This window comes from Pseudomonas sp. UBA5568 (genome assembly GCF_002425525.1).
Lineage (GTDB): Bacteria > Pseudomonadota > Gammaproteobacteria > Pseudomonadales > Pseudomonadaceae > Aquipseudomonas > Aquipseudomonas fulva.
This window is the reverse complement of the sequence record NZ_DIMK01000046.1, coordinates 33,128-89,323: the sequence shown is the minus strand read 5'-3', so window position 1 is coordinate 89,323 and position 56,196 is coordinate 33,128. Positions and strand designations below refer to the sequence as shown.

Below are 56,196 nucleotides of genomic sequence, written 5' to 3'. Positions count from 1 at the left end.
ACGTGGGAGTTTTCCAAGGACTACATCATCACCAACGGCAACAAGCTGAAGGTGGATGAATGGGAGCGCAAGGATGACATGGTCACCGCCCGCAACAAGGATGGCATGGCGTTGATCAACGTACGCGTGCTCGACGGCGGCAAGCGCCTGGAGGCCGTCGGCGGTAGCGACATGGCCAAGAACGTCTTCGTGCGCGTCGACTAAAAAGCCTGCGCCCCGCCCACCGCCGATAAGTGCATTACGGCGGTGGGCGGGGCATGCCACGCTACAGATCGTCTACGCCCTGCTCAGAGCTTGAAGGTGCTGACCATGTCGTTGAACGAGATGGCCAGGCGCGACAATTCCTGGCTGGATGCGCTGGTTTGATGCGCACCGGCCGAGGTCTGGGTCGACAAGTCCTGGATGTTGATCAGGTTGCGGTCCACCTCGCGGGCCACATGGGCCTGCTCTTCGGACGCCGTGGCGATCAGCAGGTTGCGATCGTTGATCTGGGCGATGTTCCGGGCGATCCGCTCCAGCGATTCGCCGGTCGCCTGGGCCAAGGCCTGGGTGCTGTCGGCCAGGTTTCGGCTGTTGCCCATGGCCTTGACCGCATCGTCGGCACGCGACTGAACGCCTGTGATCATGGCTTCGATCTCACCCGTCGAGGCCTGGGTACGCGCCGCCAGTGCCCGTACTTCGTCTGCCACCACCGCAAAACCTCGGCCCTGCTCGCCAGCGCGTGCCGCCTCGATGGCCGCATTAAGCGCCAGTAGATTGGTCTGTTCGGCAATGCCCCGGATCACATCGACCACCTTGGCGATTTCGCGCACGCTACCGGCCAATTCCCCCACGATGACCGTGGACTGCCCGATTTCGCTGTTCACGCTGGTGATGGCCTGCACGGCTTCCCGGGCCTGGTCGCGGCCACTGGCCGCTTCCTCGGACGTCTGCCGGGAGGCTTCGGAAGTGGAGGTGGCGTTGCGAGCCACTTCCTCGACTGCCGCACTCATTTGCGTGACCGCCGTGGCGGCGAGCTGAATTTCATCATTCTGGCGCGTGAGCCCGCGGGTGCTCTCATCTGTGACGGCGTTGAGTTCTTCGGCCGCAGAGGCGAGCTGATCCGCTGCATTGGCGATTTGCTCCAGGGTGCGCTTGAGGCCTTGCTGCATGCCCCCCAGGGCATTTAGCAGTTGCCCGGTTTCGTCGGCGTGACCTGTGGCCACGGGTTTACTCAGGTCGCCGCCTGCAATGCGCTCGGCCGTGTTCACCGCCAGCGCGATCGGTTTGCTGATGACACGGCTGATGAACATGCCAAGCAAAATGGCCGCCACGAACGCCGCACCGATGCCCAGGTACAGGTTGAGCTTGGCCGCCGCCTCGTTGTGTTTTGCCGCTCGCGCGCCTTCATCGATCTGCCGGTTATTGGACTCGACCATTGTGGTCAATTCGTCGAGCACGGTACGAAACGCCTGATGCAATTCGCCGGCCATCAATTGCCTGGCTTCAGCCAGATCACCTCGTGCGATGGTGGCTACCGTCCGATCCATGATGGCCTGGTAGGCTGGCCAGTCCTTTTCCATGCGATCGCCGGCAAGGCGTTCATCATCGGCCAGGGGCGTGGCTCGGTAGACTGCAAATGCCTGCTCGCTGCTCTGCCGGTTTTCTTTCATCGACGCAAGAATGGCAGCGCGTTCAGCTTGCGGCGCATTGATGGCGGTGGCCGCCACGAGTCGGTAAAGGTCGCGGCTCTGGGCAATGGCACTGGAGCGTGCCTCTGCAACTTGTGCCACGGACACGAGGTTATTGGAAAACACCTGTTGCAAGCTGGACGAGAGCGAGCCGATTCCTTGGCTACCGACAACTCCAACACTCAAGGTGATCAGTGCGCACAGCGCGAAAGCGAGGTACAGCTTGACCGACAACCTGGCATCGTAGAACCAATTCATGAGTTGAAACCTGAACGAAGTGAAAGAAAACAACAGTGTCAAAAGAGCGGGTGCAACGGACCTGTAGCCGTAGCTTGGGCACCTGGCCTGCCAGCTGTCAGCCGCGCATCATGTCAGCCGCCTGTTCAGTGGCCTCCGTCGTGCGCGTGGCCAGCTTGCGTACTTCATCAGCCACCACTGCAAACCCCCTGCCCGCTTCCCCGGCACGTGCTGCTTCAATGGCCGCGTTGAGTGCCAGCAGGTTGGTCTGGCTGGCAATGCTCTGAATGGTGCCGACGATCTGGGTGAGCTTGGTGATGTTGGATTCCAGGGTGCGCTGGTGCGCAGCCTCCGTCTCGCGCATGGCCGACTGCTGATGCTCCAGGTCCACGTCCACCAATGCCCCGACCACACGTAATGGCGCGCCATAAGGGTCGCGCTTGGTCTGGCCACGGGCGCGGAACCAGCGGTACTCCCCGCTTTTCATCTTGAGTCGGTACTCGATATCGAACGGCGTCTTGCCTGTACGGTCGTTCAGGTGCGCCTGGAAGGCTTCCAGGCTGTAGGCCTTGTCCTCCGGGTGCAGGCGTGAGGCCCAGCTGTCCAACACATCCGGAAATTCCTCGACGGTTTCGAAACCCAGCAAACGCCGAAACTGGGGCGACCACCAGAAGGGGTTCTTGGGGTTGACCGGGTCACCGGCGATCACTTCCATGTCCCAGAGCCCGTCGGAGAGCATTTCCCGCGCCAGTTCGAAACGGGTGATGATCACGTCGTGCTCTTGTTCACGTTGCAACTCATCGTGGATGTCGCGCAAGGCGCCAGCAACGCGCAAAGGCACGCCACGTGCATCGCGCAGGGTTTCGCCCTGGGCGAAGAACCAGCGGTAGCTGCCGTCTTTCATGGCCAGGCGGTTGCGCACCCGGTAGGGGGTCATGCCTGATTTGTCGTTCAGGTGGCGGGCAAAGGCGTCCAACGTGGCGGCCTTGTCTTCCGGGTGCAGGCGATCAGCCCAGCTGGCCAGGACATTGGGAAAATCGCGCTCGTCGCGAAACCCCAGCATTTCGCGAAATTGCTGCGACCACCAGAAGCGGTTGCGCGGGTTGACCGGATCACCTGCCACCACTTCCATGTCCCACAGGCCTTCGCTGGAGGCACGGTTGACCAGGTCAAAACGGGTTTCCGAGGCGCGCGCATTGGCGTCGGCCTCGGCCAGCATCAGCCGGGCGTTTTCCAGCTCGCGCTCGAGCTCGGCAATACGGCCTTCACGCGCAGTGGCATGCAACTCACGCGAGGTCCATTCACGTTGCACGTCTGTCCATCTGGGGGCAGTGCGGCCACCGTCAGTGTGGGTTTGCGGGAGGGAGACAGCCAGCTGCGTGAGCGCCTGACGCTCGCCGCGGTTACGAAAAAGATGAAGCATGGGTCGGTACTCGGAGGAAGACGAAAAAGACCAATCCCTGGCTTCAATACTGGGTCACGCACAGCAATCGCAGGTCGCGATCACTGCTGCCTGACCGGTAGTGCGTACTACGACAGCAGCACAACGACAAAGGTTGCGCGGCAATGACATCATTACGATATCAGTTATGTGAGGGTGCCAAGCAAGCCCCGCGCGGGCCGCTAGCGCCGGCCACCCACACAGGCCAATCAGCCGGCCGGATCGATCAAAGACGCTTGTCGCCCTGGGCCCTTTTGGCAGCCAGCTCAGCGGCAGTGCGCTTGCGGCTACGGTGCTGACGGTAGTAACCCATGCCCGCCTGGTAGGCAATCACTGCCAGAATCACTACCGAGGCGACCAGCCAACCGGTGGATGCCATGGCGCTGAAAAATCCGGCAAGCACAGGCTTGGGCCAGTAGCTGACGATGGCCAGGCTCAACCAGGGTGCAGCGATCAAGAACAGGACTGGCGCCCAAAAACCCCAGAAAAGAATCTCGCCCAACACCACGAAATTTTCGTTCCAGGACGGGCCTGGGGATAACGGTTTTTTTTTGGCCATGAATGCTCCTGCTTTCCACGTCGGCACAAGCGGTGCCGTTCCATGCACAGGTTGACGGCAAGGGTGCGGAGCAGGTCACAGGCCAGGTCTGCGGTAAATCGGACGGTGGCCATCAAGGGGGCGCTCGTCGGCAACGGCTGGCGATGCCATGTAGGCCCCGGAGAAACATCGCAATGGCATTCGTCGAAATCGAACCCGAAACAGCCTGACTTCAGATTCCCTTCAGATAAGCACTCGACACTGTCTCCCATCGAACCTGCTGGGAGACGTTTCATGACCCACCGTGACTGGAGCCACCTGCTTCCACTGGCCATCGGCAGCCAGGCCGATCGTCAGGCAACATTGTCGCTACACCTGGCAGACGACCCGGGGCGAATGGCCCTCGAGCGGTTCATACATCAGTGCTTTGCGCTAAGCCATCAGGCCGACATTCAGCATTTCCTGCCGCAATTACTGGCGTTTCACGACAGCCAAGGCCGGTTGACAGCCGCCGCGGGCATTCGCCCTGCCAATGACGGCGCCCTATTTCTGGAGCGCTACCTCGACATGCCTCTGGAAGACGCCGTGTCCCGTGTGGTCGGGGCAACCCTGCCGCGCAGTTGTATGGTCGAGGTGGGCAACCTGGCCTCGCTCAGCGCCGGCAGCGCGCGCTTGATGATCGCTGCGGTCACGTGGCTGCTGGCCTCACGCGGCCTGCACTGGGTCGCATTCACCGGCGCGGCGACGCTGATCAACAGCTTCCAGCGACTGGGGCTGACGCCCGTCGTCCTGGCGCCAGCCGATCCTGCTCGCCTTGAGGACCAGGCTGAAATATGGGGCACCTACTACAGCCATTGCCCTCAGGTGTTTGCCGGAAATATCCGTTACGGCTTCGATGCCTTGACCCGCTCAGGCGTCTTTCAGCGCCTTGGCTTTCCGGTCCTGACAGAGGAATCCGGTCATGCGGCATGAACTGAACCGCTTCAAGACCTTGCTGAAGGAACACGCCCAACGTCAGCCTGACGCCATCGCCGTGCAAGGTGCCGACCAGCACCTGACCTATCGCGCCTTGTTCGAGGCGGTCGAGGTACGCGCCGCCTGGCTTGGGAGCCAACCTCAGGGCGCATTCGCCCTGGCCTTGGACAATGGCCCGCAACTGCTGCTGTGGGACCTTGCAGCGCTGTTCGCCGAACGTCCCTGCGTGGTCATCCCTCCGTTTTTCACCCGCGCTCAAATGTCCCATTGTCTCAGGCAAAGTGGCGTCACCCTGGTGCTGAGCGAAAGCGGATGGGACTCGCGCCTTGTCGAGCTGGGCTACGCCCCACACGCTCGGCCGGGGTTCTGGCTCTGTAAATCGTTCGCTGCGGCGGCCATTGCGCCCGAAACGGCAAAAATCACCTACACCTCCGGCAGCACGGGATCACCGAAAGGTGTCTGCCTGAGCGCCGAGGCGTTGCTGGGCGTGGCCCATGAACTTGAGGCGGCTAGCCGCGCCAGCGCACCCATGCATCACCTGGCCGTTCTGCCACTGGGCGTTCTGCTGGAAAACCTGGGCGTATACGCCGCGCTGATCGCCGGGGCCTGCGTGCACCTGCTCAGCCAGCAGCACCTGGGCATCAGCGGCGCCACCCAGGTGGACTTCAAGCGGCTAGTGGGTGTGATTGTGCAGCGTCAGGCCCAGAGCCTGATCCTTGTGCCGCAACTGCTGATGGGGCTGGTTGCCGCTGTTGAACAAGGGGCGATGCCCGCTGAGCAGCTGAGGTTCGTCGCCGTAGGTGGCGCTCGGGTATCGCCCAGCTTGCTGGCCCGTGCCGAGGCTGTCGGGCTTGCGGTGTACGAAGGCTATGGGCTGTCTGAATGCGCGTCGGTGGTCGCGCTCAACCGTCCGGGCAGCGTCCGCCGTGGCAGTGTGGGCAAGCCGCTGCCCCACGTGCAGGTGCGCATCGCGAAGGATGGCGAGGTGCTGGTGGCCGGTTGCACGCTACTGGGCTACCTCGATGCCGCGCCTTTCGACGGTCGATGGTGGGCAACCGGGGACCTGGGCCATTTGGATGACGACGGCTACCTGTACCTCGACGGACGCAAGAAGCACCAGTTCATCACCAGTTTCGGCCGAAACGTCAGCCCTGAATGGGTAGAGGCCGAACTGACCCAGAGCGGCGTCATTGCCCAGGCATTCGTGCACGGCGAGAGCCTGCCAGGCAACGTGGCGTTGATCTGGCCGATGGACCCGAGCCTGAGTGACGACCAGATCGACCAGGTAGTGGGCCAGTGCAATGCACGGCTGCCCGATTACGCACGTGCCCACCACTGGCGACGCCTCACGGCGCCGCTCAGCGTCACCGATCAAACCCTGACAGCCAACGGCCGCCCTCGGCGCGAGGCGATTCTTGAACGCTATCAATCTCTGATCCGCATACCCCAGGAGTGAGTTCGCCATGTCCTTCTTTGAAACGTTGCAACTGCAAACCGCCCATGAGCGCCAGGCGCTGTTCGGCGTTCCGGTGATCCGCGAGGCCATGGCTGGGCAGGTCAGCCTCGACAGCTACATCGCATTTCTCACCCAGGCCTACTACCACGTGCGCCACACCGTCCCGCTGATGATGGCATGCGGGGCGCGCCTGCCCGCCCGGCTCGAATGGCTGCGCGGTGCCGTGTGCGAGTACATCGAGGAAGAATACGGCCATGAACAGTGGATCCTCAACGACATCGAGGCCTGTGGGGGCGACTGGGAGGCGGTACGCGACGGCCGACCCGCGCAGTCGATCGAGCTCATGGTCGCTTATCTCTATGACTTGATCGCACGGGGCAACCCGGTAGGGCTGTTCGGCATGGTCAACGTCCTGGAAGGCACCAGCATTGCCCTGGCCACACAGGCCGCCGGCGCCATTGCACACAGCCTTTCGCTGCCAGACCGGGCAATGAGCTACCTCAAGTCCCACGGCGCGCTCGACCAGGACCATATGGTGACCTACAGGCAGTTGATGGACCGCCTGGACAATGCCGAAGACCAGCAGGCGGTCATTCACGCGGCCAAGATGGTCTACCGCCTGTACGCCGAGATGTTCCAAACGTTGCCCCGTGCGGGCCAGTCAGGGGTGCGCCATGCGGTTGCATGAGTCGATCGTGGTGCTCACCGGCGCCAGCGGCGGGATTGGCCTGGAGCTGGCCGAGCAGCTCTGCCATGCCGGCGCGCAGGTTTTGGCCGTGAGTCGGCACATGGGCAAACTGGCCAGCCTGATGAACCGCTACCCAGGCAGCCTGCGCTGGCAGTCGGCGGACTTGCGGACACAGGAAGGCCGGGCACAGGTCGTGACGCGCGCGCGCGAACTGGGCGGCTTCAATGTGCTGATCAACGCTGCCGGGGTCAATCGCTTCGCCTTGCTCGACCAGCTGGACGAACAGGCCCTCGATGAGCTGCTGGACATCAACCTGAAGGCACCTTTGCAACTGACCCGGGCTTGCTTGCCTCTTCTGCGCGAGCAACCCAAGGCGTTGGTCGTCAACGTCGGCTCGACTTATGGCTCGATCGGCTACCCCGGCTATGCCAGCTACTGCGCCAGCAAGTTCGCGCTGCGCGGGTTTTCCGAAGCACTGCGCCGTGAATTGGCCGACACCCCGGTCAATGTGCTGTACGTCGCGCCACGCGCAACCCGCACCAGCATGAACAGCAGCGCCGCTACCGCCCTCAACCAGGCGCTGAAGGTAGGCATGGACGACCCGGTCTACGTTGCCAAAGCCGTGCTCCAGGCGGTCCAGTCCGAGCGCAGCGAGCTCTACCTGGGCTGGCCGGAGAAAATGTTCGTGCGCCTGAACGGCATCCTGCCAGGGTTGGTGGATCGAGCCTTGCGTAAACAACTGCCCTTGATTCGGCGCCATATCGGCAGCCACATAAAGGAACCGAGCAAATGAAGCCCATCGTACTGGCCAGCCTGCTGGCATTTACCCCGTTTGGCTGGGCGCTTGATCAGACAGGCGCCCAACACCTGCACGACTTGCAGCAACAATGGGCGCATATCCAATATCAGTTGCCCAAAGATCAACGCGCAGGCGCGTTCGAGAAGCTGGCAAACGAGGCGGCCGTTTTCGTCCGCCAGAACCCCAATACCCCCGAGCCTCTGATCTGGGACGGCATCATCAACAGCAGCTGGGCTGGCGCAACCGGTGGGCTGAGTGCGCTAGGCAAGGTCAAGGCCGCCAAGGCCAGCCTGGAAAAGGCCATCGCCCTCGACCCTCAAGCCCTGCAAGGCTCGGCCTACACCAGCCTGGGCACCTTGTATGACCAGGTTCCAGGCTGGCCCATCGGCTTCGGGGATGACGACAAAGCCGACACGCTGCTCAGGCAGGCCTTGAAAATCAATCCCGCGGGCATCGACAGCAACTATTTCTGGGGCGATCATCTGGTGCGTCAGAAGCGTTACAGTGAGGCCAGGGCTGCGCTGCACAAGGCGTTGCAGGCACCGCCCAGGCCGGGCCGGGAATTGGCCGATGAGGGCCGGCGTGCCGATATCAATGCTTTACTCGACACCATCAAGGACAAACAGGACTAGACATGCGCCTGCTGCTGGTTGAGGACGATAGCGCGTTGGGTGAAGGCATCTGCGATGGTTTGCGCCAGGAGGGCTATACCCTGGACTGGTTGCAGGACGGCGTCAGTGGCTTGCACGCCTTGCAGCATGAAGCATTCGACGTGTTGATACTGGACCTGGGCCTCCCACGCCTGGACGGCATTGAATTGTTGCGGCGGCTTCGCGCGGGAGGCAACAGCCTGCCGGTGCTGATTCTCACCGCACGCGATGCCTTGGACGATCGCATCGCAGGGCTTGACGCCGGGGCGGATGACTACCTAGTCAAACCCTTCGACCTCAATGAACTCAAGGCACGCCTGCGTGCACTGCTGCGCCGCAGCGCTGGCCGCGCCACGGTGCTGATCGAGCACGGCGGTGTCAGCTTGGACCCGGCAACCCAGCAGGTGCATTTCAAGGGGGCCGAAGTGGTGCTCACGCCCAAGGAGTACCGGCTGCTGCACGAGCTACTCGCCCAGCCCGGCAAAGTCTTTACCCGCGAACGCCTGACGCAGTTGCTCTATGGCTGGGACGAGGAGCCGGAGAGCAATACCCTGGAAGTGAACATCTATCAGCTGCGCAAGAAACTGTTCAATGGCCTGATACGCACCGTGCGTGGTATCGGCTACCTGGTCGAGGCCAAGGTATGAGGTCGCTACGCCAGCGCACGCTGTGGCGCGTCATGCTCTTGCTGCTGATCGGCACCGGCTTGCTTGCGTTGTACAACTACCACGACAGCCGCCATGAAATTAACGAAGTGTACGACGCGCACCTTGCCCAGAACGCACGCCTGCTGCAGGGAGTAATGAGCATGCCAGTGCAAGGCGGCGCGCGTGATGACCTGTACCGTGCCTTCAACGTCGCGCTAGCCCAGGCGGGCCGACACCGGGTGGGGCATCCCTACGAGAGCAAGCTGGCCTTCCAGGTCTGGGACGAAAACGCCACCCTGATGGTGCAGACGCCCAGCGCACCTCGCCTGGATCCGCGGCCCATGCGGCCTGGGTTTTACGATTTCACCAGCGACGACAAGCAATGGCGCGGCTTCGTGCTACCTGTGCCCGAGAAAGGCTGGGTGATCTGGGTGGGTGAACGCGATGATGTGCGCTATGACTTGATCGACCGAATCGTTCGTCACACCTTGATGCCATTTCTGCTGGGGGCCCTGGCGCTTGCCGTGCTGGTATGGGCCGCCATTGGCTGGGGGCTCAAGCCGTTGAAGAACATGGCCGACGTCATTCGCGCGCGGCATGCCGAATCACTCGAACCGCTGCAGCTGGTGCCGCTGCCATCGGAGCTCGAGCCCATGCAGGCTGCCCTCAATCGCCTGCTGGCGCAGATCAAGGACCTGCTGCGCCGTGAACATCGCTTCATTGCCGACGCGGCCCACGAAATGCGAACACCCTTGGCGGTGTTGCGCCTGCATGCGCAGAACGCACTGGCTGCCAGCAACGACGTCGAACGCAACAAGGCCTTGACGTTCCTGATGGGCGGTGTGGATCGGTTGACGCGAGTGGTCAACCAACTGCTGACACTGGCCCGCGTGGAGCCTCGGATTGGCCATCGCCCCCGTGAGCCTGTGGACCTTGCCGAGGTGGTCACCGACATCCTGGCCGAGCTTACCCCTTGGATACTGGACAAAGGGCTGGAGCCCTCGCTGGAAATAGAGGGCGGCGAGCACCGTGTAGCCGTCGACGCCAGCGCGTTGGGCATTGCATTGCAGAACCTGATGTCCAACGCGGTCGAGCACTCGCCTCTCGGGGGGCGCATCACGGTCTCGCTGCGGGGCCACGATGAGCGTGTCGAGTTGGTGGTGGAAGACGAAGGGCCAGGCATCGACGAGGCGAGCCTCTCACGGGTGTTCGAACGTTTCTACAGCCGCAATAGCCCCAACGGCGCTGGCCTTGGGCTGTCGATCGTGGCAACCATCATGGAGCACCTGGGTGGCCGGGTGGTCCTGAAAAACCGAGCGGCGGGCGGGCTAGAGGCAGCGCTGGTGCTGCCGAGGCAATGAGGCGCGGTACCGAGCCTGTTACCCAAGGCCAGCCGTACACGCCTGCGCCGCCTGCCCCAGCATTTCCCCCGCCAACACCCGAAATCGTCGAGTCAGCACGTTCTCCGGCCGGTCGGATGAGCGCAGCAGATACGTGTAGAACCGCAACTGCGGGGCAAACGGCCGTATGTCGATGCCGGTGTGCAAATACTCTGCCGCGACCAGTGGACTGACCACGCTCACCCCCAGCCCAAGCCCGACCAGTGAGCACACGGTGGCGGCATGGGTAGCGTCCAGGTTGAGCACCCGCGGGTCGTCATCGGCAAACAGCCGGTCGAGCCGAGTGCGCGAGCCGTCAGTGTGCGACAGCGATATGAATTCTTCGCCCTTGAGGTCCGCGGGCGTCACGGCCTGCAAGGCACCGAGCCGGTGCTCCTTGGGGAAGATGCACACACCCGGTACATCACAGATGATCTGGGACTGCACGCCCGCCATGTCCTCGGCCACATAAGACACCAGGCACACGTCGCAAAACCGGGTCGCGGCCCAGTGCGCCACGTTCGGCGAGTCGTTGGTGTGGATGGAGATATGAACGTGCGGGTTCTGCTGGCGAAAGCGCTGGATAATCTTGGGCAGCAAGCCATGGGTCAGGGAAGGCACCGCACCGATGCGCAATTGCCCGGTGCCCCCGCGCTTGAGGTGCTCGGCGGAGGTTTCCAGGCTGTGCAGCCCGATGAACGCGCGCTCCACGTCAGCGAAGAACTGCGCGCCCTCATCGGTCGGCAGCAAGCGCCCCCCTACCCGCTCGAACAACTTGAACCCATTGGCCCGTTCCAGTTGCGCGATCAGCCGGCTGACATTGGGCTGGGAGGTATGCAGCGCCTGCGCCGCTGCTGTCATGGAGCCGCTGAGCATGACCGCGCGGAAGGTTTCGATCTGCTTGAAATTGATGGCCATATCATTTCTGCATGACGGGTTGATGTATTGTCATTTGATTGCATGACGCGCAGATTTTATAACTACAACCACATCGACGTCTGCCCCGATGCAGCGCGATACCCCCGAGCGCATACCGGCAACAACACACATAAAACCGGTGCTCCAGCGTCACTTCAGCTCTGCCCTTGTACTCACGCATCGCTCCAGCACATTGGCGCGATGCAGCCCGGTAATCAGGAGGCATCATGTCGTTCTCGTATAAAAAACTAAGCGCTGCACTGGCCCTGACGTGCGTGTCGTTGGCGGCGGTATCCACCGTTCAGGCCGCCGACCTGCCAGCAGTTCCAGCAGCCATCAAAGAGGCGGACCACCTGCGCGCGGGTGTGCGCTGCGACCAGCCACCGTATGGCTATCAGGACAACAAGGGTGAATTCGCTGGCGTCGAGGTCGAAATGGCCAAGCAGATTTCGCTATGGGCCCTGGGCTCGAAGGACAAGGTGAGCTTCACCTGCGTCACCGCCGAAAACCGAGTGCCGCAGCTGCTGGGCCGCAAGGTGGACTTGCTGATCGCCACGCTGGGCGTCACCCCGGAACGCCAACGGGTGATCGACTTCACCACGCCCTACCGGTGGGGTGCCAGTGACGTGGTCGTGAAGAAGGACAGCCCGGCCCGGACCATCGCCGACCTCAAGGGCAAGACCCTTGCCACGCTCAAGGGGTCGGTGCAGGCCAAGTGGTTCGAAGACCACATGCCCGACGTCAAGACCCTGCGCATGAACAGCGCAGCCGATGCCCTGCAAGCCTTCCGCCAAGGTCGCGCCGACGCCTACACCCACGATGCCGCGACCCTGGTGGTGGTCGCCGACAACGACCAGGATGCTCGCCTGATAGGCCAACCGTTCCAGATCTCCGACGCGGCCATCGGCGTGCGCAAGAACGAAGCGCAATGGCGCGACTTCCTGAGCGCGGCGGTATTGCGCATGCGCGAAGAACACCTGTTCCGAGGCTGGGTGCAGCAGTTCGTACCCGAAAACATCCAGAGCTACTACATCAGCGTCTTCGAGCAGGCCAAGCCTGCCGAAGCACTTTGATCGGCCGCCATCATGGAGTTCGACGTCCATTATCTGATCGAGCAATGGCCTGCCCTGCTCGACGGTGTGCTGATGACGCTGCGCATCACGGCCCTGGCCATCCTGTGTTCCCTTCTGATCGGGGTGCTGGGCGGGGCAGTGCGCGTCATGAAGGTCCCGGTGCTGTCCCAGGCAGTGGCGCTGTACGTGGAGTTGATCCGCAATACGCCGATCCTGGTGCAGTTGTTCTTCATCTTCTATGGCCTGCCGGCCATTGGGCTTGGGCTGTCGCTGTTCTGGTCGGGGGTGGTGTGCCTGTCGCTGTGGGCCGGTGCATACCAGATCGAGAACATCCGCGGCGGGCTGGCCACGGTGGAGCGCGGCATGCGCGAGGCGAGCCTGGCACTGAGCCTCAAGCCCGTGCAGTACTTCGCGCTGATCGCCATGCCCATCGCGTTTCGCACCAGCCTGCCGGCGATGCTCAACACCGCGATTTCACTGCTGAAGAACTCTTCCTATCTACAGGCCATCGGCCTTGCGGAATTGACCTTCGTCGCGGTGGACCGCATCGCCACGGACTTTCGCGCCATCGAGATGTTCACGGCCATCTGCGTCATGTACCTGGTGCTGGTGGGGGGGCTCGCGTTGATGACTGCGCGGCTGTCTGCCCACCTGCAACGCCCTTTCCGGCAGTGAGGCGACCATGAATTTCCTACTCGAAAACTGGAGCTTCGTGTGCAAAGGGTTGTTGATGACCCTGTACCTGGCTTTGGTGGTGTTGCTGTTCACCACGCTGATCTCGGCCGTGCTCGGCGTGCTGGCCACGGTCAAGAACCGCCTGTTGGGGTGGACGATCCATGCCTACGTGGAGCTGTTTCGCTCCATTCCGCTGATCGTCAACGTGTTCTTCATCTTCTTCGGTGCGCCGATGTTCGGTGTGGACCTGAGCCCGTTCGCCGCCGTCACCGTGGGCCTGACCCTGTGGGGCAGCGCCAACGGGATCGAGATCGTGCGTGGCGGGCTGGAGTCGGTGTCCAGGCACCAGTGGAAAAGCGCCTGGGCCCTGGGCCTGCGCCCCTGGCAGATCTACCTGCACGTGGTTGTGCCGCAGTCGATGAAAGCCATTCTGCCAGCCTACACCGGGCTGCTGACGATCCTGGTGCAGGCCACGTCCCTGGGCGCTTTGGTGGGTGTGGGGGAGTTTCTCAAGGTCGGCCAGATCATCATCGAGCGTGAAACCGTCATGACCGGCGTCAGCCCTGCCTTCGCGGTCTACGGCGTGGTGTTGCTGGTGTACTTCGTCATCTGTTCGGCGCTGACCTGGCTCAGCCGTTATCTCGAACGTCGTCTGGGTCGTCCGGCGGCACGTACTTCCATTGAAGAGGTTCCAGCATGCAAGCATCCAAAGTCAGTCGGCGCCTGAAGGAAAGCACTGCGCCGCAAGTGAACGAGTACATCTACCGCCCGCGCCTGGAAGGCTTTGCCAGCGGCTTCGCGAACCTGGGTAACGTCAACAAGGCGCACATCCTGATGCTGGCCGAACAGGGCCTTATCCGCGGCGAACATGCCAGCGTGTTGGCCAAGGGTGTGCTGGACATGGAGCAGGCAGGACCAGAGGCGGTCGAGCTGGACCCTTCGCGCGAGGACGCCTACTTCAACTACGAGGCGCACCTGATCGAGCATATCGGCGCTGACATCGGCGGGCGCCTGCACACCGGTCGCAGCCGCAACGACATCCTGGCCACCCTCGACCGCCTGCGCTGCCGCGACCTGCTGATGGACCTGATCGACGAATTGGCAACGGTACGGGCCACGGCCCTGTGCTGTGCCAAGCGCTACGCCGAAGTGGTGATGCCCGGCTACACGCATCTTCAACCGGCCCAGCCAATCACCTACGGCTATTACCTGAGCGCAGTGGAACAGGCCCTGGAGCGCGACAGCAAGCGCCTGACCCAGACCCTGGAGTCGATGAACCAGTGCCCGCTGGGTGCCGCTGCCTTCGCCGGCACGCCGTTCGACATCGACCGCGCGCGCACCGCCGAGCTGCTGGGCTTCGACGGCTACCTGGACAATGCCCTGGATGCCATCGGCTCGCGGGACTTTCTGCTCGAAAGCCTGTCGCACCTGAGCAACCTGGCGGTGTTCTGGAGCCGCGTCGCGCAGGACTATTTCGTGTGGAGTACCCATGAGTTCAACCTCATCGACTTCCCCGACAGCGTCGCCGCCACGTCCAGCATCATGCCGCAAAAGAAGAACCCCACCGTGCTGGAGTACCTCAAGGGCCGCAGTGGCCATATCGTCGGCCTGCTGATGGGTGCGAGCGTGACCATCAAGGGCACCAATTTTTCCCACACCGGCGACGGCAACCGCGAAGGGACGCGGGGCTTCTGGGAAGCCGCCGAAGAAAGCCTGCGCTGCCTGAAACTGCTGGACCTGGTGCTGCGCACCGCCACCCCCAACATCGACCTGGCGGCACGCCGCGCCGGTGAGGATTTTTCCACCGCCACCGGTTTGGCCGACCTGATGGTGCGCGAGGTCGACCTGTCGTTCCGCGAAGCCCACCATGTGGTCGGGGGCGTGGTGCGCATGGCCATGGACCAGGGCCTGCCGGCCCATCAGATCACCACCCAGATGGTCGATGCCTGCGCCCTCGAGCAGCTGGGTCATGCCCTGCACCTACCCGAGCAGAAAGTGCGTGATTGCCTGGACCCGGTCAGCAACGTGCAGGGTCGCAGCTCCGCCGGCGGCCCGTCGTTTGGGTCGCTGATGCCAAGCCTCGCCCGCGCCAGCGAGCGCCTGAGCGCAGAGCGTACGGCCAACCAGCAACGCCGCGCGCGCATGAGCGAGGCCGACCTCAACCTGCAAGCCCTGACCCGGGCACAGGCGGGCCTATGAGCACGATCCTGACGGTTCGCGACCTGCATAAAAGCTTTGGCACCCATGAAGTGGTCAAGGGCGTCGACATGGACGTGCGCCAAGGCGAGGTGGTGGTCATCATCGGCCCCAGCGGCTCGGGCAAGTCCACCTTCATCCGCTGTCTGAACAGCCTGGAACCGCCCTCCAAGGGCACCGTGGTGGTGGGCGATGGCGATCAGACCCAGGCGGGAAACCGTAAAGCCCTGGCCCGGCTGCGCGAGGACGTGGGCATGGTGTTTCAGGACTACACGTTGTTTCCGCACATGACGGTGCTGGCCAACATGATGCTTGCCCCAGTCAAGCTCAAGCGCGCAACCAAGGCGCAAGCCCAGGCCCATGCCCTGGCCTTGCTCGAGCGCGTCGGCCTGCAGCACAAGGCCGGGCATTACCCGGCCGAGCTGTCAGGCGGCCAGCAGCAGCGGGTGGCGATCGTTCGCGCCTTGGCGATGAAACCCAAGCTGATGCTGTTCGACGAGCCCACCTCTGCGCTCGACCCGGAAACCGTCGGTGACGTGCTCAACGTCATGAAGGGCCTGGCGGCCGAGGGCATGACCATGATCGTCGTCACCCACGAAATGGGGTTCGCCCGCGAAGTGGCCGACCGCGTGGTGTTCTTCGATGCCGGCAAGGTCATCGAGACCGGACCGCCGTCGCAGCTCTTCAGCGCCCCTGAACAGGCCCGCACCCGGCAGTTTCTGCAAAGCGTCCTGCGCTGAACGAACATCCTCTTCCCAATGCCGGTGCGCCCGCTTGCACCGGCCAAGCGTGGCTGCGCGCCAGCCAGGAGTATTCCAGATGAACCAAGCGACCCAATCGCTGGACTCACCGGGCCTGCGCCCCATGATCCAGATGGAGAACGTCAGCAAGTGGTACGGCAGCTTCCAGGTGCTCAAGAACATCAACCTCAGCGTGCAGCCAGGTGAGCGCATCGTGCTGTGCGGCCCATCCGGCTCAGGCAAGTCGACCACCATTCGCTGCCTGAACCGCCTTGAAGAACACCAGCAGGGCCGCATTGTCGTCGAGGGTGTCGAACTGACCGACGACGCCCGGCAGGTCGAAACCATCCGCCGCGAAGTCGGCATGGTGTTCCAGCACTTCAACCTGTTCCCCCACCTGACCATCCTGCAGAACTGCACCCTCGCGCCCATCTGGGCCCGCAAGCTGCCGCGCCACGAGGCGCAAGCCCTGGCGATGCATTACCTGGAGCGGGTGCGTATTCCCGAACAGGCGCACAAGTACCCTGGCCAATTGTCCGGCGGCCAGCAGCAGCGCGTGGCGATTGCCCGGGCGTTGTGCATGAAACCCAAGATCATGCTGTTTGACGAACCCACCTCGGCACTGGACCCGGAAATGGTCAAGGAGGTGCTCGACACCATGGTCAGCCTGGCCGAGGACGGCATGACCATGGTGTGCGTGACCCATGAAATGGGCTTCGCCCGGACCGTGGCGCACCGGGTGGTGTTCATGGACCAGGGCGAGGTGGTCGAGCAGGCTGCGCCAGCGGTGTTTTTCGAGCGACCTTTGAGTGAGCGAGGGCGGTTGTTCTTGAGTCAGGTGTTGCATTGAGCAGGGAGTGCCCCTTGGGCGCCAACTGAACCACTAACAGGCACCTGAGCGACAACCTGCTCTTGCTGTCGACGGTAGGGCCGAGCCGCGCATCCACCGCGAGCATGCCCCGCGCGTGTTGTAGGCCGGGGCAGCTTAACCCGCTGCATCGACGCGCTTGAACACCGCCTCTACTTCAGGTTCCAGTTGATTGATCGCGCCGAGATACTCGATCAACTCCGCCGCCCGGCTACCACGCAGCCCGGCCGTGGTCATTTCTCCATCGACCACATAGCTGTACACACCACTTACCGCAAACGCCTTCAAACTTCCGATATGCCGCGCCTGATCCGCCAGCGTCTTCTTGAACGCCTGCCCCTCGAAAAACCGGCGCCGTGCCACAGGGTTTCCGAAGGCGACTTCCATGATCACCAGTTCGGCGCGCGCCGGCGTGGCCGTGTGTGCCACGTCTGGCGCCGGTGGATGGCTCCCATCGTTCTGGAAAGGGGCGCACAGGTGCAGTTGCACTTTCAAGACCGATGCATCCTGCGCCAGGGTCGGCGCGAGTTTGTCGCGCACATACGCTTGCAGATCTTCTAGGCTTTGGCGTGGGCTCATGTGCACATGGATCCGATCGGCATGATCGAGCCCATTGAGGCGCTCGTCCGCTAGCCGGTTCACCACCCTCATTGATCCGTGCGGCAGGTCGTACGCCAGCGTTTCCTCGAACATGTTCTGCTCGTCCGAAAACAATAAAGGGCTGGCTTGCTTGAAGCGCTCCTGCTGGTCGGCGGACTTGAAGCCGATCTCCACACCGCCATCGAGTTCGTAGTCTGCGATCTCTGCCACGCCCTCGGCCAAAGGCCAAAGGTGTGCGTCTTGATTGCGCGAGAAGTGGTGCTGGATGTACAAGCCCAGGCCTGGCAACCGGGAGCACAGCGGCCCGTGCACGTCGCGCCAGTAGTGGGCGAAGATAGCGTGTGGGACGCGCTCGCGTCTTTTGACCGTGGTGTAGCTGTTGATGGTGATCGTCATGGTCTGACCTTGTTGAGCTTGTGGGGTGTTTAGAGTCAGAGCTGGCTGTGGGGGACGGCGTTCAGTCGAGGCCATCGCGGCGTGGCTAGAGGGAGTTGGGCGTAACAGATCGAGACGCTTACTGGCCGAGAGGTGCAGTCAACGGGGACTTCTTGATCAGCAGACCTGATAGAATTCCCGCTTTTGCGCTTGATCGTGGACTGAGCACAAGACACGGCTAATAGACCTCCTCTCTGAGGACGATGGCGGTGACCGATCAGCAAAAAGCGCTCTACATCAGTAGTAACCGAGAGATTTCCGAATGCCCCCCGAAACGCCAGAAAACGCGGCCAGCCCCATGGATACGGTAGTGAGACGGTTTTCTGTTGCCCCCATGATGGACTGGACCGACCGCCACTGCCGGTTCTTCCTGCGCCTGCTCTCCAAACACACCCTGCTCTACACCGAAATGGTCACCACCGGTGCCCTGCTGCACAATGACGCCCAGCGTTTCCTGCGCCACGATGCCTCCGAGCACCCGTTGGCCCTGCAACTGGGCGGCAGTGTACCGGCGGACCTGGCGGCGTGTGCGCGGCTGGCCGAGGCCGATGGCTATGATGAGGTCAACCTCAATGTCGGCTGCCCCAGTGACCGGGTGCAGAACAACATGATCGGCGCCTGCCTGATGGCGCACCCGGCGTTGGTGGCCGATTGCGTGAAGGCGATGCGCGACGCTGTCTCGACACCGGTGACAGTCAAGCACCGCATTGGCATCAATGGCCGCGACAGCTATGCAGAGCTGTGTGACTTCGTCGGGCAAGTGCGCGAGGCGGGTTGCCGCAGTTTCACCGTGCACGCACGCATCGCCATTCTCGAAGGGCTGTCGCCTAAGGAAAACCGCGAAGTGCCGCCGCTGCGCTATGACGTGGCCGCGCAACTGAAAGCTGATTTCCCGGACCTTGAGATCGTGCTCAACGGCGGCATCAAAACCTTGGCCGACTGCCATGCCCACCTTCAGACCTTCGACGGCGTGATGCTGGGCCGCGAGGCCTATCACAACCCTTACCTGCTGGCCGAGGTGGATCAACAGCTGTTCGGCCGCACGGCACCGGTGGTCACCCGCACCGAAGTGCTGGCGCAGTTACGGCCTTACATCATGGCCCATATGCAGGCAGGGGGTGCGATGCATCACGTGACCCGGCATATTCTCGGCCTGGCCCAGGGCTTCAAGGGCGCTCGTCGCTTCCGTCAGCTGCTTTCGGCAGACATTCACAAGGCAGCCGAGCCGCTGGTCGTGTTCGACCAGGCCGTTGAGTTGTTGCAGGGGCGTTGAAGGCGCTGGCGTGTCACGCAGGCGCCTGCCGGTTGAGCGGCACGATGCAAGGCCGGTGTGAAGGGAACCTGGGGGGCGGTGGGTACTCGAACATTCACCTCTCGTACAGCCGGGCCCTTGAGCGACCGTGGGGGCTGGGGTAATGTCGAGTCATTGCACAGGACAGAGCACGCCCATGACTTCCAAGCTGGAACAACTCAAGCAGTTCACTACCGTGGTCGCCGACACCGGTGACCTGGACGCCATCACGCGCCTGAAACCGGTAGACGCCACCACCAACCCGTCGCTGCTGCTCAAGGCTGCCGCCATCCCGGCCTATGCCGAGTTGCTCACGCGCGTGAAGGGCGAGGCCAACGGTGATCTGGACCAGGCCTGCGACATGTTCGCGGTGGCGGTGGGTTCCGGCATTCTCAAAGCCATCCCCGGGCGTATCTCGACCGAAGTGGATGCGCGGCTGTCGTTCGATGAACCTGCCCTGCTGGCCAAGGCTCGCTCGCTGATCGAGCTATACGAAAAGGCCGGTGTTGGCCGGGACCGTGTGCTGATCAAGCTGGCGTCCACCTGGGAAGGTATCCGCGCCGCCGAGAAGCTGGAGAAGGAAGGCATCCAGACCAACCTGACCTTGCTGTTCTCCTTCGCCCAAGCCCAGGCCTGCGCCGACGCTGGTGTGTTCCTGATTTCGCCGTTCGTGGGCCGGATTTACGATTGGCACAAGAAAAGCACGGGCAAGGAGTACACCGGTGCCGATGATCCAGGCGTACAGTCCGTCACGCGGATCTACAACTACTACAAGGCTAATGGCTACGACACCGTGGTCATGGGCGCCAGCTTCCGCAATACCAACCAGATCGAACAGCTCGCCGGTTGTGATCGCCTGACCATCAGCCCGGAATTGCTGCAGCAGTTGAGCGAAGACCAAGGCGACCTGCCGCAGGTATTGAAGCCAGGCAATGCGGGTGAGCCCAAGCGTCAACTGAGTGAGAGCGAGTTCCGCTGGGACATGAACGAAGACGCCATGGCTACCGAGAAGCTGGCCGAGGGCATCCGCCAGTTTGCGCGCGATCAGGAGAAGCTTGAGAGGGTGATGGCTGAAAAAGGCTGATCCAATCAGGGGTCGTCTCGCGGGCGGGAAGTGTTCGGCATTTCCCGCCCGTTTTGTTTACAAGTGTTTGGTAGCGGGACCTCTACCCTGCATGCCCTGTAGGCTTATTCGGTGCTGGGGCGAGTGAGTTTTCCTGCACTACTTCTGAACCGGCTCATAAAGGCTCACGGCACTCGCATCCACCTTTTTCGGCAACAGCCCTTCGCGGTAGAACGCATCGGCGATACGCTGCTGCTCGCCCAGGTTCTCTGGCTTGACCGGCTGTACGTCGTAACTGCGCCGGGCGTTGGCCTGCTGCACCGTGGCACTGTCCAGGTTGCCCCACAGCGGGCCAAGGATGCGCGCGGCCTGGGCCGGGTGCGCTTTGGTCCACGTGCCGGCCTCACGCAAGGCGAGGTAGAACTGTTCCAGCACCTCAGGATGCGCTTTGGCATAATCGCTGCCCGCCAGGTAATAGCGCTGATAGCTGGCCAACTCGCTCCCATCGGCCAGAATGCGCGCATGCTGCTGGCGTTGGGCGCTGGCCACATACGGGTCCCACGTCACCCAGGCATCGACCTTGCGGTTTTCGAACGCGGCGCGGCCATCGGCCGGTATCAGGTAGGCGGGGCTGATGTCCTTGAACGTCAGTCCCGCCTGCGCCAGCGCCTGGATCAGCAGGTAATGGCTGCCCGCTGCCTTGGTCACGGCCACGCGCTTGCCCTTGAGGTCGGCCAGGGTCTTGAGGGTCGAATCCGCGGGTACCAGGATCGCCTGAGCGGTCGGCGACGGTGCCTCGCGGGCAAAATACGTAAGCTTTGCACCTGCTGCCTGGGTGAACACGGGCACGGTATCGGCCACATCCGCCGAGATATCGACATTGCCCAGGTTCAGTGCCTCCAACAGCGGCAGCCCGCTTGGGAATTCATGCCATGTGACACGAATGCCCTCGGCCCGCAGGCGCTGCTCCAGGCTGCCGCGGGCCTTGAGCAGGGTCAGCAGGGTCGAGGATTTCTGGTAGCCGATGCGCAGTGTTTGGTCGGCGTTAGCCAAGCTTGGTAGCACCGTACTGGCCAATAGCGCCAGGCAAAGCCTGCGTAGAATGATCACGCTCATCAAGGTATCTCCGGGTCAAGGTTGCGCAGCCAGCTTGGTGCTTTCGGGGACTGTGAAGCCGCTGGCGAAGGTGGGTGCCACGTCAAGGCGCTCAGTCATCAGCCCGTGCGCATGGTAGAAATCAGCCGTCTCCTGCTGAGTGGCGATGGTCTGAGGGTCGATCACCTGCCAGTGCAAATGACGACGCTCAAATTGCAGGCGGGCTGCGGCCTGGGGGAAGCCGATGATGGCGGCCAGGGTTTTCGAGTAACTGTCCAGGTGCTGGTTGGCCCAGACCTGCGCCTCGGCCAGGCGGTTGAGGTAGTCCTGCAGTGCAGCCTGCCGTGCAGGTTCGCTCAACGCCTTGTCGGTCGCGGCGAGGAAGCTGTTCCCACTGGAAAGCCCCCGCCCGTTGACCAGCACCCTTCCCTGCCCGCTGAGTTCAGCCAGCGCGGTGTAAGGCTCCCAGGTGGCCCAGGCGTCTACCGACCCATTGGCCAAAGCGATCTTGGCATCCACCGGCCCGAGAAACCGCAATTGCACGTCCTTTTCGCTCAGCCCTACCTGCGCCAGGGCCTTGAGCGCCAGGTGATGCCCGATGGAGCCTCGCCCGGTTGCAATGCGCTTGCCCTTGAGTTCAGCCGCTGTGCGCACCGGTGAATCGGGCCTCACCAGCAGTGCCGTACCGTAGGGATCAGACTTGTCTACCGCCACGGCCTTGACCGGCGCCCCTGAGGCGAGCACGAACAACAGTGGCGCATCACCGATGATGCCGGCATCGATTGCACCGGCATTGAGCGCTTCGGCGAGGGGCGCCGCTGCGGGGAATTCCGCCCACTGGATGTCGTAGGGTAGATCGCGCAGTGCGTCAGCCGCCTCCAGTTGGGCGCGCATGTTGCCCTTTTGATCACCGATGCGCAGGGTCAGGCGCTCCGAGGCGCTAGCCTGGCCTATCAACAGGATGGCCGCAGCCAGGGTCAGTACTTTCATTCGAATAGACATGGAACGCCTCATCGGCCTGTGGGGCCGCGTCGTGCAGCCCGAGCGGACGACTCTAGCGATTATTTTTTAATAAACTAAATTGATTTTAGGAATAACCTAATATGCATTTTTAGATTGTTGAATGCCGGCCATAGCATTTCTGAAGATCGGGATTATGCTAATGCCTTATTTTTTACCGTTCAGGTAAGGGCCGATCATGAAAATCGATGACATGGACGCGTTCGTTGCCGTCATGCGTTGCCAGTCGACCAACCTTGCCGCCGAGGCGCTGCAAGTCACGCAACCGGCCATCACCCGGCGTGTGCAGAACTTCGAGCAAGACCTTGGCGCTACCCTGCTCGACCGCAACACCAAGCCCCTCAAACCTACCCCCATGGGGCTGCGGGTCTATGAACAATGCAAAGCGATCCTGCGCGAGATCGACTCGTTGCGCGAACTGGTGGCCAACGACGGCGCGCCGTCCGGAACGCTGCGCCTGGGCGTTGCGCAGACCCTGGGGGACGTGGTGCTGCTCGACGCCCTGGCGCAGATCCGCCAGGCCTACCCGCAACTGCGCACCCAGGTCACCAGCGGCTGGGGTAGCAGCTTGATCGGGCGTATGGAAAACGGTGAACTGGACGCCGCCGCCGCGCTGTTTCCGCCTGGCAAGATCTTTCCCGATGGGATCGCCAGCCAGTCCATCGCACGTATGCCGCTGAAGGTGGTGGCGGCCAAGGGTAGCGCGAGCAAACGCAGTTACAAGCTCAAGGATTGCTACACCCGCGGCTGGGTACTGAACCCCGACGGCTGCGGCTTTCGCGCTGGGCTGCAACGCGCGCTGAGCGAGCAAGGGCTGAGCCTGTCGATCAACCTGGAGACATTCGGCACTGAGCTGCAGTTGGGGTTGGTCGCCAATGGCCAGGGGCTGGGACTGGTGCCGGAGCCGTTGTTGCAAGCCAGCCGGCACCGCGACTCGCTCGACGTCCTCACCGTCAGTGATTTCAAGCCACAGGTAGACCTGTGGCTTTTCCATCCACGGTACTTGGGTAATCTACAGGAGCCGGTGGAGTTGTTCGGCGAGATGGCCGGGCACCGCTTGCAGAGCTGATAGGACCCTGGCTGATCGACAGCCCGAGTCATCAGGGTAATGAACTCCAATGCACTATATACGTTAATCGCATAACACAACTTTCATTAAATTCTATTACCTGATAATTAGCATAGAACCAAAAAGACTTTTACAGGGTTCATCCATACGAATACGGTCTTAAGAAATACGCCGTCATTCAGGGATGAAACCCATGAGTCACCCCTCAGGCAGCGCCCTCGCCGAGCTGACGCAGGCCCTTGCGGCCAATGCCGAGCGCTATGACCGCAGCGCTCGGTTCCCTCGGGACAATTTCGAGCTGCTGCACCACCACGGGCTGCTTGCCTACACGGTGCCGCGCCACCTCGGCGGCGGCGGTGCGGACTTGGCGAGCGCTCGCCGAGTGATCAACGCGGTCTCCAAAGGCGACCCCGCCACCGGGCTTATCCTGGTGATGCAGTACTTGCAGCACGTGCGTGCGCATCGGACAGCAGACTGGCCTGAACACCTGCGTCACCGCATCGCACGCGACGCCGTGGAACACGGCGCGCTGATCAATGCGCTGCGCGTCGAGCCTGAACTCGGCACCCCGACCCGCGGCGGCTTGCCCGCCACCTTGGCGCGCCGCACGGCGCAGGGCTGGCGCCTGAGCGGGCGCAAGATCTATTCCACGGGCAGCCATGGCCTGACCTGGTTCCTGGTCTGGGGCCGCAGCGACGACGCCGTGCCTTTGGTAGGCGCCTTTCTGGTACACCGCGACACGCCCGGTATCACCATCGTCGAGGACTGGGACCACTTGGGCATGCGTGCGACCTGCAGCCATCAAGTGCATTTCGAGGACGTGCTGATCCCGCTTGACCACGCCGTCAGCCTCAGCCCGACCAATGCCCCGAAAGCCGAACTCGACGAAGACAGTTTGCTGTGGATGAGCGTATTGCTGCCAGCCGTCTACGACGCGGTGGCACAGGCAGCACGCGATTGGTTGGTGGCATTTCTCACGCAGCGCACACCGTCGAACCTGGGTGCACCCTTGGCGAGTCTGCCGCGTTTTCAGCAGACGGTCGGGCGCATCGATACCCTGCTCTTTGCCAACCAGAGCCTGCTCGATGGCGCCGTCGCCGGGCAGACCGCCGCGCACCATGCCGGGCAGCTCAAGCATTTGGTCAGCGCCAATGCCATCGAGGCCGTGACGCTGGCGGTCGAGGCGGCGGGCAACCCTGGGCTTTCGCGGCACAATGCCCTGGAACGGCACTACCGCGATGTGCTCTGCAGCCGTATCCACACCCCCCAGGACGACGTCGTCTTCAGCCAGGCCGGCCGAGCTGCACTGGCGCAGGTGCAGGCATGAGCCATTCAACGATTGCCAGCCACCTCGACGCCCAGGCCAATCACTACCTGCGCAAGCAGTTGCCGGGTCATGAAGTCATCGATGTCCCACCCGGTCAGCTGAGCCTTGAGGTGGCCGCCGACGTGTTCATCCTGCGCCCGATCAATGTGCGTGGGCAGCGTGTCGACAGCCCGCCGACGCAGTGGCCCTGGGGGTTGAAGTGGGTGCAATTGGTGTCTTCGGGTATCGATCTCTACCCCCAATGGATCTTCGACGGCCCCCCTGTCACCAGCGGCAAAGGCGCCAATGCCGAGCAGGTCGCCGAATTCGCGCTGGCACTGATGTTCGCCGCGGCAAAGCAATTGCCAAGCCTGTGGGTCAAGGACGCCGACTGGCGCCTCACCGCACTGGCGCCCTTGCGCGGGCGCACCTTGGGCATTCTGGGCTTCGGCAATATCGGCCAGAGCCTTGCTCGCAAGGCCGCGGCGCTCGGCATGCGGGTGGTGGCCCTGAGCCGGCCGGGACAGCCTATCGCCGACGTGCGCGGCGTGGCGCGCGTCGATGATCTACGCCAGTTGTTCGCACAGAGCGACCACCTGGTGCTGGCCGCCCCACTGACCCGTGACACACGCGGGCTGATTGATCGACACGTGCTGAGCGCGGCCCGCCCGGGCTTGCACCTGGTCAACGTCGCCCGTGGCGGGCTGATCGATCAGCAGGCGCTGCTAGCGGCGCTGGACAGCGGAGTAATCGCCCGCGCCAGCCTGGATGTGACCGACCCCGAGCCGCTGCCCGCTGGCCACCCGCTGTATGACCACCCACGCGTGTTTCTGTCGCCACATACCTCGGCCATTTCCGATGAAGGTTACCCGGCGTTTCTCGAAGCCTTCATCGCCAATTTCCACCGCTACCGCGAGCGAGCGCCCTTGACCAACCTGGTCGACACCGCCCGTGGCTACTGATCACCGGAGAACACCTCAATGAGCTCACTGTCTGCCGTCAAGCAAACCCCCAGCAATGTGCGCGAGCGGGTCAGCGCCGAAGAATGGGAGGTGCGTGTCAAGCTGGCCGCCGCCTACCGCCTGGCGGCCCTGTTCCGCTGGACTGACCATATCTACACGCATTTTTCGGCCCGTGTACCGGGCCCCGAAGAACATTTCCTGATCAATGCCTTTGGCTTGCTGTTCGACGAAATCAGCGCCTCGAACCTGGTCAAGGTGGACGTCGACGGCTCCATTATCGACGACCCGCTAGGCCTGGGCATCAACCAGGCCGGCTATGTGATTCACAGCGCCATTCACCGCGCCCGGCCCGACCTCAAGGCTGTGCTGCACACCCACACCCGCGACGGCGCAGCGGTGTCAGCCCAGCGCGACGGCTTGCTGCCGATTTCTCAGCATGCCCTGGCGTACTACAGCCGGGTGGTTTACCACGATTATGAGGGCGTGGCCCTGGACCTGGACGAGCAGCAGCGACTGGTGGCTAACCTGGGCGACAGCAACATCCTGATCCTTCGCAACCACGGGCTGCTGACCGGGGGCATCAGCGTGGAGCATGCATTTCGCGAACTGCATGGGCTAGAGCGTGCCTGCAATATTCAGGTGGCAGCCCAGGCTGGGGGCAACGATCAATTGCTGCATGCCTCGCAGGCGGCCATTGCCAAGGTGCATGAGCAGTCCAAGCGCTTTTCCGATGGCAAGGGGGACGGCATCCAGCGGCATTGGGACGCGTTGATTCGGCAACTGGATCGCGAGGGCCGCGACTACCAGAACTGAAGGCGCCTTGCTGTGCCTGCGCTGAGCCCAGGCTCGCCCGCTCAGGGGCATCCCTGTTCCGACGCCCGACATGCTGTCAGTGGCGACCGGCTCGCTTTGCGCGTGGCCGGATGCCGACGCACTTTTTCTCCTTGAAGGAGCACGCAATGCCCCCACTGCACCACCTGTTCGCCTTTGGCGCCCTGACCCTGGCCCTCACTGCCTGCTCCCCCGGCGATGAAGCCAGTGCTGACAAAACACTCAACATCGCCTTCTGGGGCGACAACACCACCCTGGTCAGCCTCGATCCTTTCCAGGTCTACTGGTTGGAGCACCGTGTGCTGCTGCGCAACGTGGCTGAATCCCTCACCGATCAAGACCCCGATAGCGGGCAGATCATTCCTTGGCTGGCCAAAAGCTGGGAAGTCAGTGCCGACGCCCTGAGCTACACCTTCCACTTGCGTCAGGACGTCACGTTCAGCAATGGCGAGCGCTTCGACGCGCACGCCGTGAAAGCAGCTTTCGACAGCAACAAGGCGTTTGCTGCTCAGTTGCCGGCCACCTTCGGCGCTACCTACTTGGCAGGCTACGACCATGCCGAGGTACTCGACGCCTTCACCGTGCGCCTGGTGCTATCGCGGCCCAATGCAGGCTTTTTGCAGGCCACGTCCACCACCAACCTGGCCATCCTCGCCCCAGCGTCGTACCAGCTGACCGCCAAAGCCCGCTCACTGGGCAACATCATCGGTACCGGACCGTTCATCCTCGATCACTACACACCCGAAGTGGGCGCCCGCCTGGTCAAGCGCAGCGACTACGGATGGCCCTCGGCCAACGTGCATAACCGGGGCGCTGCGCACGTGGACGCCATCAACATAAGCTACATCCCTGAAGAAAGTGTGCGAAATGGCCTGTTTCTTCAGGGCAAGACCGACATCCTGTGGCCGCGCAACCCCTTCTCCGAGGTCGATCTCAAACTGTTCCAGGCCAAGGGCGCCACCATCCAGAGCCGGTCCTTGCCAGGCCCCGCGCTGAACCTCTACCCCAACACCCGTGACAATCGCCTGCTGGCTGACCGAAACGTTCGTCTTGCGCTGCAGAAAGCCATTGATCGCACCAGTTATGCGCACACCGTCTACAACGCGCAGTTCCCCGTTGTCAGCGGCGTGTACGACGTCACCACGCCGTACTTCAAGCCCCAGGCCAACAAGCTCGTCCATGACCCTGCAGGCGCCGAGCAGTTGCTCGACGCTGCCGGTTGGCACAAGGGCGAAGACGGTTACCGGCACAAGAACGGCAAGCGCCTGACCTTGCGCTACAACCTCACCCCGGCCGAAAGCGCCGGTGATGTGCTGGTGCAGGACCAGCTGCGCAAGGTCGGCATCGACCTGAAGCTCAATGTCCTGACCCGCGCCGAGTGGGTCGCGGGCAATGCCGCCGGCAGTTATGACCTGACTTCCACCTACATGACCCGTGCCGACCCGATCATTCTGCAGACCATTCTTGATCCACGTTCGGCCAACAGCGCCACCCTGGCCACCAATACCTACGAGCCGCAAACCCTGACACGGGCACAGGCGCTGTTCGACAGTGGCATCACCGCGACTGACGATGCGCAACGGGCCCAAGCCTACGGGCAGCTGCAAGACCTGCTGATCGACGAAGCCTCGGCCTTCCCGCTGTACGAGCGCGTCTGGCAAGCCGCCACCTCACCCCGGGTCAAGGATTTTCGCTGGACCGCCGAAGGCTTTGCGCTGTTCAGCGACATCGAGGTCAGCCAGCCATGAAGCGCTACCTAATCACCCGCCTGGGTCAGGCGCTGCTGGTACTGTGGGGTGCGTACACCATCACGTATTTCATCCTCTACCTTTTGCCTGGCGACACCCTGACAATCATGCTCAGCGCCTCCGGCATGGAGGCCGATGGCCTGTCACCCGAAGCACTGGCAAAGGCTCGTGCTTTCTACGGGCTGGACAAAGGCCTGTTCGAGCAATACATCGACCTGCTGTGGCGTGCCCTGCACGGTGATCTGGGGCAGTCGCTGTCACTAGGGCGACCCGTTACCGCACTGCTGGCCGAACGTTTGCCGCAGACCTTGGCGCTGGCGGGCTCTGCCATCGTGCTGTCGGTGGTGGGTGGGGTCGGCCTTGCCTACCTGACCGCCTACCTGCAATGGCGACCGCTCAAGACGGCACTCGCCAGGGTACCGTCGCTGGGCTTTTCAATACCCGTGTTCTGGATGGGCCTGTTGCTGATCCAGGTCTTCGCCTTCGCGCTGGGCTGGTTCCCGGCCACAGGCAGCCAAGGAGTTGCCAGCCTGGTGCTGCCAGCAATCACCCTGGCGATACCCAGCGCCGCCGTGTATGCCCAGGTGTTGCAGCGGGGCTTTCAAGGGGTGTGGCAGGAACCCTACATCACCACCGCCTTCGCCAAAGGGCTCAGCCGCGCCCAGGTCCAGGCCCGCCACGGCCTGCGCAACGCCACGCTGCCGCTGCTGACCCTGATCGGCCTGCAGGTCGGCAACACCGTGTCCGGTGCCGTGCTGGTCGAGACCATCTTCTCGCGTAATGGCGTAGGCCGGTTGGCCCAGGAAGCCGTGCTGCGTCAGGACATACCGGTAGTGCTGGCGATTGTCGCGGTATCGGCGGCCGCTTTCGTGCTGGTCAACCTGATCGTCGATCTGCTCTACCCCTACCTCGACCCCCGCATCACCCCTACGGCGAAGGTGAACTGAGATGACCATGGATATTCCCCTGATCGCACCCGACGCCGCCTCGACCAGCGGTGAGCCAGGCGCACCCCGCATCTGGAAACGACGCACGCGGTATCAGCGCGTCCATCGCGCCTTGACGCCGCTGTTGCGCCGCCCTGGCTTCAGCCTGGCGCTACTGATCGTCTTGTTCGCTTTATTCGCAGCGCTGGCACCTCAGCTGCTCACCAGTTTCGACCCCTACGCCACAGCACCCGCCGACAAGCTCACGCCCCCTAACCTGGTGCATTGGTTCGGTACCGACGAGTTGGGCCGCGACCTGTACACGCGGGTGATGTACGGCGCGCGCCTGTCGGTGATGGCGGCATTGCTGGCAGTGGCCATCGCCCTCGTGGGCGGCCTTGGGCTTGGCGTACTGGCGGGGTTTGCCGGAGGACGCCTCGATGCAGCCTTGATGCGCCTGATCGACGTCTTGCTCGCCCTGCCCGGCTTGCTGTTGGCACTGGCCATCGTCACGGCCATTGGCTTTGGCACGGTGCCCGTGGCCGTGGCGGTGGGTGTCGGGATCATTCCAGGCTTCGCCCGCACGACCCGCGCCGAGGTGCTGCGCATCAAATCGCTGCCATACGTCGAAGCGGCGCGCCTTGGCGGCGCCAGTTGGTCAGGCACCCTGATGCGCCACGTACTGCCCAATGCGTGGGGCCCGGTGGCGGTACTGGCCACCCTGGACTTTGGCGCCGCGATCCTGGCCACCGCTGGGCTCAGCTTCCTGGGCTTCGGCGCAGCGCCGCCCGCTGCTGAGTGGGGCACGCTGATCGCCAACGGGCGTCACTTTCTCGTCACAGCGCCTTGGGTATCCCTGCTGCCGGGGCTGTTCGTGGTGGCCGTGGTGTTCAGCCTCAATCACCTGGCGCGCAGCGCTGAGGAGCATGCCCGATGAGCCAGCCACCCTTGGTCGAGGTACGCGACCTGATGATCAGCTACGCCTTTGCAGGACAGCGTACCCCGGCCGTGAGCCAGCTGTCCTTCAGCCTGGCCAAAGGCGAAACACTGGCCATTGTCGGGGAGTCCGGCTCCGGCAAGTCGACCCTCGCCAACGCCCTGCTCGGCCTGCTGCCGGTCAACGCCCAGATCGACCAAGGTCAATTGTGGGTCGATGGGGTCGATGTGGCCCAGGCTGACGAGCGCACCAGGCGCCGCTTGCGCGGGCGCATCATTGCCTTGGTGCCGCAGGATCCGATGGTCAGCCTCAACCCAACCCTGCGCATCGGCCAGCAAATCGGCGAGGCACTGGTGTTGGCCCGTGGCCGTCGCTATCCCGGCCTGAACACAGACATACAGGCCCTGCTGGCCCAAGTAGGCCTGGACCAGCCGGCGCTGCGTGCTCGCCAGTACCCCCACGCGTTATCCGGCGGCATGCGCCAGCGCGTACTGATTGCCATCGCGCTGGCCGGCGAGCCCAAGTTGATCGTGGCCGACGAGCCTACCAGCGCCCTGGATGTCACGGTGCAGCGGCGTATCCTCGACCACCTGCAACACCTGACCGCCGAGCGCGGCATCTCGCTGCTGATCATCACCCATGACCTGGGCATGGCGTGCGATCGCGCCGACCGCCTGCTGGTCATGAAGCAAGGCAAGCTCATCGAGCACGCCTCGCCCAGGCAGATCCTGTGGGGCGCGCAGCAGCCCTATACCCGTGAACTGCTGACGGCAGCGCCCGCCTTCGTGTCGCGGCGCAGCGCGGTCTCGCCAACCGATAAGCCTCCCCTGCTTCGGCTTCACAACATCTGCAAACGCTTTGCCTTGCCTGGGCAGTCCACCCCGTTCACCGCCCTGCACGACCTGAACCTTGCCGTGCACCCCGGCCAGACCTTGGCCATCGTAGGCGAGTCAGGCTCGGGTAAAAGCACAGCGTTGCGTATTGCCTTGGGGCTGGAAACGCCGAGCCAAGGCCATGTGGAACTCGCTGGGCAAAACGTCAGCGCATTGAGTTGGCAGCAGTTTCGCCCTCTACGCAGGCGCATCCAATTGGTGCAACAGAACCCGTTTGCCGCGCTGGATCCCCGCTTCACCGTGTTCGACAGCATCGTCGAGCCGCTGGTGTCGTTCGGCCTGGGCAAGGGTGAGGCACTGGAGCGCAGGGCGCGGGAATTGATCGCCAGGGTGCACTTGCCTGTGCATTTTCTCGATCGCCTGCCGCATGAACTGTCAGGTGGCCAGCGCCAGCGCGTGGCCATTGCCCGAGCCTTGGCACTGGCGCCAGATCTGCTGCTGCTGGACGAACCAGTCAGCGCGCTGGATGTGTCGGTGCAGGCACAGATTCTTGCCCTGCTGGCTGAACTGCAACGCGACCTGGGCATGGCCTACGTGCTGGTCTCTCACGACCTGGCAGTGGTGGCGACCATGGCCGACCACGTGCTGGTGCTGCAACACGGGCAGGTCGTCGAACAGGGCCCGGCGGCAGAGGTGCTCGGCCGGCCCGCCAGCGCCTATACCCGGGCACTGATCCAGGCAATACCGGGGCACTCGCGCAGCGTGCTGCCGGTAGCGGTTTAACCACTGCGCCGCGCCCATCCACTGCATGACCCAACGCCCTGTCAAGCCGCATGGCTTGACGCCTACCCACTGGAACAGGAGCTTCAACCCATGACCCTCGAATTCATCGGCCTGATCGGCCCTCAGGAAAGCAGTGAATCCCAAGCGCCCCGTGGCCCGCTTGTCGATCTGGCGTTCATCAAGGCTTTCGCCCAGGCGCAGGAGTACGCCGGGTTCGACAAAGCACTGCTGGCGGTCAGCACCAGCGCACCGGACTCGATGATTCTGGCCAGCTACGTCGCGGCGCTGACCGACCGCATGGGCCTTCTGGTCGCGCATCGACCTGGTTTTCAAGCGCCCACCTTCGCCGCCCGGCAGTTCGCCACCCTGGACCAGTTGAGCGGCGGCCGCGCCGCGATCAACGTGATCACTGGCGGCGACAGCGGGGACCTGCAACGCGACGGCGACTACCTGGACAAGGATGCCCGCTACGCCCGCACCGACGAATACCTGGAGGTGATGCACAACACCTGGACGCAGCGCACTGCCTTCGATCATCACGGCACGCATTACCAGGTCGAAGACAACCTCACACTGGTCAAGCCCGTCGGCAAATTGCCCGTCTACTTCTCTGGCGCCTCGGATGCGGCTGTGGAAGTGGCGGCCAAGCACGCCGATGTGTACATGATGTGGGCGAGCCACTGGCACAAGTGCGCGAGCGCATCAGGCAGGTGCGCAAGGCTGCAGCTCGTTACGGTCGAGAGAATCAGATTCGCTTCAGCCTGTCGCTGCGCCCGATCCTCGGCGCCACGGAAGCAGACGCCTGGGCGCGAGCCGAGCGCATTCTGGCCGACGCTCAGAACACCATCGGCATCCGTCAGGGCAATCGCCGCGAAAAGAACTTCGGCAAGAGCAACGCAGGGTCAGAGCGTCTGGTTCAGCTCGCCAAGGAACGTAAAGTCCATGACACCCGGCTGTGGACCGAGATCGTAGCCCTGGGCGGCGGGGCTGGCAATTCCACGTCACTGGTGGGCACCGCCGAGCAAGTGGCCGAGGCAGTGCTGGCCTACTACGAATTGGGCGTGAGTACGTTCCTGTTTCGAGGGTTCGAACAACTGCGCGATGCAGTGGAGTACGGTCAGGAACTGATTCCACGCATTCGCCAACAGGTCGAGCGGTTCGAAGCGCAGCGCCAGGCACGCCTGGGCTAGGGCTTGTACGCGGGTTCGAGCGCTGTCAGACAGCGCCCGACCCGCCTGGGCGTCATGGCAGCCCCGCGTGTGGGTGTCTGCGGCCTACCGATTGAAGTGCGGGATGGTCAGCCCAAGGCGCTCGCGCAAGGTGCTACCTTCGTAAGCCGTGCGATAGATCCCGCGTTCTTGCAGCAACGGCACTACCTGCTCGGTGAAGCGGCGAAATTGCCCCGGATGCCCAATGTAGATGTTGAAGCCGTCCAGGGCTCTGGCTTCGAACCACTCGGCCATCTTGGCCGCTACGGTAGAGGGCGAACCCACGAACGTACCAGGGCGCAGTTGACGACCGAATTCAACCGCCTGGCGCAAGCTGAAGCCTTTCTCACGCGCTTGGTCGGCAATGCGCTTGGCGTTGGTGTAGAAGCTGCTGCGCGCGTGCTCCAGGCTGTGCTGCGGGAAGGGTGCGTCCAGGTCGTACTGGGTGAAGTCATGCCAGCCAAAGTTGCGCCCGAACTCTTTCAGGGCCAGCTCGAAGCTGTGGTCGACCTGATGGTAGTGACGTTCGATCTCTCGGGCGTGCTCGTCAGTATCACCTACGTAGATCTCCGCCCCTGGCAGCACCAGCAATTGCTCCGGATCACGCCCCAGGCGCAGGGCACGGCCTTTGATATCCCGGTAGAACGCTTGTCCCTGCTCGATGCTCGCGGCATGGGTAAACACCACATCGGCAGTGGCAGCGCCCAAGTCGCGGCCCTGCTCCGAATCGCCCGCCTGGAAAATCACCGGCTGCCCTTGAGGCGAGCGTTGAATGTTCAAAGGGCCCTCGACTGAAAAGTGCTTCCCCTTGTGGTCCAGTCGATGCAGCTTGGAGGGGTCCAGAAAACGACCACTGGCCCGCTCGCGCGGGAAGGCGTCATCCTCATAGGAATGCCACAGGCCTTGTACCACTTCTACATGTTCCTGCGCGCGGGCGTAGCGGGTGTCGTAATCATAGTGCTCGTCCAGGCCGTAGTTGCCTGCCGTGCCGGCATCGCCGCTGGTGACCACGTTCCAGCCTGCTCGGCCTTTACTGATCAGATCCAGCGAAGCGAGCCGGCGGGCCAGGTTGAACGGCGCGTTGTAGGACGTGGTGAGCGTGCCGACCAGCCCGATGTGGCGGGTGCTGACCGCCAGCGCCGAGAGAAGCGTCAGCGGCTCCAGGCGGTTGAGGTAGTGCGAGGGTGAACCTTCGGTGATGAACTGGCTGTCGACGATGAACATCAGGTCGAACAGCGCCGCCTCAGCCTGACGAGCGATGTCGATGTACCAGTCGATATTGACGCTGGCGTCTACGGGCAGCTCGGGGTCAAGCCACAGGTTATGCCGCCCCGGGCCGCCACATCCCATGGTCAGTGCACCGAGTTTGATCTGTCGTTTGCTCATGGGAACCTTCACTCAGTTGCGGTCGAGGCGTGGCCCTTAACGGCTGCGCCAAACGAGGTATCGAACAAGTCTGCCGCCGGATAGGCCTTGATCAGGCCCAGCCCTGCGAAGAAATCCACGGTCTTCTGCGCGTCGACAATCACCTGCGGGTCCAGTGGCGCAAGGTCGGTGCGCGCCCGGGCGAACCATGTCCGGGCGATGTCACGGTCGGCGCGGGTGCGCAGGGCCCAGGCATCGGCATAGGCTTCGGTATGCGCAGGGTCGCTCAAGGTCCAGTCCCGAGCTTTTTTCAGGCGCTCAAGGAAGTCGGCGATCTGTGCACGCTTGTGCTCCACGGCCTGGCTGTTGGCGACCACGAAACTTTGCGCCGGTATCACCCCGTCGGCAGTGGCCAGCACCCGAGCGCCTTGCCGCTCCTGCTGGGTGACATAGGGCTCCCAGGTGGCGATCACATCCACGGCTCCGCCATCCAACGCATGGGAGGCGTCCAGTGCACTGAGGTAGCGCAGCTCAAGGGTGTCGCGGGGCACGCCGGCCTCGTCCAGGGCACTGAACAGCAGTTGCTGGCTCCACGAGCCTTTCCAGATTGCGGCGCGTTTGCCGCGTAGATCCTGGAGGCTACGTATCGGCGAGTCCTTGCGCACCAGGATGGCCACCCCCGCAAGGTTCTGCCGACTGACGGCGATCACCTTGATCGGCGCCCCCAGGGCGCCCAGGAACAGCGGCGGCGCGTCGCCGAGCAAGCCGATGTCCAGGCTGCCAACATTGAGCGCCTCGGCCACCGGCGAGCCTGCGGTGAACTGCTTCCACTCCAGTGAATAGGGCAGATTGTCCAGCACGCCGGCAGCCTCCATGACAGCGCGGGCGTTGTAGCTCTGATCGCCCACGACCAGCGTCTGGGCAGCGGCGGCAAGGCTGAAGGTAGTGGCCAGTACGGTAGCAGCCAGGTGTTTGAGATAGCGCACGTTCGTCTCCGTAAACCCAGTGGGATGTGAGGCGATCCGCACGTGCGGTCTGGCCGGAAGTCATTTATAGCTTCAAAGCATTAGCACAGAATTTTTTATAATCTAATGCGCAATAACTGACTTGTGAAATGCGCTTTAGGCATAACCTCATGCGATATTCATCTTTTGGGACGGTGTGACACCAATGAACTTTATATTCTCTATTTACATATTAGGTTATTACTATTTTGCATTTTGAGAATATATAGGCGTTTTGTTAGGGTCTTCCAAATCCTGGACTGCCGAGCCTGACCCATGACCCAACCCCTTCGCCCGGAGCGCTTGCGCCATTTCATCGACCAATTCGCCACGTTGCTCGACCAACAGCCCGACGAGGCCACCCTGCTTGACCGGGGCAAGCATGTGCTAGCCGAATTGGTAGCCCATGACGACTGGCTGCCAGTCGATCTTGCCCAACCCGATCCAGAGCGCTATCAGCAGTACCTGCTGCATTGCGACTCACGCCAACGCTTCTCGGTGGTTAGTTTCGTGTGGGGCCCTGGGCAGCGCACCCCCATCCATGATCATCGGGTCTGGGGCCTGATCGGCATGTTGCGCGGCGCTGAGCTCGCTCAAGGCTTCGCGCGCGATGCGAGCAGTGCGCTGCAGACCGAGGGCGCGCCGGTACGCCTTGAACCTGGCCAAGTCGAAGCGGTATCGCCGATCATTGGGGATATCCATCAAGTCAGCAATGCCTTCGCCGACCAGGTGTCGATCAGCATTCACGTCTACGGCGTCAACATCGGCGCTGTCACGCGCGCCGTGTACACCGTGGACGGCAGCGAGAAACCCTTCATTTCCGGCTATTCCAACGCCTTCCTGCCCAATATCTGGGACCTGTCCAAAGAGAACCCCGCCCGATGAGCACCGTCAACACACGGCACTACCACGACATCCGCCGCGCCCTCCTTGCGCAAGAAGAGCTCGCCCTGATCGACGTGCGCGAAGAAGACCCCTTTGCCCAGGCTCACCCTCTGTTTGCCGCCAACATTCCCCTGTCAAAACTGGAGCTGGAGGTACTGGCCAGAGTGCCGCGGGCAGACACTGCCATCACCCTCTACGACAATGGCGAGGGTTTGGCGGCCGAAGCCGCCCAGCGGCTATTGTCGCTGGGCTACAGCGACGTGGCGCTTCTCGAAGGGGGGCTGGCCGGCTGGGAGGCTGCCGGTGGAGAGCTGTTCCGCGACGTGAACGTACCGAGCAAGGCCTTCGGTGAACTGGTGGAAAGTGTGCGGCACACGCCCTCGCTGAGCGCCGAGCAGGTACAGGCGTTGCTGGATGCAGAGGCCAACGTGGTGGTGTTGGACGCGCGCCGCTTCGATGAGTACCAGACCATGAGCATCCCTGGCAGCGTCAGCGTACCTGGCGCCGAGCTGGTGCTGCGGGTGGCTGAACTGGCACCAGACCCGAGCACCCAGGTGATCGTCAACTGTGCTGGGCGGACTCGCAGCATCATCGGCACTCAATCACTGGTCAATGCCGGCATCCCCAATCCCGTGGCAGCGCTGCGCAACGGTACCATCGGCTGGACGCTGGCCGGCCAGCAGTTGGCCCATGGGCAGCAGCGACGCTTCACCGAAGTGGACGCAGGCATTCAGGCACAGGCTGGGGTCAAGGCACGCGCCGTGGCTGACCGTGCCGGCGTCCTGAGGATTGACCGCGTCGCGCTTGCCCAATGGCAGGCCGATGCCAGCCGCACCACTTACCTGTTCGATGTGCGCACGCCCGAGGAATATGGCGCAGGCCACCTGCCCGGTAGCCGCTCGGTGCCAGGTGGCCAGCTGATACAAGAAACCGACCACGTCGCCAGTGTACGCGGCGCTAGCATCGTGCTGGTCGATGACGACGGCGTGCGCGCCAACATGACGGCTTCATGGCTGGCGCAGATGGGCTGGCAGGTGGCAGTGCTAGACGGTTTGCACGCTGCTGACTTCACCGCCACCGGCCAGTGGCAGCCACCGTTGCCAGCGTTGCCGCCCGTCACCACGGTTGGGGTGGAGCAACTGGCGGCCTGGTTGAATGAAGGCGACACCGTCTTGCTCGATTTCACCACCAGCGCCAACTACGTCAATCGCCACATCCCTGGTGCCTACTGGGCCATTCGTGCCCAACTGCCGAAGGTACTGGAAAACATGCCACAGGCGAGCCGCATTGTGCTGACCTGCGGCAGCGGTCTGTTGGCACGCCTCGCCGCGCGTGATCTTGAAGCCCTCACGCGCACGCCCGTGTATCTGCTCGAAGGTGGCACTGCACAGTGGATCGCTGCTGGAAAACCGCTGGAGAGCGGTGAGTCACGGCTTGCCGTGCCGCGTAGCGATCGCTACAGACGGCCCTATGAAGGTACGGACAATCCCCGGGAGGCCATGCAAGGGTATCTAGAGTGGGAATTTGGCTTGGTTGATCAGCTCAAGCGTGATGGCACCCATCGATTCAGGGTGGTCTGATCTGCAAACCAAGCCTCGAACAGTCATTTGCACCGGGGTGCAGGTACGCCAGCAGCTAAACGGGTTGCTGGTAGTGCTTGCCACTCAAAGAGGCGCCCTGCGCTCAGCCTCGCTGGTTAGCACCGCTGTCGAAGCGAGGTTCATCCATCGCGTCGTGGAGTTCCTCTGATGAAGCAGCCATTGGCGCATCACAACGCGGCGAACCAGGTCAACTGCGCTCCAGCGCACTCACCAAGTCATGAAAGGCTTCGCGATTGGACTCATTCAAGCCCATCAGAATCCGGTGCGCTTCCAGCACCTTGGAGCGCACCACCTCCTCGTTCTGGTCCTGGGATGGCAGGTCAGACAGGCATTCAGGGCACGGGATGGGGCGGTCGACGATGTTGAATACCTGATCGAACCCCATCGATTGCAACAGGCGGGAAATATCCGGGTTGGTGGTCACGACGGTCGGCAGCAGGCCCACTTTCTGTCGCGACAGGATCGACAGCTTGGCGAGCAAGCCAAGGGTGGTGCTGTCGATGCTTTCGGTTTCGGTCAGGTCGATCACGATGGTCGAGAAATTCAGCGCGGTGAATATTCGCTCGATCGTTGCATCGAGCGCCGAACACAAGGTCAGGCGCACTTCACCGACGAATTTCAGTACGAAGGTACCGTCCTGCTCGGCGAACTGGATTCTACCGGTACTCATTGAAGGTTCCTGCTCAACACCAATAGGGCGATATCATCCGGCATCTCCCCTAGCGTAGCCAATCCAAAACGTTGACGCAGCCCATCCAGGCTACCCTCTGCCGCCCTGACGATTTCAGGCAGCGCAGCTTCTTTATCTTTGAGCGTATCACCTGGCAAAAGGTCCAGGATGCCATCGGACATCAGGCTCAGGCTGAAACGTGGTGGCAGTTCAACCACCAGGTCCTGGTAGCGGGCCTCCTCGAACAGCCCCACGGGCAAACCGCGGCCTTCGAGGTAGCGGGTGTGCTCGGGTGTATGCAGCACCGGCAGCGGCAGGTGCCCGCCTACGGCATAGGTCAGCAACCCGGTGTCTTCATCGATCACCCCGCCCACCATGGTCACATGCTTGCCCAGCTTGCAGTTGATCAACCCACGGTTGATGTGGCTGAGCACTTCAGAAGGCTGGAACTCGCGCATGTTGCCGCCACGCTTGAATTCGAACAGAAGGCGGGTGGTCATGAACTTCAGCAGCACGGTGACGAAAGCCGAAGAAGCACCGTGCCCGGACACGTCGGCCAGGTAGAAAGCGACACGCCGCTCGTCCACACGGAAGTAGTCGGCGAAGTCACCCGACAGGTACAGCGACGGGATGATCTGGTGCTCGAAGGCAAAATCACCGGCGTGCCAAGGGCTTTGGGGCAACATGTTCATCTGCACTTGCCGACCAGCGGTCTGGTCTTCCTGCAACAGGTGCAGGCTGGCCTCCAGTTCGCGGTTGGCAGCCTCAAGCTTCTCGCGGTAGCGCTGGTTTTCCAGCACAAGGTGCGCTCGATCCAACGCACGGCGCACCGAGTGCTCCAGCACCGCCAGGTCTTCAAGTGGCTTGATCAGGTAATCCGCAGCGCCCAGTCGCAATGCATCCACCGCATCGGCCATGACCCCGGCACCCGACACCACGATCACGGGTATCTGCGGTGCACGGGCGCTGATCTGACGAATCAGTTCAAGTCCGCCCATTTGCGGCATGCGCAAATCGCAGATCACAAGATCAGGCTGGTGCTCTTCGAAGACCTGAAGCCCCTGCTGGCCGTTGCCAGCCTGGAGAACGCTGAAGCCACTGTCTTCAAGATACGCGGCGAGGCTAGCACGGACCACGTCGTCGTCATCGATGATCAGCAGCGTTGCACTGGTTTTCTGCATGTGGGCGAACGGCGCCGATTGGGGTTTGTGCAGCGAGCCGGCAAGGCAGACCAACAGCTGCGGGAATTCTGAACAGGTCGCACGTTCTGCGAGTTGTAGGGCAAGAAAGCCTACCCGGCAACTGCGAGATATGCGGTGTAAGGCGCAGACGGTACTCCCATCCGCCAGGGGTTTCAAGCATCGAACGGTACGCTTGAGCGGCTTTACAGGGCAAATGACCGAGAGTTATAAGAAACCCTCACGGTGTAACCTCACAGGAAGGATGCAGCATGCCCGATAACGCCACCAGCCACAGCGAGAAACGCGATTTCATCCGCATGCGCATCGACACGCCGGTTACCCTGGTACACGAGGGTAAGGTCATCGCCGCGGTGTGTCTCGACCTGTCCAGCAGCGGGATGCAAGTACAGGCGCCTCAGCCGTTCCACGTCGGGGACCGGCTGCAGGTGCGCCTGGAGTCGGATCACCCTTCGCTCGAAGGCTTGCACGCCACCGCGGAAGTCGTGTGGATCGCGGCCCAGGCGGATGGGCAGCACACGTTTGGGCTGCGCATCCTGGCCATGCGGTAGCCTTAGAAATCGTCCTCGACTTCGCCATCGCGCACCTTGAACTCGCGGTTCTGCAGGTAAGCGTTGCGAATGAAGATGTACTTGTCACCCTGAATCAGCTTCTCGGCCGGCAGCAGGCTTGCACGGGTGTCCACCACGTCCAGGGCGAAGGCCGAATTGCGGGTAGGCACATGGTCCACGTAGCGATAAGGCCGGGTGAACGTGTCCGGGTACTTGGCTACGCCATCGCGCACAGTGCTTGGGCCCAGCAAGGGAATGACCACGTACGGGCCGCTGGGCACACCCCAGTAGCCCAGGGTCTGACCGAAGTCTTCATCGCTGCGCTGCAGCCCCATCTTGGTGCCGACATCGAAGAACCCGGCCACGCCGAAGGTGGTGTTGACGATCAAGCGCGCCGTATCCACCCCTGCCGCATGGGGTTTGAGCTGCAGGACGTTGTTGGCCAGGTTGGTCACATCGCCCAGGTTGCGGAACATATTGTGGATGCCGTCTTCGAGAAACTGCGGCGTCACGGCGTCGTAACCCTTGGCGAGCGGCTTGAGCGCGTAGGTATCGAGCGTATCGTTGAAGCGGAAGATCGGGCGATTGACCGCTTCCCAGGGATCTTCTTCAGTGGCGGCCTGAGTAGCCGCCACGGGCGCCAGCAGCATGCTGGCGCATACACAGGCCTGGGTGACTCGTTCGATCACACTGGCACCGATCCTACGCATAGTGTTTCTCCATCAGGATTATCGGCCGCAAGCGCAACGGTCGCGCTGCTGTAGTGCGGCAGTATAGAGTTTTGCAGGCCGATAGACAGCTTTCGGCATCCATGAAGTTTAATGTGACCAAGTGTTACGTCAGTGGTGCTACGCAATGGCAGCAAGATTTAACGAGAACCTGTTGCTCGCCGACCTCATGGATGAAACGAACCGCTTCCCAGCGAATGCGCGAAAAATACGGACACAGCTCAGCGGCTGCCAGCCATGCAAATCCCACGCGAAAGGTTTACGCTCAATACAGGCCAGAACCTTTGCCGCCTCGCTGAGGTCCATGGCTTGCCAAACCTATGATGGAGAAGTGCCAATGCCTGCCCGCGAATTGCAAGAGCGCCTCAACAGCCTGCGCGAGCAACTGGATCGCAACGTGCCGCTTTCGGACGAAGAGCTGGCTGCGCTCCATGAAGAAGCGCGTCAAATCGAAGCGCAGCTGAAGCTGGAAAACGCCACGCCTGACAACAACCTGGCCGACGGTGTGAACCTTGCCGTGGAGCGATTTGAAGCCGACCACCCTGACCTGACGGCCACCCTGCGCAGCATTGCCAACTCGCTGCACAGCATGGGTATCTGAGGCATACGGCTCGGGCTGCTGCGCACACAGCGCAGCGCAGTGGCCTGCCATGACCCGCACTGCGTCCAGGGTCGAACAGCACGCGGCCTGTTGTCAGGGTCGGGTGCGGTTCAACGCAGGCGCACCCCGGCGGCGGTCACTGCCTGGCCAGGCGCCCATTGCTCACGACGATTTCCCCCATGCTGCGGTAGGGGTTGATATCCAGGCCACCCCGGCGCACATACCGGGCATAAACGGTCAAGTGCTCAGGCTGCAAGAGATTCTTCAGGTCCAGGTAAATGCGCTCGACGCATTGTTCATGGAAATCCGCATGCTGGCGGAAGCTGATGAGATAGGTCAGCAGGCTGGCGTGATCGAGCGCCCTGCCCTTATAGGTCACTACCACGCTTCCCCAGTCCGGCTGACCGGTAACCGGGCAGTTGGATTTGAGCAGGTGACTGTGCAGCGTCTCTTCGAGCACCTGATGAGCGTCGCATTGCAACAACTCCGGTTGCGGCTGCGCATAGTTGGAAATAGCCACATCCAGCCCATCGATACAGGTGCCTGGCAAAGCGACCACGCCTTGGGCCTCGACCTCTTCCAGCGTCCTCACCTTCACCCCTACCGCCTTGCCGGCGGCCGCCGAAAGGTCTTTCTCAAGGCACGCCTGCAAGGGCTCGATGCCTGCGAAAACGGTCTGGTTCAAGGAGTTCAGGTACAGCTTGAATGACTTCGATTCGATGATGTTGGGCGAATCGGCGGGGATGGCGAACTCGCCTATGGCTACCACGGGCTTGCCCGAGGGCAGCAGCCAGGACAGCTCGAAACAGTTCCAGTAATCCACCCCTTGCCAGGGAAGCGTCTGCGCGGTGACACCCAGCTCCGCCCATTTGGCGGTGCGTGGGATCGGGAACAGCAGCTCCGGGGAATAGGTGGCGACGTATTCACTGGACTTGCCCAGCGGGGAGTGTTCGGCGGCAGGGTGCATTGGAACTGACCTGAAAGTGTGGAGTGGACGCTAGCGTTCGTACGGTGCGCGCCCCCATTGCTGGGGTAACCCTGTCGTGTACAGGATGACGCGTAGGGCGCCCAGTCTACCCTGTTGCTTGCCGCCTTGCAGCGTCCCTCACTCGATGGTCAGCGGCCCAACCATGCCCGCTTGGTAATGGCCTGGCACATTGCAGGCGAATTCGATGGGTGCAGAGGCCTTGAAGGTCCAGGTCAACTCAGCGCGCTGGCCAGGCATCACCAGCACCGTGTTACCGCCGCCATGCCCATGACCTGCACCGTGATCGTGCCCGCTCATGTCGCCATGCCCCATGCCCTGCTCATCTGCGTCTGCATTGAACAGCTTGGCGTGCATGGCAACCATCTGTTTTTGATGTTCGGCATGCATGGCTTTGTCACCCAGGTTGAACTCGTGGGGCAACTGCCCCTCGTTGATCAACACGAAGCGTACCGTCTCACCTGCCTTGACAGTGAGGCTGGCGGGCTCGAAGGCGATATCCTTGAGCCGCACTTCAACCGTACGGGTGGCCTCCTCGGCTGGTGCAGGCTCACCGAAAGCTAGCGTGTGTGCGGTGCCTGCCTGGGCAAAACTACTGGCCAGCGTCAGTGCGCAGGCAATGATAAAGCGAGACATCGAGGCTCCCATGCGTTGGATTGAACGGCGCCAGATTAAGCCCACGCGACTGCCATCAAGCTGACCGCTGCATTACAAGCGTGTCAGTTTGGTTCAATGCCGCACAGGTCACGTATGATCCTGGCACCCACGCGCCGGCTGGACCTCACTGCGGCGCGCCGCATCAACCGCCGGAGCTTGCCTCAATGAAACTGTTGATCGTCGAAGACCAGGCCCGTACTGGCCAGTACCTGCATCAGGGCCTGAGCGAGGCCGGCTTCACGGTGGAGCTGGCCACCGACGGCGAAACAGGCCAGTTTCTGGCCCTGACGGGCGATCATGACCTGCTGATCCTGGATGTGATGCTGCCAGGGCGCGACGGCTGGCAGATCCTCAAGGCCGTGCGGCAAGCCGGTATCGATACGCCCGTGCTGTTCCTGACCGCCCGCGATGCCGTCGAGGACCGGGTACATGGCTTGGAACTGGGCGCTGATGATTACCTGATCAAGCCATTCGCCTTCTCGGAGCTGCTGGCACGCGTGCGCAGCCTGCTCAGGCGCGGGTCCACGCCCAGTGCCGATACCTTGCTGACGGTAGCAGACCTGCGCCTTGACCTGATTCGTCGACGTGTCGAGCGCGGCGGCCAACGCATCGACCTGACCGCCAAGGAGTTCGGTTTGCTCGAACTGCTGCTGCGCCGTCAGGGCGAGGTGCTGTCCAAGGCGCTCATTGCGTCCCAGGTTTGGGACATGAACTTTGCCAGCGACACCAACGTGATCGAAGTGGCCATCCGCCGACTGCGGGCCAAGGTGGACGATGCCTACGAGGACAAGCTGATCCATACGGTACGCGGCATGGGTTATGTGCTGGAAGTGCGCCCATCGTGAGGCGCCGCATTTCGCTGACCAGTCGCCTGGCGCTGCTGTTCGCTGCCTGCACCGCTGCGGTTTCGCTCGGGGCGGGCCTGGTGTTCAATCAGGCCAGCGAGCAGCATTTCATCGAACTTGACCAGCAGTTGCTGGCCTCGCGCTTGTCGTTGTTGCGCCGTCACCTGACGGACGTCGGCACGCAGGCCGACCTGCAAACCCGCCTGCCGGCCCTGCGCGAGGAGCTGAGCCATCAGGCCGACCTGTCCGTCCGGGTAACCTCGGGTGGGGGCGTCACTTGGTTCGAGAGCCAGGCCGGCCTCCCCCCGGCGCCCTCCTCCACGGGGTTGAACACGCTGCATGCGCAGGGCATTGACTACCGCAGCCTTGCTGTGGCGCTGATACCAGGCAGCGCGACCTCGCCGCAACTTGTGTTGTACCTCGACATCACCCATCACCAGCATTTTCTGCAAGGCATGCAGCGCCTGATCTGGCTGACTGTCGGACTGTCGGCGCTGGTCACCGCCCTGCTGGGCGCCTGGGCGGCGCGCAGCGGCCTGCGGCCCTTGAGGCAGATGGGCCGCATCACCGCACGCGTCTCTGCCCGTTCGCTCACCACCCGGCTACCCGTGGAGCAAATGCCCGCCGAACTGGCTCAATTGGCTGACAGCCTCAATGCCATGCTGCAGCGCCTGGACGATGCGTTTCAGCGCCTGTCGGCGTTTTCGGCCGACATCGCCCATGAGCTGCGCACGCCGCTGTCCAACCTGCTGACCCACACCCAGGTCACCCTGACTCGCCCACGCAGCCTCGACACCTACCGAGAGGCCTTGCACGACAACCTCGAAGAATTGCAGGCGATGGCGCAGATGATCAATGACATGCTCTTTCTCGCCAAGGCTGACCAGGGACTACTCACACCAGGTGACACCCCACTTGCCCTGCATGATGAAGTGGATTCTCTACTGGAGTTTTACGCCCTGGCTGCTGAAGAAGCGGCCGTGCAGCTGACACGCGAGGGACAGGCGTGGCTGCCCGGCGACAGGACCATGCTGCGCCGGGCGCTCTCCAACTTGCTCGACAACGCCCTGCGTTTCACGCCGACGGGGGGACAGGTGCGGATCACGCTGGCGACAGGACCGCGCATCACCGTGAGCAATACCGGCAGCGCCATCGAGGCGACGGCATTGCCTAGGCTGTTCGATCGTTTCTACCGGGTGGACCCGTCCAGGCATGAAGGCGGGGGCGAACATGCCGGGCTGGGCCTGGCGATCACGCGGTCGATCGTGCAGGCCCATGGCGGGCGGATTCAGGTGGCGTGCGAGGCGGGGTGGACCCGCTTCACGCTCGATTTCTCAGGCCGGTAAAGGCTTGGTCAAACCGCCAGGCCAATGGCCGGTTGTACCTGGGAAGCCCGGTAGGCTGGGTAGAGGGTAGCCAGGAAGCTCATCACCAGCCCTGCCGCGCAGATCATCACCACATCCCCGCTTTGCAGCTCCGAGGGCAGGCTGCTGATGAAGTACACGTCGGAGGTGAAGATATGCTGACCGCTGATGCGCTCCAGCCAGCCCACGATCTGGCTCACGTTGAGCGCGGCGATGACCCCGAGCACCCCACCGATCAGCGTGCCGACGACGCCGATCAAGCTGCCCTGGACCATGAATGTCCCCATGATCTGCGCAGGCGTTGCCCCCAGGGTGCGCAGGATGGCGATATCCGGCCCTTTGTCGTTCACCACCATGACCAAGGTGGCGATGATGTTGAACGCGGCCACGGCGATGATCATCAGCAACAACAGGCCGATCATGGTCTTTTCCATCTTCATGGCGCTGAACAGGCTGCCTTGGGTGTGGGACCAGTCATCTGCCCGGTAGCCCTCGCCAAGCTGCGCTGCGATGGCCTTGGAGACTTGCGGGGCGGCATACAGGTCATGCAGCTTCAGCCGCACACCTTGAACCTGGCCGGGTGCCCAACGCTGCATGGTCGCGGCATCGGCCATGTGAATGTAGGCCTGGGAGCCATCGAGCTCGGCGCCCACCTTGAAAATGCCCACCACGGTCAAGCGCTGCATGCGTGGGGTGATCCCGCCAGGCTCGCTGCTGATCTCAGGCACGATCAAGGTCAGTTTGTCCCCGGTATTCAGGCGAAAACGGCGGGCCGTCAGCTCGCCAATCACCACGCCGAACTCGCCGGGCTGCAAGTCCTGCAAGCGGCCCTGAACGATGTGCCGCCCTACGATCGAAACCTTGTTTTCCTCGGCCGGATCGATACCGCCCACCTGAATGGGTTGCATGGCGCCCTTATAGGACAACATGCCTTCCATCTCGGTGATCGGGGCCGCGGCAACCACGGCAGGGTTTTTCATGGCCGCATCGGCCACCTGCTGCCAGTTGTCCAGCGGCTGCTGGCCCAGAATGGCCGCGTGGGGGACCAAGCCCAGGATGCGCGAGCTCATTTCGCGCTGGAAGCCGTTCATCACCGACAGCACCACGATCATGGCCAGCACGCCCAGGGACAGGCCGATCATCGAGGTCATGGAGATGAACGAGATGAAATGGTTGCGACGCTTGGCCCGGGTATAGCGCGCGCCGATGAAGATGGGCAGGGGTCTGAACATGTGCGAATACACCCAATCAAAACAGGTCGCGGGATGAAAGGGTCATCCCGCTCGGTCGGTCAGATCGCCACCAGGTGGCCATTGTCGAGTTTCAGTACACGGTCCATCTGACGCGCAAGGCTCAGGTCGTGGGTCACCACCAGGAACGCCGTGCGCGAAGCACTGGACAGTTCCTGCATCAATTCCTGGATGCCTTGGGCAGTGTGGTGATCGAGGTTCCCGGTGGGTTCGTCCAGCATCACCAGGCCCGGGCGGTTGACCAGCGCACGCGCAATGGCCACCCGCTGACGCTCACCGCCAGACAGCTCGGCCGGCTTGTGATTGAGGCGATGCCCCAGCCCAACGCGTTTGAGCAGCGCCTCGGCACGTTCACGCGCCTCTGGGATAGCGGTACGGCCGATGAGCAGCGGCATGCACACGTTCTCCAGGGCCGTGAATTCGGGCAGCAGGTGATGAAACTGGTACACGAAGCCCAACTCGCGGTTGCGCAGCAGGCCACGGGCGCGCTCGCCCAACGCCGACAGCTCCTCGCCGGCCAACCACACGCTGCCCTGTGTGGGGCGATCCAGGCCGCCCAGCAGGTTGAGCAAGGTGCTCTTGCCCGACCCCGAACTGCCGACGATGGCGATGCGCTCGCCGGCGTGCAGTTCCAGGTTCAGGCCAGACAACACCTGCACCGACTCGGGGCCCTCGTCGTAGGACTTGCCCAGGTTGCGGCAACTCAGAACGGCTTTATCACTCATGCGCGACTCACTCATAACGTAACGCCTCTGCCGGCTGGGTGCGTGCCGCACGCCAGGCAGGGTACAGGGTGGCGAAGAAACTCAGGACCAATGCCGCACCACAGACCATGTACACGTCCTGGGCCTGGATCTGCGAGGGCAGGTAATCGATGAAATACACGTCGGCGTTGAGGAATTTGTGGCCGATCAAATGCTCGATCCCGGCGATGGCCGTACTGACGTTGAGCGCGGCGATGATGCCCACCACGGCGCCGATCAACGTGCCCACGACACCGATCACGGTGCCCTGCACCATGAAGATGAGCATGATCTGCCCGGGGGTGGCACCCAACGTGCGCAGAATGGCGATGTCCCCTCGCTTGTCGTTGACCACCATCACCAGCGTGGAAATGATGTTGAACGCGGCAACAGCGACGATCAGCAGCAACAGCAGGCCGATCATGGCTTTTTCCATGCGAATGGCCTGGTAGAGGTTGCCATGGGTACGGGTCCAGTCGCGGCTGTAGAAGTCCTGGTCGCCCAGCTGTTGGGCGATGTCGTAAGCCACCCGCGGGGCCTGGAACAGGTCATCGAACTTCAAGCGCAGGCCCTGCACCTGGTCGGGCTTCCAGCGGTGCAGGCGCGACAGGTCGGCGATGTTGGTCAGCCCCAGGTAACCGTCGATTTCGCCGGCCCCCACATGGAAGGTGCCGACCACGGTGAAGCGCTTCATGCGCGGGAACATGCCGGCCGGTGTAACGCTGACTTCCGGGGCCACGAAGGTGAGTTTGTCACCGACGGCCACGCCCAGCTTGGCTGCCGCCTTGTCGCCGATCATGATGCCCCACTCACCGGGCGCCAACTGGTCCAGCCGGCCCTGCTGGACGAAGTTATCGATGATCGATACCTCCCGTTCCCGGGCCGGATCGATGCCGTTGAGCAACACCTTCTGCACCTTGCCGTCATGGGTAAGCAAACCCTGCATCTGGGTGAAGGGCGCGACCGCCACCACCTGCGGATTCTGCTTTACTTGTTCGGCAAGGGCAGGCCAGTCGGCGATGGGCTGGCCGCTCTCGAGCGTGGCGTGAGGGATCATGCCCAACACGCGGGTGCGCATCTCGTGGTCGAACCCGTTCATCACCGACAGCACCACGATCATGACTACCACGCCCAGGGCGAGGCCGATCATCGAGGTCAGGGAAATGAACGAGACGAAGTGATTGCGACGTTTGGCACGGGTATAACGCGTGCCGATGAATGCGAAAAGAGGTCTGAACATGTCGGGGCTTGTTCGGATGGAAGGGAACGTCCTTGTGGCGAGGCGCCTACGGCGGCTTTACACTCGGACCACCGCCGCTACCATGGGTTCGCCATGACGACATTAGACGAAGAAGATCGCCGCGAATACTACCGCATTGCTGATCGGATCGCACTTCAAATCAGCCCATTGAGCGCGGCCCAAGCCCTTGATCCAGATGTGTTGCAGGATGATTCCCCACTGTTCAATCTGCTCAGCGAGCTGCACCTGGCCGACTTCGAGGCCCAGCACCTGCTGCGCCAGCTCAGCGACAAGGACCGCACCCTCGCAGCGTTTCTGCGGGTACAGAACAAGCGCCTGGACGTGCTCAGCGCCGTGGTCGCCCATACCCTGCTGGGCGAGGTAGGCCAACCGCAGGCAGTGGTGATGTCCGAAGGCGGTCTGGAGTGCGTCCAGCCAGGGCCTTTTGCACCGGGTACCCAAGTGAAGGTACAAATGGTGCTGATGCCACGCGCCCATGGCCTGCTGTTGCGTGGCAAGATCACCCATTGCGAGGCCAGGCCCGAGGAGGGCTTCGAGGTCGGCATCGAGTTCATCGACATGGTCGATGCCCAGCGCCAGCTGCTTGCCCGCTACATCCTGCAGCGCCAGCAGCAGCAAAGACGCCAGCAACTGGAACAGAACGCCCCATCACCCTGACTCCATTTTTCTCACTGAAGGAACGAACGTGACCCTGATCTATGGCCATCGCGGCGCCAAGGGCGAAGCGCCCGAGAACACCCTGAACAGCTTCCGCCAGTGCCTGTCCCACGGCATCATGCGCTGCGAGCTGGATCTGCACCTGTCGGCCGACAACCAGCTGATGGTGATCCATGACCCTACCCTCAAGCGCACCACCGGCAAGCGCGGCAAGGTGGTCGAGCACCCGGCCGAAGACCTGGTCAAGCTCGACGCACGTCAGGGTGGCCCGGGCTGGGTCCAGCCCTGCCCCATCCCACGCCTGGAAGAGTTGTTCGAGAAATGCCCGTTCGAGCACTGGCAGCTGGAGGTCAAGAGCGCCTCGCGCACCCGCGCAGCCAGCACGGTGCTGGCCATTCGCGAACTGGCCCAGCAGTTTGGCTTGCTGGACAAGGTAACGATCACCTCCAGTTCACGCGAAGTGCTGGGCGCCGCTCAAGAACTGGTGCCGGATGTGCAACGCGGCCTGGTGGCCGAGTACGCCTGGCTCGACCCGCTGAAAGTTGCACAGAACTATGGTTGCCAGATGCTGGCCTTGAACTGGACGCTGTGCACCCCGGAACGCCTGCAAAAAGCGCAAAAGCAGGGCTTGCACGTGTCGGTATGGACGGTCAACGAGCCGGCACTGATGCGCCGGCTCGCTGATTTTGGCGTGGACAGCCTGATTACAGACTTTCCCGGTTTGGCCAGGACCACCCTCGGGCAGGGTTGAATTCGGTCTCTCCGACCGGCTCAGGCCACCGGTCGGAGCCGCTCAAAAAAGCCGGTTCAGACCGTCATAGGCCGCTACTCGATAGGCTTCGGCCATGGTCGGGTAGTTGAACGTGGTGTTCACGAAGTACTTGAGGTTGTTCAGCTCGCCCGGCTGGTTCATCACCGCCTGGCCGATATGCACGATTTCCGACGCCTGATAGCCGAAGCAGTGCACACCCAGCACCTGCAGCGTCTCGCGGTGGAACAGGATTTTCAGCATGCCCTGGGGCTCACCGGCAATCTGCGCCCGGGCCATGCTCTTGAAGAAGGCCTTGCCCACTTCATAGGGCACCTTGGCCTGGGTCAGTTCCTGCTCGTTCTTGCCGATCGAGCTGATCTCCGGAATGGTGTAGATACCCGTCGGTACATCGTTGACGAAACGCCAGCTGCCGTTGTCGACGATGCTCCCTGCAGCCGAGCGGCCCTGGTCGTGCGCGGCACTGGCCAGGCTTGGCCAGCCAATCACGTCGCCGGCGCCGTAGATGTTCGGCACGCTGGTGCGGTAGGCCTCGTCCACTTCGATCTGGCCGCGGCTGTTGACCTTGATGCCGATGTTCTCAAGCCCCAGCTTGTCGGTGTTGCCGGTACGCCCGTTGCACCAGAGCAAAGCATCGGCCTTGATCTTCTTGCCCGACTTCAGGTGCAGGATGACACCGTTGTCCAGCCCCTCGACCCGCTCATAATCTTCGTTGTGGCGCACGGTGATGTTGTTGTTGCTGAAGTGGTAGCTCAGGGCCTGGGAGATTTCCGAATCCAGGAAGCTGAGCAATTGCCCACGGTTGTCCACCAGTTCGACCAGCACACCCAGGCCGCTGAAGATCGAGGCGTATTCGCACCCGATCACCCCGGCGCCATAGACGATCAGCTTGCGCGGGGTATGGCTCAAGCTGAGGATGGTGTCGCTGTCGTACACACGCGGGTGGTTGAAGTCGATGTCTGCTGGCCGGTAAGGGCGCGAACCGGTGGCAATGATGATGTGCTTGGCGTTGAGTTTTTCTACCACGCCATTGGGGCAGACCACTTCGACGGTCTGCTCGTCGGCGAAGCTGCCGGTGCCGAAGAACAGGTCGACGCGGTTGCGGGCATAGTAGCCCGTACGCGAGGCCACCTGTTTGGCGATGACCTTCTCGGCGCTCTTGAGCACGTCCGGGAAGGAGAACCAACGCGGCTCGCCGATGGCGCGGAACATGGTGTTGGTGTTGAACTGCATGATCTGCCGCACCGAGTGACGCAGTGCCTTGGAGGGGATGGTGCCCAAGTGGGTGCAGTTACCCCCGACCTGGCGGCGGGTGTCGACCATCGCCACCTTGCGCCCTGCTTTGGCGGCGTTCATTGCCGCACCTTCCCCGGCTGGGCCGGAACCCAGCACCACTACGTCGTAGTTGTAGACAGCCATGCGTACTCCTTCAGAACTGGCCCGCAAGCCACGGTCGCTTGCGGCGCACGATCATGCCGCCTGGGCGCCATGAGAAAAAATCGGGTGCAGTCTAATCAAGCATGAACGGCGCGCACATTAACCCTTGGTCGCGTCGTAGGCCAATTTCGCCCGCACTACATAAACCACCTTCTCCTTGGCGGCAATCATCCTCGTCCCCGCTTTCGATCACCTTTCACTACCTGCTCAGGCGAAAAAACCGCTCAGGTACCTGCCAAACGGCGGTCATTGTCCCTGAAATGTCGCGTTGAGTCACTCGGTGCCCCCTGCGCTCTGCGAGTACAAGCACCCGTGCCCGGCCGCCCAAACGAAAACGGGAACCCGAAGGTTCCCGTGTGTTCAGCGTCTGAACGGCCGATCAGCGTGGAAAGGCAGGTGGGTTGACCCCGGCCATGTCTTCCATCACGCGCACGACCTGGCAGCTGTAGCCGAATTCGTTGTCATACCACACGTACAGCACGACGCGGTTGTCGTTGCAGATGGTGGCCTCGGCGTCTACCACACCGGCGTGGCGCGAGCCCACGAAGTCGGTGGAGACCACTTCCTGGGAGCTGACGTAGTCGATCTGCTTGTGCAGGTCCGAGTGCATGGCCGTCTGGCGCAGGTACTCGTTGATTTCCTCGCGGCTGGTGGCCTTTTCCAGGTTCAGGTTGAGGATGGCCATCGACACGTTCGGCGTCGGCACGCGAATGGCGTTGCCGGTCAACTTGCCCTTGAGCACTGGCAGGGCCTTGGCGGCGGCGGTGGCAGCACCGGTTTCGGTGATGACCATGTTCAGCGGCGCGGCGCGGCCACGGCGGCTGCCCTTGTGGAAGTTGTCGATCAGGTTCTGGTCGTTGGTGAACGAGTGAACGGTTTCGACGTGGCCGTTGACGATGCCGTACTGGTCGTTGACGGCCTTGAGCACCGGCACGATGGCGTTGGTGGTGCAGGAGGCGGCGGAGATGATCTTGTCATCGGCCGTGATCTCGCCATGGTTGATGCCGTGCACGATGTTCTTCAGGGCACCCTTGCCAGGTGCGGTGAGGATCACGCGGCTGGCACCCGGGCACGCCAGGTGCTGGCCCAGGCCGTCGGCATCACGCCATACGCCGGTGTTGTCCACGATCAGCGCGTTGTCGATACCGTACTGGGTGTAGTCGACTTCGCTCGGGTTCTTGGCATAGATGATCTGAATCAGGTTGCCGTTGGCCGTCAGGGTGTTGTTGGCTTCGTCGATGGTGATGGTGCCATCGAACGGCCCGTGCACCGAGTCACGACGCAGCAGGCTGGCACGCTTGACCAGATCGTTCTCGGCACCTTTGCGCACGACGATGGCACGCAGGCGCAGGCCGTCGCCGCCACCGGTCTTCTCGATCAGGATACGCGCCAGCAGGCGACCGATACGGCCGAAACCATACAGCACGACGTCGGTGCCCTTGCGCGCAGCGGCGTTCTGCTGGCCCACCACGTCGGCCAGCTCCTCACGCACGAACTGCTCGGCGCTGCGGCCGTTGCCTTCGAGCTTGAACTTGTTGGCCAGCTTGCCCAGGTCGACCGAGGCGGCGCCCAGCTTCAGCTCGCTCATGGCCTTGAGCAGGGGGAATGTCTCGTGAACGGACAGTTCGGTTTCGTCGGTCTGGCGATGACGCGCAAAGCGGTGTGCCTTGAGGATCGAGATAACCGAACGGTTGATCAGGCTGCGGCCATAGATCGAGCTCACCACATTGTTGTTGCGGTAGAGCTGACCGATAAGCGGGATCATCGCTTCAGCCAGGGCTTCACGATCGATCCACTCACCAAGACACTGGTCGGGCTTCTGAGTCACGGGAACCTTCCACATGTAGGGACAGAAAAAAGGGGCTACATTATGACGCCCCGATGCGTAACCGGCAATGAGCGCCTGTCGAGGTCACGCACATCGATCATCCTGCCCCATTGGAGCCTGACAGCCGCCAGCGTCACCGGTACAATCGGTCTCTTTGCCGAAACGCTTGGAGTGCAATCTCCCGTGTCAGTTCTGCGCCTACCGCAACTGTCGGCTACCGCCGGCAAACAAACCTGGGGCAACCTGCCCGGTGCCGCCCTCAGCCTTGCCATCGCCGAGGCCGCCAGCAGCGCTGGCCGCTTTACCCTGCTACTGACGGCAGACAGCCAGGCCGCCGACCGCCTGGAGCAGGAACTGAAGTTCTTCGCGCCCGAGTTGCCAGTGCTGCCGTTTCCCGACTGGGAGACCCTGCCCTACGACCTGTTCTCGCCCCACCAGGACATCATCTCCCAGCGCATCGCCAGCCTGTACCGGTTGCCCGAGCTGAGCCACGGCATCCTGGTGGTGCCCATTACCACGGCCTTGCATCGCCTGGCCCCTACCCGCTTCCTGCTAGGCAGCAGCCTGGTGCTGGACGTGGGCCAGACCATCGATGTGGAGCAGATGCGCAGCCGCCTCGAAGCCAGTGGCTACCGCTGCGTCGACACCGTCTATGAGCATGGCGAGTTCGCCGTGCGTGGGGCCTTGATCGACCTGTTCCCGATGGGCAGCAAGCTGCCCTACCGCATCGACCTGTTCGACGACGAAATCGAGACGCTGCGCACGTTCGACCCCGAGACCCAGCGCTCGATCGACAAGGTCGACTCCATTCGCCTGCTGCCGGCTCGCGAATTTCCGATGCAAAAAGAGGAAGTCACTCGGTTCAAGGCACGCTTTCGCGAGCGTTTCGACGTGGATTTTCGCCGCAGCGCGATCTTCCAGGACCTGGCCAGCGGCATCATCCCGTCAGGCATCGAGTACTACCTGCCGCTGTTCTTCGAAGAAACCTCGACCCTGTTCGACTACTTGCCAGCCGATACCCAGGTGTTTTCGCTGCCGGGCGTCGAGCAGGCGGCCGAGCATTTCTGGAACGACGTGCGTGGGCGCTATGAGGACCGCCGGGGCGACCTGAGCCGGCCCTTGCTGCCGCCGGCCGAGCTGTTCATGCCAGTGGAAGACTGTTTCGCACGCCTCAAGCAGTGGCCAAGGGTGGTGGTCAGCCGCGATGACCTGGACCCCGGCGCCGGGCGCCAGCGCTTCGCCGCCCGCGCCCTGCCCGACCTTGCCATCGAAGCCAAGGCTAACCAGCCGCTGGCGGCATTGGCAGGGTTTCTCGACCAGTTCGATGGCCGCGTCTTGTTCACCGCAGAATCGGCCGGGCGCCGCGAAGTGCTGCTCGAGCTGCTCGAACGGCTCAAGCTGCGCCCGAACACGGTCGAAGGCTGGACCGACTTCGTCACCGGCAGCGAACGCCTTAACATCACCATCGCACCGCTCGACGAAGGCCTGCTGCTCGACGACCCGGCCATGGCCCTGATCGCCGAAAGCCCGCTGTTCGGTCAGCGGGTGATGCAGCGCCGCCGCCGCGACAAGCGCGGCGAAACCGCCAACGACGCCGTCATCAAGAACCTGACCGAGCTGCGCGAAGGCGCACCGGTGGTGCACATCGACCATGGCGTAGGCCGCTACCTAGGCCTGGCCACGCTGGAAATCGACGGCCAGGCCGCCGAGTTCCTTACCCTTGAATACGCCGAGGGCGCCAAGCTCTACGTACCGGTTGCCAACCTGCACCTGATCGCCCGCTACACCGGCAGCGATGACGCGCTGGCGCCCCTGCACCGCCTGGGCTCGGAAACCTGGCAGAAAGCCAAGCGCAAGGCTGCCGAACAGGTACGCGATGTCGCCGCCGAGCTGCTCGACATCTATGCCCGCCGAGCAGCGCGCAAGGGTTATGCGTTCGCCGACCCCGCCGCCGACTACGCCACGTTCAGCGCAGGCTTCCCGTTCGAGGAAACCCCCGACCAGCAAGCGGCCATCGAAGCGGTACGCGCCGACATGCTGGCGCCCAAGCCCATGGACCGCCTGGTGTGCGGCGACGTGGGCTTCGGCAAGACCGAGGTGGCCATGCGTGCAGCGTTCATCGCCGTGCACAGCGGTCGCCAGGTGGCTGTGCTGGTGCCCACTACCCTGCTGGCCCAGCAGCATTACAACAGTTTCCGCGACCGATTCGCGGACTGGCCGGTCACCGTCGAGGTGATGAGCCGCTTCAAATCGGCCAAGGAAGTGGCCACCGCCGCGGCCGAGCTGGCCGAGGGCAAGATCGACATCCTGATCGGCACCCACAAGCTGCTCCAGGACGATGTGCGCTTCAAGGACCTGGGCCTGGCCATCATCGACGAAGAGCATCGTTTCGGTGTGCGTCAGAAAGAGCAGCTCAAGGCGCTGCGCAGCGAAGTGGACATCCTCACCCTGACCGCCACGCCCATCCCGCGCACCTTGAACATGGCTGTGGCGGGTATGCGCGATCTGTCGATCATCGCCACGCCACCGGCGCGGCGCCTGTCGGTGCGCACCTTCGTCATGGAACAGAACAACAGCACCGTCAAGGAAGCGCTGCTGCGCGAACTGCTGCGCGGCGGCCAGGTGTACTACCTGCACAACGATGTGAAAACCATCGAGAAATGCGCCGCCGACCTGGCCGAGCTGGTCCCCGAGGCGCGCATCGGCATTGGCCACGGCCAGATGCGCGAGCGCGAGCTG

General features: G+C 62.8%; 51 protein-coding genes and 4 pseudogenes (1 of these 55 running past the window's edge). 34 read left to right on the top strand and 21 right to left on the bottom strand.

The window, feature by feature from the left end:
• Window positions 1-204 carry the 3' portion of a hypothetical protein gene (locus tag B2S33_RS14705; protein ID WP_023534182.1) on the top strand. The gene continues 126 nt to the left of window position 1, outside the view, so the window shows 204 of its 330 coding nt (coding positions 127-330); its start codon lies off the left edge, out of view; its stop codon occupies window positions 202-204.
• Between the two features lie 83 nt (window positions 205-287).
• Here the strand turns inward: B2S33_RS14705 and B2S33_RS21665 are convergent, their stop codons facing one another.
• The 5 genes and pseudogenes from B2S33_RS21665 to B2S33_RS14690 all read right to left on the bottom strand — a co-directional run bounded on the left by B2S33_RS21665 (window position 288) and on the right by B2S33_RS14690 (window position 3,907).
• Window positions 288-1,151: a methyl-accepting chemotaxis protein gene (locus tag B2S33_RS21665; RefSeq protein WP_404940327.1), complete on the bottom strand. Its 864-nt coding sequence runs from the start codon at window positions 1,149-1,151 to the stop codon at window positions 288-290.
• Window positions 1,146-1,928: pseudogene (locus tag B2S33_RS21660) on the bottom strand (MCP four helix bundle domain-containing protein); the annotation flags it as partial. The gene B2S33_RS21665 and the pseudogene B2S33_RS21660, both read right to left, overlap by 6 nt.
• 121 nt (window positions 1,929-2,049) lie before the next feature.
• Window positions 2,050-2,238 (bottom strand): annotated as a pseudogene (locus B2S33_RS21655) (methyl-accepting chemotaxis protein); the annotation flags it as partial.
• A gap of 81 nt (window positions 2,239-2,319) precedes the next feature.
• A pseudogene (locus B2S33_RS21650) lies at window positions 2,320-3,039 on the bottom strand (PAS domain-containing protein); the annotation flags it as partial.
• A 535-nt stretch (window positions 3,040-3,574) separates the two neighbouring features.
• Window positions 3,575-3,907, bottom strand: a complete 333-nt coding sequence (locus B2S33_RS14690; protein WP_050437996.1) for a hypothetical protein — start codon at window positions 3,905-3,907, stop codon at window positions 3,575-3,577.
• A gap of 273 nt (window positions 3,908-4,180) precedes the next feature.
• On the opposite strand from B2S33_RS14690, the gene B2S33_RS14685 reads away from it, so the two are divergent.
• The 7 genes from B2S33_RS14685 to B2S33_RS14655 are packed head-to-tail and all read left to right on the top strand — an operon-like array spanning window position 4,181 to window position 10,462.
• On the top strand, window positions 4,181-4,858 hold the full coding sequence (locus tag B2S33_RS14685) for a thermostable hemolysin (protein ID WP_111475691.1): 678 nt from the start codon (window positions 4,181-4,183) through the stop codon (window positions 4,856-4,858).
• Window positions 4,848-6,317, top strand: a complete 1,470-nt coding sequence (locus B2S33_RS14680) for an AMP-binding protein (protein WP_197874635.1) — start codon at window positions 4,848-4,850, stop codon at window positions 6,315-6,317. Before B2S33_RS14685 ends, B2S33_RS14680 begins: the two co-directional genes overlap by 11 nt.
• A gap of 7 nt (window positions 6,318-6,324) precedes the next feature.
• Window positions 6,325-7,005 (top strand): TenA family transcriptional regulator, encoded by a 681-nt coding sequence (locus tag B2S33_RS14675; protein ID WP_027915009.1) that lies wholly within the window; start codon window positions 6,325-6,327, stop codon window positions 7,003-7,005.
• Window positions 6,992-7,798 carry an SDR family oxidoreductase gene (locus tag B2S33_RS14670; protein ID WP_028687313.1) on the top strand — a complete coding sequence of 269 codons (807 nt, stop codon included), beginning with the start codon at window positions 6,992-6,994 and terminating at the stop codon, window positions 7,796-7,798. The genes B2S33_RS14675 and B2S33_RS14670 overlap by 14 nt, the downstream gene beginning before the upstream one ends.
• Window positions 7,795-8,436: a hypothetical protein gene (locus B2S33_RS14665; RefSeq protein WP_027915011.1), complete on the top strand. Its 642-nt coding sequence runs from the start codon at window positions 7,795-7,797 to the stop codon at window positions 8,434-8,436. Before B2S33_RS14670 ends, B2S33_RS14665 begins: the two co-directional genes overlap by 4 nt.
• Before the next feature lie 2 nt (window positions 8,437-8,438).
• Window positions 8,439-9,101: a response regulator gene (locus tag B2S33_RS14660; RefSeq protein ID WP_027915012.1), complete on the top strand. Its 663-nt coding sequence runs from the start codon at window positions 8,439-8,441 to the stop codon at window positions 9,099-9,101.
• Complete coding sequence (locus B2S33_RS14655; protein ID WP_181074154.1) at window positions 9,098-10,462, top strand: ATP-binding protein; 1,365 nt, start codon at window positions 9,098-9,100, stop codon at window positions 10,460-10,462. Before B2S33_RS14660 ends, B2S33_RS14655 begins: the two co-directional genes overlap by 4 nt.
• 18 nt (window positions 10,463-10,480) lie before the next feature.
• Here B2S33_RS14655 and B2S33_RS14650 read toward each other — a convergent pair whose 3' ends face one another.
• Window positions 10,481-11,398 carry a LysR substrate-binding domain-containing protein gene (locus tag B2S33_RS14650; protein ID WP_241194968.1) on the bottom strand — a complete coding sequence of 306 codons (918 nt, stop codon included), beginning with the start codon at window positions 11,396-11,398 and terminating at the stop codon, window positions 10,481-10,483.
• A 227-nt stretch (window positions 11,399-11,625) separates the two neighbouring features.
• On the opposite strand from B2S33_RS14650, the gene B2S33_RS14645 reads away from it, so the two are divergent.
• The 6 genes from B2S33_RS14645 to B2S33_RS14620 all read left to right on the top strand — a co-directional run bounded on the left by B2S33_RS14645 (window position 11,626) and on the right by B2S33_RS14620 (window position 16,932).
• Window positions 11,626-12,471, top strand: coding sequence for a transporter substrate-binding domain-containing protein (locus tag B2S33_RS14645; RefSeq protein WP_028687316.1), 846 nt, complete (start codon window positions 11,626-11,628; stop codon window positions 12,469-12,471).
• A gap of 12 nt (window positions 12,472-12,483) precedes the next feature.
• On the top strand, window positions 12,484-13,146 hold the full coding sequence (locus B2S33_RS14640; RefSeq protein WP_027915016.1) for an amino acid ABC transporter permease: 663 nt from the start codon (window positions 12,484-12,486) through the stop codon (window positions 13,144-13,146).
• A gap of 7 nt (window positions 13,147-13,153) precedes the next feature.
• Complete coding sequence (locus B2S33_RS14635; protein WP_027915017.1) at window positions 13,154-13,873, top strand: amino acid ABC transporter permease; 720 nt, start codon at window positions 13,154-13,156, stop codon at window positions 13,871-13,873.
• The gene (argH, locus tag B2S33_RS14630) at window positions 13,843-15,345 is read left to right on the top strand and encodes an argininosuccinate lyase (protein ID WP_028687318.1); all 1,503 of its coding nucleotides are present in this window, start codon (window positions 13,843-13,845) and stop codon (window positions 15,343-15,345) included. The genes B2S33_RS14635 and argH overlap by 31 nt, the downstream gene beginning before the upstream one ends.
• Window positions 15,342-16,082: an amino acid ABC transporter ATP-binding protein gene (locus B2S33_RS14625; protein ID WP_027915019.1), complete on the top strand. Its 741-nt coding sequence runs from the start codon at window positions 15,342-15,344 to the stop codon at window positions 16,080-16,082. Before argH ends, B2S33_RS14625 begins: the two co-directional genes overlap by 4 nt.
• 79 nt (window positions 16,083-16,161) lie before the next feature.
• Window positions 16,162-16,932, top strand: a complete 771-nt coding sequence (locus B2S33_RS14620) for an amino acid ABC transporter ATP-binding protein (RefSeq protein WP_033695059.1) — start codon at window positions 16,162-16,164, stop codon at window positions 16,930-16,932.
• A gap of 135 nt (window positions 16,933-17,067) precedes the next feature.
• Here the strand turns inward: B2S33_RS14620 and B2S33_RS14615 are convergent, their stop codons facing one another.
• Window positions 17,068-17,946: a hypothetical protein gene (locus B2S33_RS14615; RefSeq protein WP_288650568.1), complete on the bottom strand. Its 879-nt coding sequence runs from the start codon at window positions 17,944-17,946 to the stop codon at window positions 17,068-17,070.
• Between the two features lie 301 nt (window positions 17,947-18,247).
• On the opposite strand from B2S33_RS14615, the gene dusA reads away from it, so the two are divergent.
• Together dusA and tal are read left to right on the top strand one after the other, a co-directional pair.
• Complete coding sequence (gene dusA / locus B2S33_RS14610) at window positions 18,248-19,258, top strand: tRNA dihydrouridine(20/20a) synthase DusA (RefSeq protein ID WP_280078128.1); 1,011 nt, start codon at window positions 18,248-18,250, stop codon at window positions 19,256-19,258.
• A 175-nt stretch (window positions 19,259-19,433) separates the two neighbouring features.
• Window positions 19,434-20,360, top strand: a complete 927-nt coding sequence (gene tal, locus B2S33_RS14605) for a transaldolase (protein WP_288650567.1) — start codon at window positions 19,434-19,436, stop codon at window positions 20,358-20,360.
• 138 nt (window positions 20,361-20,498) lie between these two features.
• Here tal and B2S33_RS14600 read toward each other — a convergent pair whose 3' ends face one another.
• Window positions 20,499-21,455 carry an aliphatic sulfonate ABC transporter substrate-binding protein gene (locus tag B2S33_RS14600; RefSeq protein ID WP_288650565.1) on the bottom strand — a complete coding sequence of 319 codons (957 nt, stop codon included), beginning with the start codon at window positions 21,453-21,455 and terminating at the stop codon, window positions 20,499-20,501.
• 15 nt (window positions 21,456-21,470) lie between these two features.
• Window positions 21,471-22,436 carry an ABC transporter substrate-binding protein gene (locus B2S33_RS14595; protein ID WP_288650563.1) on the bottom strand — a complete coding sequence of 322 codons (966 nt, stop codon included), beginning with the start codon at window positions 22,434-22,436 and terminating at the stop codon, window positions 21,471-21,473.
• A gap of 196 nt (window positions 22,437-22,632) precedes the next feature.
• Here B2S33_RS14595 and B2S33_RS14590 point away from each other — a divergent pair, with 196 nt between their 5' ends.
• The 9 genes and pseudogenes from B2S33_RS14590 to B2S33_RS14550 all read left to right on the top strand — a co-directional run bounded on the left by B2S33_RS14590 (window position 22,633) and on the right by B2S33_RS14550 (window position 33,039).
• Window positions 22,633-23,523 carry a LysR family transcriptional regulator gene (locus B2S33_RS14590; protein ID WP_288650561.1) on the top strand — a complete coding sequence of 297 codons (891 nt, stop codon included), beginning with the start codon at window positions 22,633-22,635 and terminating at the stop codon, window positions 23,521-23,523.
• Between the two features lie 193 nt (window positions 23,524-23,716).
• On the top strand, window positions 23,717-24,850 hold the full coding sequence (locus B2S33_RS14585; RefSeq protein WP_206405859.1) for an acyl-CoA dehydrogenase family protein: 1,134 nt from the start codon (window positions 23,717-23,719) through the stop codon (window positions 24,848-24,850).
• Window positions 24,847-25,791 carry a D-isomer specific 2-hydroxyacid dehydrogenase family protein gene (locus B2S33_RS14580; protein ID WP_288650559.1) on the top strand — a complete coding sequence of 315 codons (945 nt, stop codon included), beginning with the start codon at window positions 24,847-24,849 and terminating at the stop codon, window positions 25,789-25,791. The genes B2S33_RS14585 and B2S33_RS14580 overlap by 4 nt, the downstream gene beginning before the upstream one ends.
• An 18-nt stretch (window positions 25,792-25,809) precedes the next feature.
• Window positions 25,810-26,604, top strand: a complete 795-nt coding sequence (locus B2S33_RS14575; RefSeq protein ID WP_206405861.1) for a class II aldolase/adducin family protein — start codon at window positions 25,810-25,812, stop codon at window positions 26,602-26,604.
• A 146-nt stretch (window positions 26,605-26,750) separates the two neighbouring features.
• The gene (locus B2S33_RS14570) at window positions 26,751-28,370 is read left to right on the top strand and encodes an ABC transporter substrate-binding protein (protein ID WP_206405862.1); all 1,620 of its coding nucleotides are present in this window, start codon (window positions 26,751-26,753) and stop codon (window positions 28,368-28,370) included.
• The gene (locus tag B2S33_RS14565; protein WP_145280718.1) at window positions 28,367-29,317 is read left to right on the top strand and encodes an ABC transporter permease; all 951 of its coding nucleotides are present in this window, start codon (window positions 28,367-28,369) and stop codon (window positions 29,315-29,317) included. Before B2S33_RS14570 ends, B2S33_RS14565 begins: the two co-directional genes overlap by 4 nt.
• A 1-nt stretch (window position 29,318) precedes the next feature.
• Window positions 29,319-30,233, top strand: a complete 915-nt coding sequence (locus B2S33_RS14560; RefSeq protein WP_288650557.1) for an ABC transporter permease — start codon at window positions 29,319-29,321, stop codon at window positions 30,231-30,233.
• Complete coding sequence (locus B2S33_RS14555) at window positions 30,230-31,849, top strand: dipeptide ABC transporter ATP-binding protein (RefSeq protein ID WP_288650555.1); 1,620 nt, start codon at window positions 30,230-30,232, stop codon at window positions 31,847-31,849. Before B2S33_RS14560 ends, B2S33_RS14555 begins: the two co-directional genes overlap by 4 nt.
• 90 nt (window positions 31,850-31,939) lie before the next feature.
• Window positions 31,940-33,039, top strand: a pseudogene (locus tag B2S33_RS14550) (LLM class flavin-dependent oxidoreductase).
• Window positions 33,040-33,123: 84 nt separating this feature from the next.
• Here B2S33_RS14550 and B2S33_RS14545 read toward each other — a convergent pair.
• Together B2S33_RS14545 and B2S33_RS14540 are read right to left on the bottom strand one after the other, a co-directional pair.
• Entirely contained in the window at window positions 33,124-34,443 is a 1,320-nt protein-coding gene (locus B2S33_RS14545) for an LLM class flavin-dependent oxidoreductase (protein ID WP_288650553.1), read from the bottom strand.
• Between the two features lie 8 nt (window positions 34,444-34,451).
• Entirely contained in the window at window positions 34,452-35,408 is a 957-nt protein-coding gene (locus B2S33_RS14540; protein WP_242810272.1) for an ABC transporter substrate-binding protein, read from the bottom strand.
• A gap of 294 nt (window positions 35,409-35,702) precedes the next feature.
• Here B2S33_RS14540 and B2S33_RS14535 point away from each other — a divergent pair, with 294 nt between their 5' ends.
• Window positions 35,703-36,311: a cysteine dioxygenase gene (locus B2S33_RS14535; protein WP_288650551.1), complete on the top strand. Its 609-nt coding sequence runs from the start codon at window positions 35,703-35,705 to the stop codon at window positions 36,309-36,311.
• Entirely contained in the window at window positions 36,308-37,891 is a 1,584-nt protein-coding gene (locus tag B2S33_RS14530; RefSeq protein ID WP_288650550.1) for a rhodanese-related sulfurtransferase, read from the top strand. Before B2S33_RS14535 ends, B2S33_RS14530 begins: the two co-directional genes overlap by 4 nt.
• 208 nt (window positions 37,892-38,099) lie before the next feature.
• Here the strand turns inward: B2S33_RS14530 and rssC are convergent, their stop codons facing one another.
• Window positions 38,100-38,582 (bottom strand): anti-sigma factor antagonist RssC, encoded by a 483-nt coding sequence (gene rssC / locus B2S33_RS14525; protein ID WP_027915070.1) that lies wholly within the window; start codon window positions 38,580-38,582, stop codon window positions 38,100-38,102.
• On the bottom strand, window positions 38,579-39,763 hold the full coding sequence (gene rssB, locus B2S33_RS14520) for a two-component system response regulator RssB (RefSeq protein ID WP_288650549.1): 1,185 nt from the start codon (window positions 39,761-39,763) through the stop codon (window positions 38,579-38,581). Before rssB ends, rssC begins: the two co-directional genes overlap by 4 nt.
• 269 nt (window positions 39,764-40,032) lie before the next feature.
• On the opposite strand from rssB, the gene B2S33_RS14515 reads away from it, so the two are divergent.
• A complete protein-coding gene (locus tag B2S33_RS14515) occupies window positions 40,033-40,332 on the top strand; it encodes a PilZ domain-containing protein (RefSeq protein WP_027915072.1) in 300 nt (99 codons plus the stop codon).
• 2 nt (window positions 40,333-40,334) lie between these two features.
• Here B2S33_RS14515 and B2S33_RS14510 read toward each other — a convergent pair whose 3' ends face one another.
• The gene (locus B2S33_RS14510; RefSeq protein WP_027915073.1) at window positions 40,335-41,042 is read right to left on the bottom strand and encodes an MlaA family lipoprotein; all 708 of its coding nucleotides are present in this window, start codon (window positions 41,040-41,042) and stop codon (window positions 40,335-40,337) included.
• Between the two features lie 355 nt (window positions 41,043-41,397).
• Here B2S33_RS14510 and B2S33_RS14505 point away from each other — a divergent pair, with 355 nt between their 5' ends.
• Window positions 41,398-41,661, top strand: a complete 264-nt coding sequence (locus B2S33_RS14505; RefSeq protein ID WP_023534264.1) for a DUF4404 family protein — start codon at window positions 41,398-41,400, stop codon at window positions 41,659-41,661.
• Between the two features lie 136 nt (window positions 41,662-41,797).
• Here the strand turns inward: B2S33_RS14505 and queF are convergent, their stop codons facing one another.
• Entirely contained in the window at window positions 41,798-42,628 is an 831-nt protein-coding gene (gene queF / locus B2S33_RS14500) for an NADPH-dependent 7-cyano-7-deazaguanine reductase QueF (protein WP_028687358.1), read from the bottom strand.
• 138 nt (window positions 42,629-42,766) lie between these two features.
• Window positions 42,767-43,282: a cupredoxin domain-containing protein gene (locus B2S33_RS14495; RefSeq protein ID WP_288650547.1), complete on the bottom strand. Its 516-nt coding sequence runs from the start codon at window positions 43,280-43,282 to the stop codon at window positions 42,767-42,769.
• A 185-nt stretch (window positions 43,283-43,467) separates the two neighbouring features.
• Between B2S33_RS14495 and B2S33_RS14490 the strand changes: the two genes are divergently transcribed.
• Together B2S33_RS14490 and B2S33_RS14485 are read left to right on the top strand one after the other, a co-directional pair.
• Window positions 43,468-44,148: a heavy metal response regulator transcription factor gene (locus tag B2S33_RS14490; RefSeq protein ID WP_027915076.1), complete on the top strand. Its 681-nt coding sequence runs from the start codon at window positions 43,468-43,470 to the stop codon at window positions 44,146-44,148.
• On the top strand, window positions 44,145-45,494 hold the full coding sequence (locus B2S33_RS14485; RefSeq protein WP_125922367.1) for a heavy metal sensor histidine kinase: 1,350 nt from the start codon (window positions 44,145-44,147) through the stop codon (window positions 45,492-45,494). Before B2S33_RS14490 ends, B2S33_RS14485 begins: the two co-directional genes overlap by 4 nt.
• A gap of 8 nt (window positions 45,495-45,502) precedes the next feature.
• On the opposite strand, the gene B2S33_RS14480 is transcribed toward B2S33_RS14485, so the two are convergent.
• Genes B2S33_RS14480 through B2S33_RS14470 form a run of 3 tightly spaced genes read right to left on the bottom strand, consistent with a single transcriptional unit; the run spans window position 45,503 to window position 48,745 of the window.
• Entirely contained in the window at window positions 45,503-46,744 is a 1,242-nt protein-coding gene (locus tag B2S33_RS14480) for a lipoprotein-releasing ABC transporter permease subunit (protein WP_023534194.1), read from the bottom strand.
• Between the two features lie 59 nt (window positions 46,745-46,803).
• The gene (lolD, locus tag B2S33_RS14475) at window positions 46,804-47,487 is read right to left on the bottom strand and encodes a lipoprotein-releasing ABC transporter ATP-binding protein LolD (protein ID WP_174435400.1); all 684 of its coding nucleotides are present in this window, start codon (window positions 47,485-47,487) and stop codon (window positions 46,804-46,806) included.
• 7 nt (window positions 47,488-47,494) lie between these two features.
• Window positions 47,495-48,745 (bottom strand): lipoprotein-releasing ABC transporter permease subunit, encoded by a 1,251-nt coding sequence (locus tag B2S33_RS14470; RefSeq protein WP_027915079.1) that lies wholly within the window; start codon window positions 48,743-48,745, stop codon window positions 47,495-47,497.
• A gap of 93 nt (window positions 48,746-48,838) precedes the next feature.
• On the opposite strand from B2S33_RS14470, the gene B2S33_RS14465 reads away from it, so the two are divergent.
• Window positions 48,839-49,423 carry a PilZ domain-containing protein gene (locus tag B2S33_RS14465; protein WP_088523568.1) on the top strand — a complete coding sequence of 195 codons (585 nt, stop codon included), beginning with the start codon at window positions 48,839-48,841 and terminating at the stop codon, window positions 49,421-49,423.
• Between the two features lie 28 nt (window positions 49,424-49,451).
• On the top strand, window positions 49,452-50,174 hold the full coding sequence (locus B2S33_RS14460) for a glycerophosphodiester phosphodiesterase (protein WP_027915081.1): 723 nt from the start codon (window positions 49,452-49,454) through the stop codon (window positions 50,172-50,174).
• 42 nt (window positions 50,175-50,216) lie between these two features.
• Here the strand turns inward: B2S33_RS14460 and sthA are convergent, their stop codons facing one another.
• Entirely contained in the window at window positions 50,217-51,611 is a 1,395-nt protein-coding gene (gene sthA, locus B2S33_RS14455; protein WP_023534167.1) for a Si-specific NAD(P)(+) transhydrogenase, read from the bottom strand.
• Window positions 51,612-52,008: 397 nt separating this feature from the next.
• On the bottom strand, window positions 52,009-53,472 hold the full coding sequence (locus B2S33_RS14450) for a glyceraldehyde-3-phosphate dehydrogenase (RefSeq protein ID WP_027915082.1): 1,464 nt from the start codon (window positions 53,470-53,472) through the stop codon (window positions 52,009-52,011).
• A 168-nt stretch (window positions 53,473-53,640) separates the two neighbouring features.
• Here B2S33_RS14450 and B2S33_RS14445 point away from each other — a divergent pair.
• On the top strand, window positions 53,641-56,196 hold a 2,556-nt coding region (locus B2S33_RS14445), incomplete at its 3' end, for a transcription-repair coupling factor (RefSeq protein WP_288650545.1).

Excerpts from the sequence above, each read along its gene's own strand:
- B2S33_RS21665 (WP_404940327.1), bottom strand. The coding sequence starts at position 1,151 with ATGCAGCAAGGCCTCAAGCGCACCCTGGAGCAAATCGCCAATGCAGCG.
- B2S33_RS14690 (WP_050437996.1), bottom strand. The coding sequence starts at position 3,907 with ATGGCCAAAAAAAAACCGTTATCCCCAGGCCCGTCCTGGAACGAAAAT.
- B2S33_RS14685 (WP_111475691.1), top strand. The coding sequence starts at position 4,181 with ATGACCCACCGTGACTGGAGCCACCTGCTTCCACTGGCCATCGGCAGC.
- B2S33_RS14680 (WP_197874635.1), top strand. The coding sequence starts at position 4,848 with ATGCGGCATGAACTGAACCGCTTCAAGACCTTGCTGAAGGAACACGCC.
- B2S33_RS14675 (WP_027915009.1), top strand. The coding sequence starts at position 6,325 with ATGTCCTTCTTTGAAACGTTGCAACTGCAAACCGCCCATGAGCGCCAG.
- B2S33_RS14670 (WP_028687313.1), top strand. The coding sequence starts at position 6,992 with ATGCGGTTGCATGAGTCGATCGTGGTGCTCACCGGCGCCAGCGGCGGG.
- B2S33_RS14665 (WP_027915011.1), top strand. The coding sequence starts at position 7,795 with ATGAAGCCCATCGTACTGGCCAGCCTGCTGGCATTTACCCCGTTTGGC.
- B2S33_RS14660 (WP_027915012.1), top strand. The coding sequence starts at position 8,439 with ATGCGCCTGCTGCTGGTTGAGGACGATAGCGCGTTGGGTGAAGGCATC.
- B2S33_RS14655 (WP_181074154.1), top strand. The coding sequence starts at position 9,098 with ATGAGGTCGCTACGCCAGCGCACGCTGTGGCGCGTCATGCTCTTGCTG.
- B2S33_RS14650 (WP_241194968.1), bottom strand. The coding sequence starts at position 11,398 with ATGGCCATCAATTTCAAGCAGATCGAAACCTTCCGCGCGGTCATGCTC.
- B2S33_RS14645 (WP_028687316.1), top strand. The coding sequence starts at position 11,626 with ATGTCGTTCTCGTATAAAAAACTAAGCGCTGCACTGGCCCTGACGTGC.
- B2S33_RS14640 (WP_027915016.1), top strand. The coding sequence starts at position 12,484 with ATGGAGTTCGACGTCCATTATCTGATCGAGCAATGGCCTGCCCTGCTC.
- B2S33_RS14635 (WP_027915017.1), top strand. The coding sequence starts at position 13,154 with ATGAATTTCCTACTCGAAAACTGGAGCTTCGTGTGCAAAGGGTTGTTG.
- argH (WP_028687318.1), top strand. The coding sequence starts at position 13,843 with ATGCAAGCATCCAAAGTCAGTCGGCGCCTGAAGGAAAGCACTGCGCCG.
- B2S33_RS14625 (WP_027915019.1), top strand. The coding sequence starts at position 15,342 with ATGAGCACGATCCTGACGGTTCGCGACCTGCATAAAAGCTTTGGCACC.
- B2S33_RS14620 (WP_033695059.1), top strand. The coding sequence starts at position 16,162 with ATGAACCAAGCGACCCAATCGCTGGACTCACCGGGCCTGCGCCCCATG.
- B2S33_RS14615 (WP_288650568.1), bottom strand. The coding sequence starts at position 17,946 with ATGACGATCACCATCAACAGCTACACCACGGTCAAAAGACGCGAGCGC.
- dusA (WP_280078128.1), top strand. The coding sequence starts at position 18,248 with ATGCCCCCCGAAACGCCAGAAAACGCGGCCAGCCCCATGGATACGGTA.
- tal (WP_288650567.1), top strand. The coding sequence starts at position 19,434 with ATGACTTCCAAGCTGGAACAACTCAAGCAGTTCACTACCGTGGTCGCC.
- B2S33_RS14600 (WP_288650565.1), bottom strand. The coding sequence starts at position 21,455 with ATGAGCGTGATCATTCTACGCAGGCTTTGCCTGGCGCTATTGGCCAGT.
- B2S33_RS14595 (WP_288650563.1), bottom strand. The coding sequence starts at position 22,436 with ATGTCTATTCGAATGAAAGTACTGACCCTGGCTGCGGCCATCCTGTTG.
- B2S33_RS14590 (WP_288650561.1), top strand. The coding sequence starts at position 22,633 with ATGAAAATCGATGACATGGACGCGTTCGTTGCCGTCATGCGTTGCCAG.
- B2S33_RS14585 (WP_206405859.1), top strand. The coding sequence starts at position 23,717 with ATGAGTCACCCCTCAGGCAGCGCCCTCGCCGAGCTGACGCAGGCCCTT.
- B2S33_RS14580 (WP_288650559.1), top strand. The coding sequence starts at position 24,847 with ATGAGCCATTCAACGATTGCCAGCCACCTCGACGCCCAGGCCAATCAC.
- B2S33_RS14575 (WP_206405861.1), top strand. The coding sequence starts at position 25,810 with ATGAGCTCACTGTCTGCCGTCAAGCAAACCCCCAGCAATGTGCGCGAG.
- B2S33_RS14570 (WP_206405862.1), top strand. The coding sequence starts at position 26,751 with ATGCCCCCACTGCACCACCTGTTCGCCTTTGGCGCCCTGACCCTGGCC.
- B2S33_RS14565 (WP_145280718.1), top strand. The coding sequence starts at position 28,367 with ATGAAGCGCTACCTAATCACCCGCCTGGGTCAGGCGCTGCTGGTACTG.
- B2S33_RS14560 (WP_288650557.1), top strand. The coding sequence starts at position 29,319 with ATGACCATGGATATTCCCCTGATCGCACCCGACGCCGCCTCGACCAGC.
- B2S33_RS14555 (WP_288650555.1), top strand. The coding sequence starts at position 30,230 with ATGAGCCAGCCACCCTTGGTCGAGGTACGCGACCTGATGATCAGCTAC.
- B2S33_RS14545 (WP_288650553.1), bottom strand. The coding sequence starts at position 34,443 with ATGAGCAAACGACAGATCAAACTCGGTGCACTGACCATGGGATGTGGC.
- B2S33_RS14535 (WP_288650551.1), top strand. The coding sequence starts at position 35,703 with ATGACCCAACCCCTTCGCCCGGAGCGCTTGCGCCATTTCATCGACCAA.
- B2S33_RS14530 (WP_288650550.1), top strand. The coding sequence starts at position 36,308 with ATGAGCACCGTCAACACACGGCACTACCACGACATCCGCCGCGCCCTC.
- rssC (WP_027915070.1), bottom strand. The coding sequence starts at position 38,582 with ATGAGTACCGGTAGAATCCAGTTCGCCGAGCAGGACGGTACCTTCGTA.
- rssB (WP_288650549.1), bottom strand. The coding sequence starts at position 39,763 with ATGCAGAAAACCAGTGCAACGCTGCTGATCATCGATGACGACGACGTG.
- B2S33_RS14515 (WP_027915072.1), top strand. The coding sequence starts at position 40,033 with ATGCCCGATAACGCCACCAGCCACAGCGAGAAACGCGATTTCATCCGC.
- B2S33_RS14510 (WP_027915073.1), bottom strand. The coding sequence starts at position 41,042 with ATGCGTAGGATCGGTGCCAGTGTGATCGAACGAGTCACCCAGGCCTGT.
- B2S33_RS14505 (WP_023534264.1), top strand. The coding sequence starts at position 41,398 with ATGCCTGCCCGCGAATTGCAAGAGCGCCTCAACAGCCTGCGCGAGCAA.
- queF (WP_028687358.1), bottom strand. The coding sequence starts at position 42,628 with ATGCACCCTGCCGCCGAACACTCCCCGCTGGGCAAGTCCAGTGAATAC.
- B2S33_RS14495 (WP_288650547.1), bottom strand. The coding sequence starts at position 43,282 with ATGTCTCGCTTTATCATTGCCTGCGCACTGACGCTGGCCAGTAGTTTT.
- B2S33_RS14490 (WP_027915076.1), top strand. The coding sequence starts at position 43,468 with ATGAAACTGTTGATCGTCGAAGACCAGGCCCGTACTGGCCAGTACCTG.
- B2S33_RS14480 (WP_023534194.1), bottom strand. The coding sequence starts at position 46,744 with ATGTTCAGACCCCTGCCCATCTTCATCGGCGCGCGCTATACCCGGGCC.
- lolD (WP_174435400.1), bottom strand. The coding sequence starts at position 47,487 with ATGAGTGATAAAGCCGTTCTGAGTTGCCGCAACCTGGGCAAGTCCTAC.
- B2S33_RS14470 (WP_027915079.1), bottom strand. The coding sequence starts at position 48,745 with ATGTTCAGACCTCTTTTCGCATTCATCGGCACGCGTTATACCCGTGCC.
- B2S33_RS14465 (WP_088523568.1), top strand. The coding sequence starts at position 48,839 with ATGACGACATTAGACGAAGAAGATCGCCGCGAATACTACCGCATTGCT.
- sthA (WP_023534167.1), bottom strand. The coding sequence starts at position 51,611 with ATGGCTGTCTACAACTACGACGTAGTGGTGCTGGGTTCCGGCCCAGCC.
- B2S33_RS14450 (WP_027915082.1), bottom strand. The coding sequence starts at position 53,472 with ATGTGGAAGGTTCCCGTGACTCAGAAGCCCGACCAGTGTCTTGGTGAG.